Below are 56,537 nucleotides of genomic sequence, written 5' to 3'. Positions count from 1 at the left end.
GAGCGAGTCGGTTCGGCGGTCGGCGGAGGAGGCGTACCAGGACGCCAGTAGGTGACATAGGCCGAGAACAGCTTGCTGTCATCCCGCACGATCAGCATGTTCTGCGCGTGCTTCGCCTGGTTGGCGTCCAGGTTCGTCGAGGTCTGCAGCACCAGCTTGGTGTCGCCCTTTGTGATCGCGATGAACTTGTTGTGCATTGCTCCCCGGAACGCGCCGCAGGCCGAGCAGTGCGGAAAGAGACCGGGATCTCCGAATCCAGACGGGCTTTGCCCTCGAGAGATCCTTGCATGTCAAGATCGACGTCCACAAACGGCAATCGATGCCACCGCATCGAGGCGGCGACGGTGCCGCCGCTGCTCCGGATCGGGCTGGTGGTCAGCTCGACGGCGTCAGGCCGCGCCGGATGTCGGTGGCGGTGGCGCCGTAAAGGTCGGGCCGGTTCACCCCGAGCTGGCCGACCACCTTGCGCGCGGCGGCGACGTCCTGCTGCAACCGGGTGAGGGCGTCCGCCACCTTGGTCTCGTCCTCGACGAACTTTTCGTTCTGCTTGGTCAACGCCCGCTGTACCGCGATCGCCACCTGCTGCGCGGTGGCGCCGCCGAGCTCGACGGGCTCCTTGTCGCTGCCGACCTCCAGCCCCTGGGCCAACGTGCTGGTCGAGATGATCACCGCACCGATCCAGGCGGCGATGCCGCCCGTGGTGGCGATGAGGGTGCCGGTGGCGATGCCGACCAGTGTGCTCCAGACGTAGCTCTTGGCGGACTTGCCGCCCGCTCCGAGATCTCCCAGCGCGGCGATCGCCTTGTCCAGCAGGTCGAGGATGGCCTTCCGCTGAGCGATCTTGCTGATCTTGTTGGCCTCCAGCAGTTCCTTGGAGATCCGGGCCGCTGCGGCCTGGCATGCCTGCCCGTTCTCCAACGGTGCGACGAAGTTGGCGATGAAGGTCTGCTGGAACGAGCCTGTCCAGTGATTCTCCATCTGGTCGCGGACGGTCTGCAGCCCGGTGAGCCCGAGATCACGGTTGCCCAGCTTCCCGGACTCGGTCGCTGCCCCGCCGAACATTTCGGCGATCTTTCCGAGGTTGTCGGTGGCAACGTTGGCCTCGTCCGGGTCAGGCGCCAGATAGCCCTCGAAGGTGGGGACGACCCAGGCGTAGTGTTCGTGCTCGATCGCGTGCTGCCACTCCCGGATCTCCGCCTCGGTGATCAGCCGCTCGCTGTTCGGCAGCCCGGGGCCTTCACTGATGATGACGGAGAAACCGCCGGAGGTGACGGTCAACGCCGGCCTGTCCGGATTGGCCTTGTTGTATTCCTGCAGGAGCGCGTCGAGGTAGGAGTTCATGTCCTGGAGGGTCTGCCGGACGAACTCCTGACGCAGCTTCTCCGCCTTCTGGGTCAGGGCTGGCACGAAGTTCGCGTTCGTGTACTCGGACGGTGTGTCGGCGTTACCCACAAGTCTTCGGCCCCTCCGTGAACAACCGCTTCAATTGCCGCATGTTCAATTGCCGCATGTCGTGCGCCAGTTGGCCCCGGGATCGGCCTCGTCTGTCGGTCAGGAGGTGCCTGGTGGCCCCTCGACCGGGATCGGCGTGCCCGGATCGTCCTCGGATCCCGGTGCCGGTGGGGCGACGGCGGGATCGGTGGAGTTCCGGTACGGGTCCGCGAGGATGCTCTTCAACTCGCCGGCCGCATGCGCGTCGGACGCCTCGTACGCCAGCCGCGCCTGCCGGACCGCGGCGGCACCGTCCATCACCACGCCGCCGATCTCGGCGTACATTTCCTGCAACTCGTCTCGCAGCGTGTTCCACATCGTGAGGGCGAAGGTCAGCCCGGCAGCACCGCTCGCCCCCGCGACCAGACGATTCGCGTCGTAGTAGGCGTCCGCGATGCGCGGCAGCAGGGCCTCGGAGACCCGCCACAAGGCGTACAGGTCGCCACCGGTGACATCTTCCGGCACCACCATCACCCCCGTCGATGATCAGCCAAGCTCTATGGCAACAGCGCTACGAGCCGTTCCTCGTTCATGCTCGGCGGCGGCGTGACACCACCACTGCCATCACCGTGACCGCGAGGGCCACGATGATCGTAAGTGCGATCGCCAGCACCCACCATTGTCGCCACCATTCACCGTCGCCGATCGAATCCTCACCCGACAGTCCGGGAAAATCCAGCCGGTAGATTTTGTTCTGGCGGGTATCGGCGAGATAGCCGACCCGGTCGTCCACCATCGTCAGTGGTCCCACGATCGACGGGTCGGTCAGCAGAGTCTCCACCCTGCCGTCCGGGTAGAAGCGGTACAGGCCCTCGTCGCTCGACAGGTACCCGGCGTTGCCGGTCGCGGCCACGTGCAGGTTGCCACGCCAGGCACCGGCCGGTATCGAGGCGCCCTGGGAATCGGAGTAGGACCATGCGTCGTCACCGTCCCGGACCACCGCGCGCATCCGCGTGCCCGACAGGCCGTACAGCAGGGTACTTGCCACCCACCGGTCGCCCCCGGGGCCGGCCGCGGTCGAGATCGGTGCGTAGGGAAAGGTGAACGAACTGGCCTCACCACCCGCCACCAGCCCGACGTCGCCACTGCCGATGAGGGTGTCGATGAGACCGTCAGCCCCGATCCGGCGGACCCGGTAGTTCCGCAGGTCGCCGAAGACCACGGCGCCGTCGCTTCCGACGTCGATGCCGGTGACGTCGCGAAGCTGGGCCTCGACCGCCGGTCCTCCGTCACCGGCGAATCCGGCACCGTTACCGCCCGCCACCAGGGTGACGTCCCCTGCTTTCGACAGCGAGAGGATGCGGGCGTTTCCGCCGTCGCCGATGTAGACGGCTCCGGTCGCAGCAACTCCCAGGCTGGCCGGATTGCGCAGTATGACCTCAGATCCGGGAACCGTGGCCCCCGCCGGCACGGGTGTCTCCGGCGACTCCTGCCCCGATCGCCCCCGGCCCGCGACGGTGCTGATCATGCCGTCGGTGGATATCGCTCTGACGACCCAGTTCTCCGTGTCGGCCACGTATACGACCCCGTCCGGCCCGACCGCTATCCCGCCAGGACCGTTCAGCGCCGCTGCGGCGGCGGGGCCGCCGTCGCCGGAATAGCCCGCCTCGCCGCTGCCGGCGTAGAGCGTCGCCGTCGCGGCGTCGGCCAGGGCCGGCGCGGGCGCGGGCGCGCTGATCATTGCCGCCGCGACGAGCGCCGCAACGAGTCCGCGCGCAGATCGATACCGCGCAGATCGATACATAGACTAGTCTTAACACAGTCGCGCACTGCCGGGCGCCCCGTTTCCTTCCGCTGCCAAAGCCGGGTCCAGACGGCGACGCGCAGCCAGGGGTGTCGCGCCCGGGAGCTTCGGAGATGTGCCGGCCACGTGGCTGGTCGCAGGGTGGCCGGTTGCAGGTGTACCAGCGAAACGGGGAGAGGTGAGCGATCCAGGCCCTGAACGCAGACCGGAGATCTCCGCGTCGTCTCCCGACGGGGCGATCTGGGCGGTGACCACCGACGGCACGGACCTGCGGATCAGCTTCAGTTACGCGGCCTTCGGGCGCTACACCGACGCCGACCTCGCGCATCAGTTGAGCCGTCTCGGCCAGGCGATGTGGGTCGCCTTCCAGCGGTCCCAGGACGACCTCCACGAGCGACGGTTGGCCTCCTTCCGCGTCGCTCCCGACCCGAACAGCCCACCCGACCCGATCCCGGGACAGGCCGCATACGCGGAGGCGCTCAACCAGGTGGTCGCGGTCGGCACGTCACCGGATGGGGCCATCGTCGTCCGCACCACCGGCGCCCTCTACTGGACCGTGGAACTTGCGGACGGCACCCTGGCCAGGTTGGGTGAGGCGGCCTTCCTGTCCCAGCTCACCGCGGCGGTGCAGGCGATGCTGGCCGACCGGGAGACGAAGATCGCCGCCCTGAAGGCGGAGTTCCTCGACCTGGGCGTGCCGAGACGCTGGACCGAGCTGCTGGACCAGCTACGCAGCCAGAACCGCGCCAGGAACAACCGACGCTGAAAGGCTGAGGCTCCGAGCGAGCACGTCCGGCGTGAGCGGGAGACAGGTCACCGGATACTTTGATCGAGTTTGTGATTACACCTCCGTGATGGCGTTATTCAAGTTCGTGATCAGTGGCGAGCAGCGGTTCGTTGCCGCAGTTGTAGCTTGTGACGCCGCTGCCGCAACTCGATTGTGGGTATGCGTAGCGCCGGACGATTTGGCGACCGGAAGTAGTTGGGTCGGCTGCTGGAGCGGTGGAGCCGGCAAAGCGGAAACGGCATCTTCTCTCGGGCGACTACTCGAAGAACTCAACGCGGAAATTGCGCGTGTGGCACGCATGGGGGTGTTCGGCGCCTATCTCGACGATCATCTCTTCTTCGACGGGTGGGATGCTTGGGGAAGCGGAATCCCGGCACCGATAGCCAACCTTCGTCCTGTCGATGTGCTCGCGCGCGCGGAAAGCTGCCGTTCTAGCGGTGACCTCGTAGGTAGAATTTTCGGCCGTGGATGGCGAATCAGCGATTCCGTTTAGAAATTGGCCAGATTCGGCGGGGGCCGGGCGGGCGTTTCAGCGCGCGAGTACGCAGGCATGCGAGGGATCGCCTCGCTCGCCGCCGATCTCGTCCCAGATCTGGGCGAACAAGTCGCGAGCAGCTTTACGCTGGCCTTGGTGATGATGCAACTGCGCGCCTTCGTTGATGTGGGTGAGCGTTTTATCGGTGATCATCAGCTACTCCTGTCCCGGCTCATGTCGCGACGATGGATGGATCGTCGGCAGGTTCCAACCTTCGCCCTGACCGGGGGACTGGACTGGCACAAACGCCGATCTTGGTCCGGCAACCTCGTGCGGATCCCGGTGTGGTTTGGCATGGCACCGATATGGCAGTGCCGCAGCGAGGACACTCCGGGTCAGGCGAAGAGCGTCAGCGGCTGATCCGAGGTGCGGATGCTGCGGGTGAGCCGGCGTAGTGGCAGGAGGAATTCCGATGAATGTCATTCCGTGCACTGGTGAATGGCATTCCGTGTATCGGTAGCTTCGTGGCAATCCGTACGTTTCTGGGCACCTGTGGCGTCCCGGATGATTCGCCTGGTGACTTGGGTCCGACACTTCGGCACCATTCTGATCTTGGTGATTGTTACGTTAACATCTCGCCAACTCCGAAAAGAGGTGGGTCGATGGCCCAGGATCTGCTCCTGCGTGCGCCCAGCGGAAACGCCCTCCTATTGGGTCTTGCCCCGGATCCCCCGGTGTCCACTTCCAGCATGACGGCACGGTTTGTCGGCGGGAGGTTCGCCCGGGTTTTCCAGGTCGGCCAGCCCGGCTTCTACCAGGCCGGCAACGAAAGCCTGATGCCGGCCGTGGTCAGGGACCGGTTCGTCTTCGACGGACGGGAAGTACGGATTGCCACCGGTCTGGACGGAGTCAATGCCTCGGTGGGGTTGATCGACCACTATCACGAGGTCGTCACCATCTACGGCGGCCCACCGCCAGGACGCCAGGAGGTCATCTCGCTCTTCGAGCAGCTCGAGTTCAGGGACTCGCCGGAAGGCATGGTGATCCGGCCCTGGGGTGACCTGGAGTTGAGCGCGGAGGCGGTTTCGGTCTATGTGGACGGCCGGGGCACCATCACCGTGCCGTCCAACGACAACGCGGCCGACCTGCGACCGGACTACAAGGGCACCCCGACCCGCTACGGCGAGCTGTGGAAGCGGGAGGGCCAGCTGCCCGACCGGAAAGGCGACGGGGTCAACACCTTCGTCTACCTGCTCGGCACCACCCGGGCCATCGCGGAGATCGTCTTCCCGGACACGTCCGAACCGCACGAGACGCCACACCCGGAGGTCAAGGACGAGGTCCTGCTCGAGTGGCTCTACGAGCTCAACCCGCGCTGGGAGGGCTGATGTCCCCCTGGCTCGCGGTCGTGGTGCTGACCTGGGTCGCGCTCTTCGTCCTCTATCTGGGGCTGGCGGCCACCCTGCACCGGGTCAACCGGCTCGGCGTCGAGCTGGCCGCGATCCGCGCCGACGGCGGCGCCCGTGCCTCCGGGGTACGGCTCGCGCTCCCCGCGCTCGCGACCGACCCCGGCAGGACCGTCGTCCTCGCCGCCGATTCCACCTGTTCGGCCTGCCAGGGAGCCGCCGCCGAGCTGGGCGAACGGGCACCGTCGTCCGTGCTGCTCACCTACGAGCCGCCCGAGGAGTGGCACGGCACCCCGTTGACGGTCCGGCAGGACCCGGAGTCGTGGCAGCGGCTCGCCCACCTGTCACCGCCGGTGCTGATGACGGTCGACGCCACCGGTCAGGTGGTCGAGCTGGCCCTGCCCACGCAACCCGGAGACGTCACCGCCGCGCTGACGGCCTGGGGGATGGTCCCGGAGAGGAGTGCGACATGAAGCTGACCTTGGACAGCATCGTCGACGCCGACAAGGCGCCGGAGAACCCTGAGCCGACCACGGTGCTCTCCGCCGTAGCCGGAAAGCGCCATCGGCGATCCTTCCTGCGCGCCATCGGCTACGCCGGGATCACCATCGGTGCGCTGGCCCTGGCCGGGCCCTTCGGCGGGCGTACCAGGCTGGCCTGGGCGGAGACCGGGCCCGGCGGGTTGACCGGGCACGACGGCTGCGGCGGCATCAACTACACCCCCACCCCGGACACCCACGGCATCTACACGACCGCGCCGCCGGCCTGTTACGGCGGGTCGTACCGGGGCTGGAACTGGTGCTCCTCGGCCGGCTGGCACCGGTCGACCTGGGCCCGGTCGGCCGACAACAAGTGGTGCTGGCACATGACCCCCCGATCCGACGTCTGTGGCAACCCGGCCCGGAACGCGTGGCGGTGGGCCACCGGCGACGGGCGGCTCTGGCGCTGCTCGGACGGAAACAGCATCGTCTTCCGGATGTCCGACAACAAGAAGTACGGCCCCTACCTGAGTATCTGCCGGGCACGAGTGTGAGCGTCACCTGCGGGGCGCGGGGTGTGAGCGCCACCTGCCGGGCGCGGGGATGAGTGCCCCGTCGGCGCCCCGGCCCATCCGCCGCCGATGGCATCCGGTGCTCGTCGCCGGCTGCCTCGCCGGCGTCGCCGCCCTCGCGGCCGTCGCGGCGATCCGTGACACCGGTCCGGGCTTCCTGCTGTGGACGATGCTCGGCGCGACCGCCGGTTTCGCGACCAGTGGCTCGGTTTGAAGCCGCAACTCGGCGTTCATGCTGAACTCGTCGGTCTGGCGAGGTCGTGGAGCTAGGTACTTCTTCTGCACCGGGCTGGTCCTGGGCGCGCTGACCACGGCGCTCGGGCTGCTCCTGGCCGGATCGCTGCTCCGGCTGGCCGCGCCGGAAACGGTCTGGCGCTATGTACTCGCCGCGACGATCGGCGCCCTGGCGCTGCGCGAGTTCGGGGTGCTGCGGTTCTGGCTGCCGCAGAACAAGCGGCTGGTCCCCGAGCACGTCAACCGGCACGGCCGAGTCTTCGGCCCGCTCCAGTTCGGCTTCGAGATGGGGACCAGCATGCGGACCTACACCCCGAGCGCACTGCCACACGCCGCCGCGTTGAGCGTCGCCCTGTTGGCCGGACCGCTCGGGGCGGTCGCGGCGGGGATCGGGTTCGGGCTGGGCCGGTCCGCGATGACGATCGGCAACCTGCGCTACAGCGACGACAACCGGTGGGACCTGGCCTGGATCGCGCACGAGCGGCTGATCCGCGTCATGCTCGTCGCCGGGTTCCTGGTCAGCGCCGGGCTGCTGCTCGCCGGCTGACCCGGCGGTCCGGGGACCCACCATCCGATCGAGCCGATCTCTGCGCACCGGCCGATTCCGGCTGTGAAACCGCAGCCTGCGGTGGTCTGACCAGGTCCGGTAGGGCCTCCCCTACCGGCGATATTCCCGCTCACCGGCTGTCATCCGGACAGACTGCTTCATAGGGTCGCAGGAAACGCATAGAAAATGATTCCTGTCCGTCCGGAGGTAGTCAGAGTGAATCTGTCCGTCGAAGACCCGCCCGCCGGGAGTCGAGCGCTCTCCGGGACACCCTCCCGGATCGTCGACATCGACGCGTTGCGCGCCGTGGCGCTGCTGCTCATCCTGGTCGTCAACATCGCCTACTTCGCCGACGGCTATTCCTTCCAGCTGGTTCCGGATCCCGCGCACGACTCGTGGGGCGACCAGGCGGTCCGGTGGCTGATCGAGATGCTGTTCGCGATGAAGGCGTACCTGCTCTTCTCCTTTCTGTTCGGCTACAGTTTCACGCTCCAGCTCGATTCCGCCGCGCGGCGCGGCGTCGACCCTGTCCCACGGTTCCGGCGCCGGATGGCCGGGCTCTTCGTGCTCGGCATCCTGCACGCGGTGCTGCTGTTCCAGGGCGACATCCTGACCACGTACGCATTGCTCGGTCTGGTCCTGCTCGCCATGCGGAACGTCCGCGTCGGGACCGCGCTGCGCGCCGCCGTACTGCTGACCGGTGGGATCGGTTTCGTCCTCGCGCTCGCCGCCACCGGCGGGACCGAACTGGTCACCGACCCGGCGGCGGCACTCGCGGCGGGGCAGCGGTCCACCGAGGCACTACAGGGCGGGCTCGGCTCGTTGATCGCCGAGCACGTACGCCAGCTGCCGGCGATGCTCGGCGCACTCCTCGTGCAGGGGCCGCTCGCCCTCTCCGCCTTCCTCTTCGGTTACGTGGCCGGGCGGCGCCGGCTCCTCACCGATGTCGGCGGGCACCGGCAGCTCCTGCGCCGGGTGCAGCGGGTGGGCTATCCGGTCGGCCTGGCCGGTGCGGTGATCTTCGCATCGGGCGGGGGCACCGCGAACCTGACCGGGCTGGCGGCGGGCGTGCTCACCGCGCCGCTGCTCGCGGCCGCGTACGCCGCCACCCTGCTCCAGTTCTTCCAGACCGACCGGGGACGCCGGGTCGTCGCCGTGCTCGCGCCGGCCGGCCGGATGTCCCTGTCGAACTACCTGGGTCAGTCGCTGCTCTGCGTGCTGGTCTTCACCGGCGTCGGGCTGGGCCTCGCCGGTGCCGTCGCACCCCTGGCCGTCGTGTTCATCGCGGTCGCGATCTACTGTGTGCAGCTCGCCGTCAGCGCGGCCTGGATGGCCCGGTTCCGGTACGGACCGATGGAGTGGCTGTTGCGGGCCTGGACCGAGCAGCGGTGGCCACGGCTGCGAACCGGTTCCCCGGCACGACGGCTCTTCGAGGTTGAGCGAGGTTGAGGTGTCCGCGGTGGACCACTGCGCGGACTGACAAACGCCACCACGTGATTGCGTACGGCTCACGAAGACGCGCACCCTCCGGCGCCGACACACTCCCGACATGTGGAGAACACTCAGACGGGGCATCGTGGCGTTGGCCGTCGCGCTCGCGATGCTGCTATCCGGGGCGGCCCAACCGGCACACGCCAACGCCGACGGCGCAAGCAAGAACGTCACCGATCTGGCGCTGCTCGCGTACCAGGTCTTCAAGGCCCGTGGCTTCACGGCCGAACAGATCGCGCAGTTCGTCCAGCTGGTGCTCGGAGCGGTCAGCGCGACCGACAACGCCATCCGGGACCACATCGACGGCCTTGAGGCGTCCGAGGTACTGGGGCACCTCCGCAGGGTCTCGTACGAGATGTCGGAATACCAGGTGATGCGGGAGAACGAGATCTGGCGGGAGACGTACCCGTGGACGGTCGCAGGCTTCGCGACCAACGCCTTCGAGAAGTACCACGCGGTCCAGTCGCGCGTGGCCAAGGACCAGATCGGCCTGGCCGGACAGAGCCTCTACTCGACCCTGCTGTCGGTCGCCACGGACGCCGGGTTGAACAACCTGGTGGGCAGGGCCGACACCGACTACGTCACGCTCATGCAGAACATCGTCAGAGACCTGGAACCAACGTGCACCCGGGTGCCCGCGCCGGACAACACCCCTCGGGACATGACCTTCACCCACACCTGCGAGGCGGCGAACGGCAACGAGGCCGTCGGGTACGAGATGGTCACTGGCGGCGTCCTGGTCAAGGGACCGCCCGACAAGGAAGCCCTCAAGGCCGCAGCCGCCAAGGACTCCGCCTGGCTGGCAGCCAAGCAGACCCTTGCCAGGATGGAACGTTAGGAGACCGTGGTGAGAAAAAGACTACGCAACTGCGTGATCGCCGCCGGTGTGGCGGTGGCCGTCGCGGTGGCACCTGTCGCCACACCGGCTCAGGCCGCGCCGCGTACCGGTGACATGCAGGTGATGTTCTTCGACTGGACCAGCCTCGTGGTCGCGGTCGCCGGGCACCTGCTCTCCGGCGGCAGCTCCGAGGCGCCGTCGCTGCAGGCGGCCGTCGACCAGATCATCGCCGCCGTGGAGCAGACGGAGCGCGACATCATCGCCCACACCGACCTGATCGCCGCCGCCGACGTGCAGGCCTGCGCCCGCCAGCACACGATCGAGTTCAGCGACATCGACAACATGAGCAACACCGTCCGGCAGCTGTGGGCCCAGAACGCCACCGGCTGCGCCGCCCTGGCGACCTCGTACGTCAGCACGGTCACCACCCCGGCGGCGGTGGACAACATCGGCCACGTGTTGCCGTCGCTGTTCGCGATCGTGGTCGCCGCCCGGGCCAGGGCCGGCCTGACCAACGGCATCAACCTCGTCATCCAGGACCAGATCCGCAGCTACGAAGCGGTCGTCGCCAAGCTCACCCCGACCGACTGTGTGAAGAGGCGGACCCGCGATCCCGGTTACCCGGTCGAGAAGTGGTGGGAGTGCACCGCCTACAACGGTCATGTGGGCAGCTCCAACGTGGTCGTCGGCGACCTGCGCGAACCCAACCGCACCCAGGCCGAGGACCGGGCCACCAACGGCACCAGCCGCCCCGTCGCCAAGTCCGCCCTGCCCCAACTCCGCGCCCTGGGAGTCTGACCCGCCACCGCCACCGCCACCGCTACTGCTAACCGGGCCGCACGGCCGCCCCCGTTGCCGTGCGGCCCGGGTCCGTACGACACCGGCCGGTGCCAGCGGCGGGCCCGCAGGCGACCGTTGTGGGGCCGTCGCGCCTCGCGGCGCGCCCGCTACGGACTCGTTCCCCGGCAGACGACACGACACGGCCGGCTCCACCGGGAGCAGGGTCCGACGATACGTACTCTTCGACCAGTGGAAGAGATCGTGACGTACCTGGAGATGACGGCCCGTGAGCAGCTCGACCCGGCCGATCCGGTGCCCGGCCTGACGTTGGAACCCCTGCACCGCGACTCGCCGTTGGTCGTCGAGCTGCAGGTCAGGATCGGCACCCCCTACGGCTGGAGGTGCGCCAGCCGGACGGAGGCGGACTGGGCTGCCTGGTTCGCCCGGTATCCGGACCGGATGTTCTGGCTGCTGTCGTTCGAGGGCGAGCCCGTGGGCCTGGTCGCCTACGACCTGCACCCCGGCGACGAGGTGGAGATCGAGACCTTCGGGCTGGTACCGGAGTTCGTCGGCAGACGCCTCGGCGGGTACGCGTTGACCCTCGGGATCCAGCGGGCCTGGGACCTGACTCCCACGGTACGGCGGCTCTGGCTGCACACGTCGTCGATGGACCATCCCCGCGCCCTGCCCAACTATCACCGCCGGGGTTTCCGCACTTTCCGGACGGAGACAGGCGACCGGGCCTGACCGAGCGGGCCGATCGCCGTAGGGAGCGTCCGTGACGGACGTGGCAGCAGCCACGCCGTCGTGGGCGCGACTCGGACCGTCGCTGTTCGGGGCTGTTCGGAACTGTTCGAAGAAACGTATCCTCCGTCGTGCCGTTGTCGGCTCTGTGAACACGTCGTCCGGACGAATACTGGCTAGAAGGAAAAGACGCGAACTGATCCGAACAGAGATTGTCTTGTGGGGACTGGATGGTTGCGGCAGGCTCGGCAACGAACGAGCACGATCCGAGCCGTACGGTGAGAGGACGGGTTCACATGAGACTACTCCGAATGGCGTTAGCGACGTTCGCCCTCGTCGCGGCGTCCATGGTGGCGTTTGCCGCTCCGGCGCAGGCAGAGCAGGGCTGGCAGGCATGGGGTCCCTGGAAGACGCACTTCGGCTCCGGCAAGACCTTCCAGTGCCGCAACTACGTGGATGCCACCACGGTGGGATCTCGGCTTCTCCTCAGTGCCTCCCTCGAGTGCACGTCCACGACGAGTGCAGCTGTCTACCTGACCTCGTCGCCCCAGGGTGGCATCACATCCAAGTTCTGCTACCAAACCAGTACCTGCTACATCTCGAAGTATGTCAACAACCCCTCCGGCACCCAATCCTGGATGGTGCTGAATACCTCCAATATCGGAGGGTCCGACATTCCCCAGGCCAGGATCGATTTCAGGGTCTGACCGACGTACTCGAATGCGGCGGCTTGCTCTGCCGGAGCGTGAGTTCCGGCAGAGCAGGCCGTCGGGCCGTCCCCGGTGAAGTTTTCTCCAGAACGAGTTCGTGCAGGTGGGCACGAGGATCGACAAGGAGTGCATCGGCTGACCCACCCGCCGCCGCCACCCGACGACCACCGATCGACCGTGGACCAACCGTCCGACCCGGGCCGTCCGCAGAGTGGATTCGGTGGTCGGAGGGTCGGCGCCCGGTCGGACCCGGCGGGCATGATGGGCAGGTGCCGCGCCGGCCGATCCGGAGTCGGCGACGTACGACCGGGAGACAGGAAGACATGGCCACTACCGCCGACACGACCATCGCCGCGCTCCGTTCGGGCCACGACGAACTCGCGGCGCTGGTCCGCGACCTCGGCCCGACCGACCTGAGCCGGCCGTCCGGGGCCAGCGAGTGGCAGGTGTCGCAGGTGCTCAGCCACCTCGGCAGCGGCGCCGAGATCAACGAGGCCACCCTCGACGTGGCGCTGGGTGAGCGTCCCGCGCTGGAGGCGGACTTCAACAAGCAGGTCTGGGCCCGGTGGGACGCGATGACTCCGATCGCGCACGCCGAGGGCTTTCTGAAGGCCAACCGGCGGCTGGTCGAGCGGTACGAGTCGCTGGACGCGGCCACCCGGTCCCGGGTACGGATGGACCTCGGTTTCCTGCCCGAGCCGGTCGACCTGACGACCGCGGCCGGGATGCGGCTCAGCGAGTTCGCACTGCACCAGTGGGACGTGGAGGTCGCCTTCAACCGGTACGCGACGGTTGCCCCGGAGGCGGTGCCGCTGCTGCTCGACCGGCTCGACGGCCTGCTCGGCTGGATCGGCCGGCCGGAGGCGGTCGGTGCCGGGCCGGTGGAGCTGGCGCTGCGGCTGACCGACCCGGACCGGTCCCTGGGGCTGCGGCTGACGGACCGGGTCGAGTTGGTGGAGCTGCCGGAGCAGCCGGCCGGTGAGATCAGCGGACCGGCCGAGGCGTTCCTGCGGCTGGCCGCCGGCCGGCTGGCGCCGGAGCACACGCCGGACACGCTGGCCGTGACCGGTGCGCTCGACCTGGACGACCTGCGCCGGGTCTTCCCCGGCTACTGACCGGCAACGGCGTCCAGGGCGCTAGAACGGCGTGACCACTGAACCTTTTTCAACCTGAACCGCGCGGCGCTCACACACCGCGTCCTGCCTTGCGCTCCGACGGACCGCAAGGGGAGGTTGAAAAAGGTTCACTATCCGGTCCGGGACCGGCTCCAGTCCCGGACCAGCTGGTCCCGGGGACGGTGGCGAACGTGCCGCCGACGGTCCGGACGGGGTGCGCCGTCCGGAACCGAGCGGCACCCCGACGGCCGTGGGTCAGGTGTGGCCGACGGATCGCCACTGCCGTTCGGGTTGCTCGCCGGAGGCGGTGACCAGGGCGGAAAGCAGCCGGACCACCTGTTCGGCCCCGTCGAGGGGGGCGCTCTCGACGAGCTTCGCGAGTGCCGCCGTCCGGCGCTGGATGATCCGCTCGACCACCTCCCTGCCCTCGGCGGTGAGGATCAGCCAGGCCACCCGCCGGTCGGGTGGCCGGTGCTCGCGATGGATCAGACCGCGATGGATCAGCCGGTCGCAGAGCCGGGTGACCGTGGATGGATGCACACCCAGCGCCCGCGCCAGGTCGATCGTGCGCTGCGGTCCGTGGGTGGCGAGCACCACGACCGTCCGGTACTGGGGCAGCGTGAGGTCGATGTCGAGCGAGCCGAGGCTGCGTGCGGTGAGCCCGACCAGCACCCGACTCAGCGCCGCCAGGGCCGCCACGAGTTCGTCCCGGATGACGGCGGACGATGCCGGCAGATCCGGCCGATAGGCAAGGTTCACCTCGTCCGGCCCGGGTGGCGCCGTGTCGCCGTCGTCCCGCCGGACCTCCCCGGGACGCCGGTCGGGAAGGTCGCCCGACGCCTCGCCCGATGCCCCGGTAGTCCTCGCCGCACCGGTAGTCCCTGCCGAGGCCACGCCAGTCCCCGTCGAGGCCAGGCGAGAGCCGCGAGGACCGCTAGCGTACTGTGCCACCTTACAATGATTGCAGCTATGCAGGTATCTGCGCGAGAGGAGGGCTCCGTCCACGGCGGGCTGTACGCCGGTCCCGGACCGAGTGCCGCTCCGACCAACCCGCTGGGAGTAGTGATACGTGACCTTCCTGGAGTACCTGGAAAGCCGTCGTGACCTGCTGATCGCCCAGACCGTGGAGCACGCCAGCATCGTGCTGATGTCGGTGGCGCTGGCGACGGTCCTCGGAGTTCTGATCGGTGTCGCCACCTACCGCCATCCGCGGGCCCGGGCGATCGCGGTCGCGGTCGCCGCCGCGATCCTGACTGTGCCGTCGTTCGCGTTGCTCGGACTCCTGATCACCCCGCTGGGGCTGGGCTACCTCCCCGCCTTCGCAGCCCTGAGCATGTACGCGTTGTTGCCGATTATCCGTAACACGGTGGTCGGGCTCACCGAGGTCGACCCCGCCCTCACCGAGGCGGCCCGGGGCATCGGGATGAGCCGGATCCGGGCACTGGCCACGGTCGAGATGCCGCTGGCCTGGCCGGTCATCCTGGCCGGGATCCGGATCTCCACCCAGATGACGATGGGTATCGCCGCTATCGCCGCATACGTCGGCGGGCCGGGGCTCGGCAACCAGATCTTCTCGGGCCTGGCCAACCTGGGTGGGGTCAACTCGCTGAACCAGACTCTTGTCGGCACCGTGGGGGTGATCGCCCTCGCCCTCCTCGTCGATCTCTGTCTCTGGCTGCTCGGCGTGTTCACCCAGCCCGGACGCCGGGCCCGATCCGGCGGTACCCGGCTGGCCGGGGTGAGTCGGGCGGATCTGCCGGCCGGTGCTCAGACCACGCCGGTGGCCGGCGCCCCGATCCCGGTCACCACAACGACGGAAGCGGGAGTGCTCCGATGACCGACGACGTGATGATCGAGCTGCGCCACGTCAGCAAGTCCTACCGGACGCAGCAGGCCCCGGCCGTGGAGGACGTGTCGATGACCATCCGTCGCGGCGAGATCGTCGTGCTGGTGGGCCCCTCCGGTTGCGGCAAGACCACCACGATGAAAATGATCAACCGGCTGATCGAACCGACCAGCGGCCAGATCCTGCTCGACGGGGCCGACGTGACCGCGCTGAACCCGACCGAGCTGCGACGCCAGATTGGTTACGTCATCCAGCAGGTGGGCCTCTTCCCACACATGAGCGTGGCGACCAACGTCGGGCTGGTGCCGAAGATGCTCGGCTGGAGCCGGAGTCGCGTCGAGGAGCGGGTGGACGAGTTGCTGCACCTGGTCGGGTTGGAGCCGGGCGAGTTCCGGCACCGGTTGCCACGCCAGCTCTCCGGCGGGCAGCAGCAGCGGATCGGAGTCGCCCGCGCCCTGGCCGCCGACCCTCCGGTGATGCTGATGGACGAGCCCTTCGGCGCGACCGATCCGCTGACCCGCGACCGGCTCCAGAACGAGTTCCTCCGGCTTCAGGAGCGACTGCGCAAGACGATCGTGTTCGTCACGCACGACTTCGACGAGGCGGTCAAGATGGGTACCCGGATCGCGGTGCTCGGCGATCGGTCGGTCATCCGGCAGTTCGACACTCCGGAGAGACTGTTGGCCAGCCCGGCGGATCAGGACGTTGCCCGGTTCATCGGCGCCGGCGCCTCACTCAAGCAGCTCAATTTGCGCCGCGTCGACGCGGTCGACTGGGACGAGGCCCAGTTGTGCCAGCTCGACGAGTCGCCCCCGTCCGTGCTGCGTCGCCTGGCCGAGACCGGCGAATGGGCCCTGCTCACGGTCGACAGTGAGCGCCGGCCGGTGCGCTGGGTGGGGCCACGTGACCTGGAGCCGGCACAGAACGACCTCGACGGGGTGGGTCTTCCGGTCACCACCGTCGAGCCGCGCGCCACGCTGCACGACGCGCTCGACGCGATGCTCGCCTCCAGCTGCGGCGCCGTGGTGGTGGTCGACGACGCCGGCCGTTACCGCGGGGTGTTGAGCATCGACCAACTGATGCGGGCCATCGGCGAGATGCGCGCGGTGGAGCGCGGGCGCGACCGAGGTGCCGCCGAACCGCCGCCGTGGCGCATCGCGACCGTGCCCGGTCCGCGAACTGCGACGGAAACCGGAGAGCAGCGGTGACAGCGACGGTCGTCGCGGAGCCGGACCTGTCGGCCCCGCCGTCGCGTTGGCGGGGCATGCTGCGTCGGCACTGGGTCATGCCGGTCGTGCTGGTTTCGGCGTTGCTCGGCACCTATCTGTGGCTGGGCTCCCGCAACCTCGACGACATCGAGCGACGCTCGCTCAACGCTGAATACCTGATCCGGGTGACCGGTCAGCACGTGTCGCTGACGGCGTTGACCACGCTGTTCGTCGTCGTCATCGCGGTGGGCGCCGGCGTCCTGCTGACCCGGCCCGCGCTGAGCTGGCTGGCCCCGGTCGCCACCGCGCTGGCCAACATCGGCCAGGCGACTCCGGCGATCGGACTGCTGGTGCTGCTCAGCATCTGGCTGGGCATCGGCGCCACGACCGCGCTGATCGGGCTGGTCGCCTACGCGGTACTGCCGGTGCTGCACAACACGATCGTCGGAATCAACCAGGTCGACCGGCACCTGATCGAGGCGGGCCGGGGCATCGGCATGTCGCCGCTCGCCGTCCTGGTCCGGGTCGAGCTGCCGTTGGCCGTGCCGGTCATCCTCGCGGGCGTACGGACCGCGCTCGTGCTGGCGGTGGGAGTCGCCACGATGGCGACGTTCATCAACGCCGGCGGGCTCGGTGGGCTGATCGTCACCGGGATCAAGCTCCAGCGTGATTCCGTGCTGGTGACCGGCGCCGTGCTCACCGCCGTACTCGCGCTGACCCTGGACTGGCTCGGTGGAGTCGTCTCCGACCTGCTGCGTCCTCGCGGGCTCGACTGATCCACCCAGTCGGTCGACTCCGTTCCCTTCCGTTTCTTCACCTACCGGTGCTGCGGCGCCAAGGAGGTTAGTTATGCGTACCCGACAGTTGATGGCCCGCCTGGTGGCGGGCACCGTGATCATTGGCCTGGCCCTGACCGGATGCTCGGTGACCACGGAGGACTCCGGCGCGGACGTAGCCGTGGGGGAGGGGTCGATCAAGCGGGACGAGTCGCTGGTCGGGCAGACCATCGTGGTGGGGTCGAAGGACTTCACCGAGAACATCGTCTTCGGCCACATCACCATGGCGGCGCTCAAGGCCGCCGGCGCGACCGTGACGGACCGGACGAACATCAAGGGCTCGGTGAACGTCCGCAAGGCCCTACTCGCGGGTGAGGTGCACGTCTACTGGGAGTACACCGGCACCTCCTGGATCACGTACCTCAACCACACGGATCCGATCCCGGACGCCGCGCAGCAGTACGAAGCGGTGGTCAAGGAGGACAAGGAGAAGAACAACGTCGTCTGGGCGAAGACCGCGCCGGCCAACAACACCTACGCCATCGCGGTACGCGAGGCGAAGGCCACCGAGTGGAACCTCAAGACGCTGTCCGACCTGGCCGCGTTCATCAGGAGCCACCCGGCGGACGCTACGTTCTGCCTGGAGAGCGAGTTCGTCGGCCGCAACGACGGCTGGCCGGGGATGACCAAGAAGTACGGCATGGAGGTACCGGCCGGCAACATCAAGACCGTGGACACCGGGGTGGTCTACACCGAGACCCAGAAGGGCACCTCGTGCAACTTCGGCGAGGTGTTCACCACGGACGGGCGGATCAGCAACCTCAACCTGGTGCCGCTGGAGGACGACCTCAACTTCTTCCCGATCTACAACCCCGCGCTGACCATCAACGGGGAGATCGCCGCGAAGTTCCCGTCGCTGGTGACGTTGCTCGACCCGATCACCGCCAAGCTGGACGACGAGACAATTCGGCAGCTCAACGAGCGTGTCGACGTCAAGGGCGAGCCGGTGGGACAGGTCGTCGCGGACTGGATGACGGAGCAGGGCTTCATCGGCTGAGTCGAAGCGAGAGCCACGGGCCGCCTCCCGGATCGGGAGGCGGCCCGCGTCGATGGCGAACTTGACAGACTTCGTCAAGTACTTGACGATGACCGTCAAGTAGGAGGAGGTCAGATGCCGCCCAGCCATGGCGAGTTGGTCGAGCAACTCATCCGGACGATGGACGTCCGGCTGCTCGACCCGCTGGAGATCCTGCTCGACGGCGACGACGTGGTGGAGGCGCTCCGCGCCGCGGTCCGCGCCCGGGCCGTGGCCTGGGCGCACCGGATGGTCAACGGGGACGACCGGGAGGCGATCGGGATCGTCATCCGGGTCGTCTCGACGCTCTATCCCAGCGACGGCCCGTTCGCGCCTCCGCTCGACTGGTGGCGCAGCCCGCTGGGCCAGGTCGTGGCGCGTCGGGTCGGGCACCCCACCGCCGAATCGGTGACGTACGCGGTGGCCGGGGCGATGCTCGGGATCACCCGGCAGGGCGTCCACGACCTGGTCAACCGGGGCAAGCTGGCCCGTCACCCGGAAGGCGGCGTGCTGCCCTCCTCCGTTCGCGACCGGCTACTGGAGGAAGGACGGCCCCGCCGTGCCTGACACACCCCGCAACTGCGAGACAACCATCGGATCCGGCTCGGTACCGATCGTCGCCCGGGACCTCGGCGGCGCTGGCGCACCCATGCTGCTGCTGCACGGCGCGGGCGGCAACCTGGTCACCATGACCGGGCTGGCCGAGTTGTTGCGCCCGGCGTACCGGGTGGTCACGGTGGACCTGCGCGGGCACGGCCGCTCCGGCGACGGCCCCTGGAAGTGGGACGAGGTCCTCGACGACCTCGATGCCGTCGTCGACGAGTTGGAGCTGACCAGCCCGGCGGTGGCCGGCATGTCGCTGGGCGGCATGCTCGCCAGCCTCTGGGCGGCCCGCCACCCGGACTGTCCCGGCGCGGTCAGCCTGGACGGCAACCCCACCCCGAGCCGGCCGGAGGACCTCGCCGGCCTGGCGCCGGACCGGGCGGCGGCCGAACTCGCCCGGCTCCGCGAGGTCTTCGCCGGGATGTCCGCCGCGCTGGCCCGGCCGCTCACCGCGGAGCAGGTCGCGGCGGCGATCGAGGGGCAGCGGGTAATGGCCCGGCAGTACGGCGCCGCCGAGGAGGTCTGGGTCGAGGCGTTCCGGCGCAACCTGGTGCCGGCGGACGACGGGGCGAGCCGGCTGCGCCCCGATCCGGAGCTGACCGAGGAACTGCGGCTCGCCATGCAGTCGCTGGACCTCGTACCGGCCTACCGTGCCGTCCGTTGCCCGCTGCTGCTCGTACTGGCCACAGTGGACATGCCCGAACAGCGCCCCTTCCATGACCTGTACGTCGCGCACCGGCGTCGGGTCCTGGAGCGACTGGCGGCCGTCCGGGACAACCCCTGCCTGACAGTGCTCCCGCTGAAAGGCGCCAGCCACGCCATGGTGGCCGAACGCCCGCGCCAGCTGGCCGAACTGATCACGGCGTACCTCTCCCGCTGAGCCACGGCTGCCCTCCGGTCCGCCACCGACCTCCGGTCCGCCACCGACCTCCGGTCCGCCACCGACGGGTCGGTCGCGAATCGGCTGGGCGGATCCGCTGCGGGCTTGCGGATAGTGCCCCTTGTTCTAGTAGAATACGAACATGTTGTTTCGGGTGTCACCGGGCAGCGGCGTGCCGCTGGCCGAGCAGATCGCCGGCAGCGTGCGCCGGGCACTGGCCGACGGAGCGATCGGCCGCGGAGACCGGCTGCCGGCCGCACGGGAGCTGGCCGACACGCTCGACGTGAACATGCACACCGTGCTCCGGGCGTACGCGGCGCTGCGCGAGGAGGGGCTCATCGAGCTGCGCCGGGGCCGGGGTGCGGTGGTGACCGGGGAGATCCCGCACGAGCGCGCCCGGGTTATCGAGTCGGTACGGGAGTTGGTGACAGCTGCCCGCCGCGCCGGCGTCGGCTTCGACGAGGCGGTCGCTCTGCTGCGGCAGCAGTATTCGAAAGAGGTGAGCGTATGAGGAACGTCCGGTGGACGGTCGGCAGCGGTCTGCTGCCGGCTGCCCTGATCGGCGGTGCGGTGGCGGTGACCCTGGCCTGGCGAAGCCGCCTACCGGAGAGCCTGCCCAATTCCGGCGGCGTCGGTGACCGGCCGATGGTCGACACCATCGCGGTCGACACCCTCGCCGCCGTGCTGCTCGGCGCCGCGCTCACCGTCTGGGCGGCTGGGCTGCTGGTCTTCGCGTTGACCCGCCGGATCTCCGGCACCGCGCGGCACTGGCTGCGGCTCGGCGCCCAGGTCGCGGTGAACGGCACCGCGGCGGCGGCCGGCACGGTGCTGCTGATGACGTTGGCCGCCGCACTGGACGCGCCGACCGCCGCCGACGTACGCCTCTCCTGGGGCTACTTCGCCGCGCTGATGGCGCTGCCGATGTTGGCTGCGGCGGTCGCTGGGCTGCTGGCGTACCTGTTGGCCGGGGCGGCGCCCCCGGCGTCACCCGGCGCCGGGTCCCCGGCCCTGACCCGGGCGGCGGCCCAACAAGCCGTCCCGAACCAGGCCGCCGTCCCGAACCAGGCCGCCGTCCCGAACCAGGCCGCCGTTCGGGACGTGGCCGCCGGGCCGGCGCTGGCGGCGGGTACCGACGAGCGGCTGCTCTGGTGGGAGTTCCGGGCGCTGCGTCCGGTGATCTGGACGATCGGGGCGCTGGCCCTGACCGGGGTGCTGATGGTCGCCGTGCTGGTGCCCCTGGTCGGCGTCGTGGGCTGGGCCGGTGCCGCACCGATGGTGTCGGCCCTGGCGATGCTGCCGTTCACCCGCTACCGGCTGGTCATCGACGGCGAAGCGGTCCGGGTGGCGGTCGGCCCGCTGCGACGGCGGGTGCCGATCTCCGCCATCGCGGAAGCCGAGCCGGACCACCTGGCGGTGGAGGACTGGCTGCTCCGCTCCATGCTGCGCGGCGCCACCGCCCGCGACCTGCCGCTGCTGCCCGGCCCCGCGCTGGCGCTCCGGCTGACCGACGGCACCCGCCGGCTGGTCACCTGCCGGGACGTGCCGACCGCGGTGGCGATGGTGAACACCCTGCGGGCCCGCCAGGCCTGACGGAGCGGCGAGCGCGGCTCACCCGTCCGGGGTGGTCCGCGCCCGCCGTCGGGCTCACTCCGGGACGCGCCGGTAGGCACCGTCGCTGGCCGAGGTCGCCATCGAGGCGTACGCGCGCAGCGCGGCGGAGACCTGCCGGTCCCGGTCCACCGGCGTGTACGGCCGATCCCGCTTCTCCTGGGCGATCCGCCGCGCCTGGAGCACCTCCGGCGGTACCGCCAGCTCGATGCTCCGGTTCGGAATGTCGATGACGATCTCGTCGCCGGGTTCGACCAGCGCGATCAGTCCGCCGCCGGCCGCCTCCGGGGAGACGTGCCCGATGGAGAGCCCGGAGGTGCCGCCGGAGAACCGGCCGTCGGTGATCAGCGCACACTCCCGGCCGAGGCCGCGTCCCTTCAGGAACGAGGTGGGGTAGAGCATCTCCTGCATCCCCGGCCCGCCCTTCGGGCCCTCGTAGCGGATCACCACCACGTCACCGGCGACGATCTGCTTGCCGAGGATCGCCTCGACCGCGGCCTCCTGGGACTCGTAGACCTTGGCCGGGCCCCGGAAGGTGAGGCACTCGGCCGGCACGCCCGCGGTCTTCACCACCGCGCCGTCCGGGGCCAGGTTGCCGTGCAGGATGGCCAGTCCGCCGTCGGCGGTGTAGGCGTGCTCCCGGTCCCGGATGCAGCCCTCGGCCGCGTCGGTGTCCAGCTTGGACCAGCGGTTGGTGGTGGAGAACGGCTCGGTGGTGCGTACCCCGCCGGGGGCGGCGTGGAACAGCTCGATCGCCTCCGGGCTGGCCTTGCCGCCCCGGATGTCCCAGTCGGCCAGCCACCGGTCCAGGTCGGTCGAGTGCACCGAGTGCACGTCCCGGCGCAGCAGCCCGGCCCGGTCCAGCTCGCCGAGGATCGCCGGGATGCCTCCGGCCCGGTGCACGTCCTCCATGTGGTACTTCGGGGAGTTCGGGGCGACCTTGGCGAGGCAGGGCACCCTGCGGGAGATCTCGTCGATGTCGGCGACCGCGAAGTCCAGCTCCGCCTCGCGAGCCGCAGCCAGCAGGTGCAGCACGGTGTTGGTGGAGCCGCCCATCGCCACGTCCAGGGCGACCGCGTTCTCGAACGCGGCCCGGGAGGCGATCGACCGGGGCAGCACCGAGGCGTCGTCGTCGGTGTACCAGCGGTTGGCGATCTCCACGACGACCCGGCCGGCCTCCTCGAAGAGCGCCCTGCGGGCGGCGTGGGTGGCCAGCACCGACCCGTTGCCGGGCAGGGCCAGGCCGATCGCCTCGGTGAGGCAGTTCATCGAGTTGGCGGTGAACATGCCGGAGCAGGAGCCGCAGGTCGGGCAGGCGGAGCGCTCGATCGCGTCGAGCTGGTCGTCGCTGACCGCGTCGTTGGAGGAGGCGATCATGGCATCGATCAGGTCGATCTTGTCGTGCACGATCCCCTCGATCGCCACCGTCTTGCCGGCTTCCATCGGGCCGCCGGAGACGAAGACGGTCGGGACGTTCAGCCGGAGCGCGGCGAGCAGCATGCCGGGGGTGATCTTGTCGCAGTTGGAGATGCAGACCAGGGCGTCCGCGCAGTGCGCGTTGACCATGTATTCGACCGCGTCGGCGATCAGCTCGCGGCTGGGCAGCGAGTAGAGCATCCCGCCGTGCCCCATCGCGATCCCGTCGTCGACCGCGATGGTGTTGAACTCCCGGCCGACGCCGCCCGCCTCGGCCACCGCGTCGGCGACCAGGCCGCCGAGATCCTTCAGGTGGACGTGCCCGGGCACGAACTGGGTGAAGCTGTTCGCGATGGCGACGATCGGCTTGCCGAAGTCGTCGTCGGTCATCCCGGTGGCCCGCCACAGCGCGCGGGCGCCGGCCATCGTCCGGCCGTGTGTGGAGGTCTTCGACCGCAGGTCAGGCATCCGACAAGTGTGGCACCCGGGCCCGCGTTCCGCCGCCCCCACAGTCCGTCGCGTCCAGCCAGCGGGACGCGACGCGGGTGAGGAAGGGCCCCGCTGACGATAAGCGGGGGCCCTTCCTCACACCCGATGCCCGAATGGGCGGTCTGTGCCTCTGATCGAGGAACCGGCGCGGGCTCCCCCATGGAGTGCGGTCGATCCGGCAGAGTGAACCCGTGCAACTCACCTCCGGTGTGCCGGCTGCGCTTGCCGTGGCGACCGGCCTCGCCTCCGGTTGCGGGCCGGTCATGCTGGTGCGGTCGGCGTACCGGCACATCGGCGCACGCCGGGTCGGGCACTGGTTGCTCGCGGTCGGTGGCGCACTCGCGGCGGCCAGCGCCGCCCTGGGGCTGTACGCGCTGGTCACCATGGCCGAGCACTGGCAGCACGAGCAGGCCCAGCGGACCGCCCTGGCCACCGGAATCGCCATCGGGATGGCGGGCAGCGGGACGCTGCTCTGCGCCGGTCTGCTCCGGCTGCCCGGCGTCGCCGAGACTCCCGGTGCGGCGCTCCGGCTGGTACTGGACGGGCTGGTGATCGGGGCGGCGCTCTGGTTCGTCGGCTGGGTGCTGCTCGCCGAGCCGACCCGGGTGCTCGGCGGCCTCACCCCGAGCGGCTGCCTGGCCATCCTGGTGGCCACCGTCACCGCGGCGGTGGCGGTCGGGCTGACCGTCATCGTCGGCGCCCGGGCCCGGACGCCCCGGCGCGGGCTGCTGCTGGCCGGCGCCGGCGTGAACCTGGTGACCGGTTCCGGGCTGGCCATCTCCGCCGGGATCTGCCAGGCCGGCCCGGCGGTCGCACTGGTCGGATCGGTGCTGCTGCCGGTCGGCCTGTTGCTGGTCGCCCTGGCCGGCCGGGCGCCCGAGCTGGCCGGCGGGCGGGACGGCGACGTCATCCGGCGCGGCACCTACGCGGTACTGCCGATGGTGGCGATGGCCGTCTCCGCCGTCTACCACCGGCTGGTCGGCGGCGAGTTCACGATCCTCGCGGTGATGGCCGGCATCGTCGAGGGGTTCGGCCTGGTCGCCCGGCAGTACCTCGCACTGGCCGACGTACGGGCCTACGCGGCTCGGCTCGCCGAGCGGGAGGCGCACTTCCGGGAACTGGCGCACACCGATCCGCTGACCGGACTGGCCAACCGCCGGGGGCTGCTCCGGGCGGTGCAGCAGCAGGCCGACCGGGAGACGCCCTGGGTGCTGCTCGGGCTCGACCTGGACGGTTTCAAGAACGTCAACGACATGCGGGGGCACGACGTCGGCGACGCGGTGCTGATCGAGGTGGGTCGGCGGCTGCGGAGCAACCTGCGCCCCGGCGACCTGGCGGCGCGGCTCGGCGGTGACGAGTTCGCCGTACTGATGCGGGCCCGGCCCGCCGAGGCGCAGCGGATCGCGCAGCGACTGCTCGGGGTGGTCGGCTCGGCGTACCCGCACGATGCCGGGGCGGTCTTCCTGTCGGTCAGCATCGGGGTGGCCGACAGCGCCGACGCCGCCGACGTGGAGACCCTGCTGCGCAACGCCGACCTGGCCCTGCGGTACGCCAAGCAGCGCGGCAAGAACCGGGTCGAGCGGTACGACGTGGCCTACGACAATCTGCTGCGCCGGCGTACCACGCTGGAGCACGAGCTGCGCGGCGCGATCGAGCGGGACGAGTTGCACCTGGCGTTCCAGCCGGTGGCGGCGGTCCCGTCGGTCCGGCCGGTCGGCGCGGAGGCGCTGCTCCGCTGGCACCATCCGGAGCTGGGCAACGTCGGCCCGGACGAGTTCATCCCGCTCGCCGAGGAGTGCGGGATGATCGCCAAGCTCGGCGCCTGGGTACTGCACCGGGCCTGTCACCAGCTCTCCCTCTGGCTCACCGCCGGGCACGACGTCTGGGTCTCGGTCAACGTCTCGCCCCGGGAACTGCACGCACCGGAGTACGTCGTCCAGGTCACCGAGGCGCTGCGCGCGCACCGGGTGCCGCCGCAGCGGCTGGTGCTGGAGGTGACCGAGCACGCCGTGGCGACCGACCTGGACGAGCTGATCCGGCGGCTCCGGGCGCTGCGGCTGACCGGGGTACGCATCGCGCTGGACGACTTCGGCGCCGGGTACTCCTCCCTCGGCCAGCTTCGCCGGCTGCCGATCGACATCCTCAAGATCGATCACAGCCTGGTCGCCGGCCCGGAGCCGGTCCAGCCGCCGGACGGCCGCGCCTTCGCCCCGATGGTGGACGTGGTGGTGCGGCTCGGCCACCAGCTCGGACTGGAGGTGATCGCCGAGGGGGTGACCAACCCGACGGAACTCGCCGCCGTGGTCGAGGCGGGCTGCCGGTTCGGGCAGGGCCAGCTCTTCGGCTGGGGGGTGCCGGCCGAGCACCTGGAGGCGATGCTGGAGGCGGCCAGCCCGCCCGAGGGGAATGCGGGGGAGTCCCGCCCGAAGGGCGACGGTGCCGAGTCCACCCCTCGTACGGCCGGGAACAGCCGGAGCGCTCCCCGGCAGCGCAGGCCGAGCGACGGGCCGGCGGACCCGGCAAGCGGCCGTGCCCAAAATGCGGGATCAGTTGACTCATCGCGTGAGATGCGTCAGGCTTAACCACATGTCTGCGACCAGGTCCTTCCGAGTACTTATCTGAGCGCACTCTCGGTTTCCGAGAGTGCGCAGGCCCCGTGCATCAGCACGAGGGCCCTTTTTATTGGCCACGTACCTCGTCGGCAGGGCGGTCACCTCGTTGGGCGTACCGGTCCTTGCCGGTTCGTGCGGATCGACCCCCGCCCGAGGGTCGCCCGGCCGAGGCGGCCGGCCCCGCACCGCCCGTACACCTCGAAAGATCACTGCTCCGAGCCGAAGGCCTGAATAGCCATGACAAGACCCACACCTGAGACCCTGGCCAACAGCGCGCGGCGGCACCGCTCCGTCGCTGCCGAGGGGGGCAACGACCCCGCCGACCAGTTCCCCCGCCGACTCCGCCCGGGCGGCCCGCCCGTCGGCGACCAGGCCGGCCCGCTCGCCGAGCCGGTGCGCGGGGCCGGCGGCGGGCAGGTGGTGGCGCCGGTCCAGGTCTCCGGGGCCGGCTCGCTGGTGAAGTCGCTGGAGGCGCTCGGCGTCGAGGTCGCGTTCGGCATCCCGGGCGGGGCGATCCTGCCGGCGTACGACCCGCTCTACGACTCGTCGGTGCGGCACATCCTGGTCCGGCACGAGCAGGGCGCCGGGCATGCCGCCACCGGGTACGCGCAGGCCACCGGCCGGGTCGGGGTCTGCATCGCCACCTCCGGGCCGGGCGCGACGAACCTGGTCACGCCGATCGCGGACGCGTACATGGACTCGGTGCCGATGGTGGCGATCACCGGTCAGGTGGCCCGGCCGGCGATCGGCACGGACGCCTTCCAGGAGGCGGACATCCAGGGCATCACCCTGCCGATCACCAAGCACAACTACCTGATCCAGACCGCCGAGGAGATCCCGAGGATCCTGGCCGAGGCGTTCCACCTGGCCGCCTCCGGTCGGCCCGGTCCGGTGCTGGTCGACATCCCCAAGGACGTCCTCCAGGCGCAGACCACCTTCTCCTGGCCGCCCGCCCTGGACCTGCCGGGTTACCGGCCCACCCTGCACCCGCACGGCAAGCAGATCCGGGAGGCGGCCCGGCTGATGACCACGGTCCGCCGCCCGGTGCTCTACGTCGGCGGTGGGGTGCTCAAGGCCGGCGCCACCGAGGGGCTGCGCAAGCTGGCCGAGCTGACCGGCATCCCGGTGGTGACCACGCTGATGGCCCGGGGCGCCTTCCCCGACTCCCACCCGCAGCACCTGGGCATGCCGGGCATGCACGGTACGGTCGCCGCGGTCTACGGCCTGCAGAAGTCGGACCTGATCGTGGCGCTGGGGGCCCGGTTCGACGACCGGGTGACCGGCAAGCTGGACTCGTTCGCCCCGGGGGCGGCGATCGTGCACGCCGACATCGACCCGGCGGAGATCGGCAAGAACCGCGCCGCCGACGTGCCGATCGTCGGCGACGCCAGGTACGTCATCGACGAGCTGATCGAGGCGGTCCGGGCCGCCACCGCCGGCCAGACCGCGCAGGTCGACCGGACCGAGTGGTGGGCACAGCTGGACGACCTGCGCGACCGCTACCCGCTCGGCTACGACGAGCCGACCGACGGCACCCTCGCCCCGCAGTACGTGATCGAGCGGCTGGGTGCGATCGCCGGCCCGGAGGCGATCTACGTGGCCGGGGTCGGCCAGCACCAGATGTGGGCGGCCCAGTTCGTCTCGTACGAGAAGCCGCACACCTGGCTCAACTCCGGCGGCCTGGGCACGATGGGCTACGCGGTGCCGGCGGCGATGGGCGCCAAGGTCGGCAGGCCGGACACCACCGTCTGGGGCATCGACGGCGACGGTTGCTTCCAGATGACCAACCAGGAGCTGGCGACCTGCGCCCTGGAGGGGATCCCGGTCAAGATCGCCGTGATCAACAACGGCAACCTGGGGATGGTCCGGCAGTGGCAGACGCTCTTCTACGGCGAGCGCTACTCCAACACCGAGCTGGGCACCCACAAGCACCGCATCCCGGACTTCGTCAAGCTGGCCGAGGCGCTGGGCTGCGTCGGGCTGCGCTGCGAGAGCAGGGCCGACGTGGACAAGACCATCAAGGCCGCGATGGAGATCAACGACGCACCGGTGGTGGTCGACTTCGTGGTCGGCAAGGACGCGATGGTGTGGCCGATGGTGGCCGCCGGCACCAGCAACGACGAGATCATGTTCGCCCGTGGGGTCCGCCCCGCATTCGACGACGACGAGCTGTGAGGCCCGAAAGATGACCAAGCACACGCTCTCCGTGCTGGTGGAGAACAAGCCCGGTGTCCTGGCCCGGGTGAGTGGGCTCTTCTCCCGCCGGGGCTTCAACATCGACTCGCTGGCGGTCGGTGAGACGGAGAACCCGGACGTCTCCCGGATCACCATCGTGGTCAATGCCGAGACCTCGCCGCTGGAGCAGGTCACCAAGCAGCTCAACAAGCTGGTCAACGTACTCAAGATCGTTGAGCTTGACCCGGCCGTCTCGGTGGCCCGACAGCTGGTGCTGGTCAAGGTCCGGGCCGACCGCTCGCAGCGGGCCCAGGTGCTGGAGACGGTGAACCTGTTCCGGGCCCGGGTGGTGGACGTCGCGCCGGACACTCTCACGATCGAGGCGACCGGCACCGCTGACAAGCTGGACGCGCTGCTGCGCGATCTCGAACCGTTCGGAATCAAGGAAATGGTGCAGTCGGGTCTGGTGGCGATCGGGCGGGGCTCCCGGGCGATCACCACCGGTTCGGCGCTGCGGGCCGCCTGAGCACGGCGGACCCCGCGATAACGATTGGCAACGGCGGACCCGCCCGGGTCGCGCCGCAGGAGAGGAAAGTCATGACCGCTGAGGTGTTCTACGACGACGACGCCGACCTGGGGCTCATCCAGAGCAAGAAGGTCGCGGTGCTCGGGTACGGCAGCCAGGGCCACGCCCACGCGCTGTCGCTGCGCGACTCCGGCGTCGACGTGGTGATCGGTCTGCCGGAGGGTTCGAAGAGCCGGGCCAAGGCGCAGGAGCAGGGCCTACGGGTGCTCACCCCGGCCGAGGCGTCGGCCGAGGCCGACGTGATCATGGTTTTGGCGCCGGACACCGCGCAGCGGTCGCTCTACGCCGATGCCATCGCGCCGCACCTGAGCGCGGGCAAGGCGCTCTTCTTCGGCCACGGCCTCAACATCCGGTACGGCTTCATCACCCCGCCGGCCGACGTCGACGTGGCGATGGTCGCCCCGAAGGGCCCGGGTCACCTGGTCCGCCGGCAGTACGTCGACGGCAAGGGCGTGCCCTGCCTGGTCGCGGTGGAGCAGGACGCCACCGGCACCGCCTTCCCGCTCGCGCTGGCCTACACCAAGGCGATCGGCGGCACCCGGGCCGGTGCGATCCGCACCACCTTCAAGGAGGAGACCGAGACCGACCTCTTCGGTGAGCAGGCGGTGCTCTGCGGCGGCGCCTCCGCACTGGTGCAGACCGGTTTCGAGGTGCTCACCGAGGCCGGGTACGCGCCCGAGGTGGCGTACTTCGAGTGCCTGCACGAGCTGAAGCTGATCGTCGACCTGATGTACGAGGGCGGCATCGCCCGGATGCGCTACAGCGTCTCCGACACCGCAGAGTACGGCGACTACTCGCGGGGGCCCCGGGTGGTCGACGCCCGGGTCAAGGACGAGATGCGGAAGATCCTCTCGGAGATCCAGTCGGGTGAGTTCGCCCGGGAGTGGATCGCCGAGGACGACGCGGGCCGGCCCAACTTCACCAAGTGGCGGGCCGAGGGCGCGGCGCACCCGATCGAGGAGACCGGCAAGAAGCTGCGCGGCATGATGAGCTGGGTCGACCGGCCGATCACCGAGACCGCCTGATCCGGTGCTGTCCCGGGCCGGTGGACCGCCGGCCCGGGACAGCGGCCGTGCCGGACTGGAGAGCAATGTCGTTATCGATCTTCTCCGGTGAGTTGCCGGTTCATTGCCATTCGACACCCAATGGCCAGCCCACAGTTGTCACCAGGAAATGGGTGGCGGTTACGCGCGGTTAATGCTTCCGCTCGGGTACTGTCGCCGCATGCGTCTGGAGCAATCGCACCGCACCGAGCGTTTCGGCGCCGTCCGTATCCACGAACTCCAGCGTGTCATACAGCTGGACTCGGGAGACGCCACGGGAACCACCGGCGAGGGGATCGTCTCGCAGGCGGCGATGCGCGCGATCGAGCGGCAGATGGTCATCGTCATTCCCTGCATGAATGAGACACGCAGAGTAATCGAAGGCGTGCTCTCGGGGATTCCTCATGACTGCCTCATCGTGCTGGTCTCGAACAGCGCCCGAGCGCCGGTCGATCGCTACGACATGGAAGCGCAGACCCTGGAGCAGTACTGCCGGGCGACCGAGCGGCCGGCGGTCATGGTGCACCAGCAGGATCCGGGACTGGCCGCCGCCTTCAAGGCCGCCGGCATGCCCGAGCTGATCGCCGACGACGGGCTGGTCCGGCCCGGCAAGGGCGAGGCGATGCTGATCGGCATGGCGGTCGCCGCGCTGACCGGACGGAAGTACCTGGGTTACATCGACGCGGACAACTACGTCCCGGGTGCCGTGCACGAGTACGTCAAGGTGTACGCCGCCGGCCTGCACCTGGCGGCCAATCCGTACGCGATGGTCCGGATCTCCTGGCACTCGAAGCCGAAACTGCGCGACGGGCGGCTCTTCTTCAGCCGGCGCGGCCGGAGTTCCGAGATCACCAACGAGTTCCTGAACCGGCTGGTGGCCGAGTATTCCGGGTTCGGCACCGAGGTGATCGCCACCGGAAACGCGGGCGAGCACGCGATCAGCCTCGACCTCGGGCTGCGAATGCGGCTGGCGGGCGGCTTCGCGGTGGAACCGTTCGAGTTCGTGGAGTTGTTCGAGCAGTTCGGCGGCCTGCTCGACACCGCGCACCCCGAGGTGATGGCCAGCTCCGTTCCGGTGCTCCAGATCGAGACCCGCAACCCGCACTTCCACGACAACAAGGGCGAGGACCACGTGCAGGGCATGCGGATGCAGGCGCTGAACGTGCTCTACCACTCGCCGGTCGCGCTGCCCCCGGTCCGCCAGGCGATCCTCGAGTTCATGGTGGCCCAGCAGGCGCTCGCGCCCGGTGAGGAGCCACCCCGGGAGCGGATCTACCCGCCGGTCGGCTCGCTCGACCTGGACCTGCTGCGCGGCGTACTGGAGACCGAGGCCGGGACCTTCCGCCAGCTCGGTGCCCGGTCACTGGTCACCCAGTTCCAGCCCCGCCCCGCGCTGCCCGAACCCGAGGTCTACACCTCGGCCTGAACCGTCGGTGCGCCGTCGGCGTGCCGTCCCGACCGGACTCGGCGACGGGCCGGTGTACGCCCTGTGAGGGCACTCACGCGGTTCGGCGCCGCACCCTGCGCAGCAGGACGCCTACGATCGGCAGATAGGTGCGTCCGCACCGCAGGGACGACCGAATGGCGGAAGCGCGGGACGCAGTGCGGCGCCCACGTGGCCGCAGACCTCGCCCGGACGACATATACGAGGACCAATGACTCCCGTCGTACTGATCGCTGAAGAGCTCGCTCCCGCCGCAATCGACGTGCTCGCGCACGACTTCGACGTACGCCACGTGGACGGCACCGACCGCCCCGCTCTGCTGGCCGCGCTCGCCGAGGCCGACGCGGTCATCGTACGCAGCGCCACCCAGATCGACGCCGAGGCGATCGCCGCCGCACCCCGGCTCAAGGTGGTGGCCCGGGCCGGCGTCGGACTGGACAACGTCGAGGTGTCGGCCGCCACCGCCCGGGGCGTGATGGTGGTCAACGCCCCGACATCCAACATCGTCTCCGCCGCCGAGCAGGCGGTCGCGCTGCTGCTGGCCGTCGCCCGGAACACCGCGAGCGCCAGCGCCGCGCTGAAGGCGGGGGAGTGGAAGCGGTCCAGGTACACCGGTGTGGAGATCCAGGGCAAGACCGTCGGGGTGGTCGGGCTCGGCCGGATCGGGGTGCTCTTCGCGCAGCGCATCGCGGCCTTCGGCACCCGGCTGATCGCGTACGACCCGTACGTGCAGCCGGCCCGGGCGGCGCAACTCGGCGTACGCCTGGTCGGGCTGGAGGAGCTGCTCCGGGAGAGCGACTTCATCTCGATCCACCTGCCGAAGACCCCGGAGACGGTCGGTCTGATCGGCGAGAAGGAACTCACGCTGGTCAAGCCCGGCGTCCGGATCGTCAACGCGGCCCGGGGCGGCCTGATCGACGAGCAGGCGCTGGCCGACGCGATCGCCGAGGGCCGGGTCGGCGGCGCCGGCATCGACGTGTACTCGAAGGAGCCCTGCACCGCCTCGCCGCTGTTCGCCTTCGACAACGTGGTGGCCACACCGCACCTGGGCGCCTCCACCGCCGAGGCCCAGGACAAGGCGGGCCTCGCGGTGGCCCGCAGCGTCAAACTCGCCCTCCAGGGCGAGTTCGTGCCCGACGCGGTGAACGTGCAGGCCGGCGGCGTCGTCGCCGAGGACGTCCGGCCGCTGCTGCCGCTGGCCGAGAAGCTGGGCAAGGTCTTCACCGCGGTGGCCGGCGGGGTCGCCGCCAGCGTCACCGTCGAGGTTCGCGGCGAGATCGTCGCCAACGACGTCTCGGTGCTGAAGCTGGCCGCCACCAAGGGCCTGTTCACCTCGGTGGTGGAGGAGCAGGTGAGCTACGTCAACGCCCCGCTGCTCGCCGCCGACCGGGGCGTCACGGTGGCGCTGACCACGCACGCCGAGACCATCGACCACCCGAACCTGGTCACCGTGCGCGGTGCGCTGCCGGACGGCCGGACCGTGTCGGTCTCCGGCACCGCCGTGCACACGGGCACCCGCGACGTGCTCAAGCTGACCGAAGTGGACGGCTTCGACCTGGAACTCGGCGTCGACGGCGTCCTGCTCTTCTTCCGCTACGCCGACAAGCCCGGCGTGGTCGGCACCATCGGGTCGATCCTCGGCGAGGCGGGCGTCAACATCGCGGCGATGCAGGTGGCCCGGCGGGAGGCCGGCGGTGAGGCGCTGATGACCCTGACGGTGGACTCGGCGGCCGCGGCGGAGCTGCTCAGCTCGGCGGCCGACTCGATCGGCGCGGTCGCGGCGAGCGCCGCCGACCTGCGCGACGAGGAGGTGTGACCGGGGCCTGACACCCGGTGCCCGGACGGGGCGGATCGGCACACGGCCGCCCCGTCCGGGTCAGCCGTTCACCGGGGTCGGTGGCGGATAGACCGAGCCGTCCTGCGGGTCGAGCAGCATCAGGTGGTGCCGTGCGGCCAGCCGTTCGATGTCGAGCAGCACCTGGTCCGCACAGGACTCGTCGAGGTTCATCTCGACATGGTCGGCGGCGACGTGCAGCGGCGTCACCGCCCACGGCGAGTCCGGTCCCGGCCGGTCGGGGTAGCCGGCGACGATCGCCCGGTAGAACGCCGAGATCCGCGGTTCCGGATGGCCCGGGGCGTGCACTCCCTGCCGGCACCGGTCGTGTGCCGCGCGGACGTCCTCGGCGGCGGCGCCGGGCTCGAGCGCCCATACGATCAGATCGAAACTCACGCGGGGCTCCCGTGTCCCAAGAGTGTTGACAGATCAGAACTCATGGGGGTACAGGGTGCCACTGAGTTGGTGACCTTCGCTCGGATACGGCGCCGACACGCGGAACGGGCACCCTTGCGGGGACTCGCATCGGGTCGCTAGCGTATTGACGCGGATACCCGGCGAGTTCCTGGGCGTGGACTCGTCTTCGGGTGATGAGGCGTCGCGCCGGCCGGGTAGCCAGCACCCCCGTGTGCGCGAGCCACGCGCACTCGTCGCTGATCGGCCCCCGCGATCGTTGCCGAGATCGCGGGGGCCGATCGCGTTTCCGCCGTCACGTCGCTGTAGTCGCTCAGGACGGCTCGGGAGCGCCGCTCCCGGTGCCGGCCGTCCGGCGGGTCGGTGCCCGTCAGCGCGGGTCGGTGCCGGTCAGCGCGGGGTGGCGAAGAGGGCGCGGTAGCCGTCCCGGGTGGGGAACCAGTCCAGGCCCGGGCGGCCGGCGGCGAACAGGGCGGTGGCGTACCCGTCGGCGACCGTGAGGTCCGGGCCGGTGACCGTGGCCGCCAGCAGCTTCCGGGCCGGCTGCCCGGTGCGCGGGTCGATCACGTGGTCGCGCCGGCCGGCGACCCCGGAGGTGCCGATCGCCCCGGAGGTCATTTCCAGGATCATCGGTTGCCGGTCGCCCCGGGTCGGGTGGTGCACGGCGATCCGCCACGGGCCGCCGTGCGGCGCGTGGCCGCGTACCACCAGGTCGGCGCCGCTGATCACGGCGTAGTCCTCGATGCCGGCGGCGCGCAGTCGGGCGGCGGCCCGCTCCACCGCCCAGCCGACCAGCAGGCCGCCCGGGTCGAAACCGCCCGGCACCGCCCAGGCGTCGAACCAGCCGTCGGTGGCGGCCCGCATCGCGACGCACCGGGCGACGATGTCGGCCAGCGGCGGGTACGCGTCCGCGGAGATCTCGCCCCGGCGCAGCCGGGAGACCAGGCTGGCCGGCCGGGCCGGGCTGTAGGTGAGGTCGATCGCCCGCAGTTCGGCGACGGCGTCCCGCAGCGCGTCGCCGACGCCGCGCCAGCCGACCGCGCCCATCCCGTTCAGCACCAGGGTGTAGTCGGCGATCGAGGTCTGCACGGTGTGCCGGGCGACCACCCGGTCGGCGAGCACCGCGCCGGGTCGGACGTTGCGCCAGCCGGCGCCCAGCCGCAGGTCCGGCCGTCCCCGGCCCACGGCGGGCGCCGGCGGCAGGTACCGGCTACGCTGTCCCCGGCCACGGCCGGCTCCCGGGATTCGCATGTTCGCCCCCTGGATCCGCACGTTCGCCCCCTGGATCCGCGTCTCGCCACTCCGGTCCCCGGGGCGTCCTCCAGCCCTGCGAACCCGTTCTTCGCGCTCACCCTAGGCAGCGAAGATGGTGGCAGCATGAGTGCTGGCTGAGAAGCTCCTGTGCGGTTGGCATTCCATATTTCGGGAGCGTCGTACCGGAACCCGGGACGTTCCCTTAACGTTCCCTAGACACGACGGAGGCAAGGGAGCTGGGACGTGGCGGTGGCGCGGATCGCGGTGGTTGCTGGCGACGGCATCGGGCCGGAGGTGGTCGCGCAGGCCCGCAAGGTGCTTGACGCCGTACTGCCCGGAGTCGAGGCCGCCGAATACGATCTCGGAGCCGCCCGCTACCACCGCACCGGCGAGGTGCTGCCGGACTCCGTCCTCACCGAGCTGGCCGGGCACGACGCGATCCTGCTCGGCGCGGTCGGCGACCCCACCGTGCCGCCCGGGGTGCTCGAGCGCGGCCTGCTGCTCAAGCTCCGCTTCGAGTTCGACCAGTACGTGAACCTCCGGCCGTCCCGGCTCTGGCCGGGGACCGCCGGCCCGCTGGCCAGCGTCAAGCCGAACGAGATCGACCTGGTGGTCGTCCGTGAGGGCACCGAAGGGCTCTACGCCGGAGCCGGCGGCACCCTGCACCGGGACACCCCGGCCGAGATCGCCACCGAGGAGAGCCTGAACACCCGGCACGGCGTCGAGCGGGTGATCCGGGACGCGTTCGCCCGGGCGGGGCGCCGGGAGCGCCGCAAGGTCACCCTGGTGCACAAGACCAACGTGCTGACCCACGCCGGCTCGCTCTGGGCCCGGGCCTTCGCCGCGGTGGCCGCCGAGCACCCGGACGTCGAGACCGAGTACCAGCACGTCGACGCCGCCGCGATGTTCCTGGTCACCCAGCCACAGCGGTACGACGTGGTGGTCACCGACAACCTCTTCGGGGACATCCTGACCGACATCGCCGCCGCGGTCACCGGCGGGATCGGGCTGGCCGCCAGCGGCAGCATCAACCCCGAGCGGGCGTACCCGTCGATGTTCGAGCCGGTGCACGGCTCGGCGCCGGACATCGCCGGCCAGGGCGTCGCCGACCCGGTCGCCGCGGTGCTCTCCATCGCGCTGCTCCTCGACCACCTGGGCCACCCCGAGGCGGCCCGCCGAGTAACCGAGGCGGTCGCCGCCGAGCTGGCCTCCCGGGGCTCCGGCTCGCCGCGGCGCACCGCCGACATCGGAGACCGGCTCGCCGCCCACGCGGCCGCCTGAGCCGGCCGATACGCTCCGCGAACAGCTCCGGCGGACCGCCGGATCTGCGCGAAGGTGCGCGTGGTGCGGCCCGCCGGTCATCCCGGAGGGTCGAGGTTGAACGACCGTTCGGGTAAGTTTCAGGCACAACTCCCACGTTCCGGCCTGCCCGTGCCCGGGCACCGGTCCACTCTCTGGAGGTCAGCACGATGAGCGGTGGTGACACGCTCGACTTCGAGATCCGTCCGAATCCTCAGCCGGTAGCCGCCGCCGAGCGCGCGGCGCTGATGACCAACCCGGGATTCGGTCGGGTCTTCACCGACCACATGGTCACGATCCGGTACGCCGACGGCAAGGGCTGGTACGACGCCCGGGTGGAGGCCCGGGCGCCGATTCCGATGGACCCGGCGAGCGCGGTGCTGCACTACGCCCAGGAGATTTTCGAAGGGCTGAAGGCGTACTCGGCGGTGGACGGCTCGGTGACGATGTTCCGACCGGACGCCAACGCCGCCCGGTTCAACGACTCGGCCCGCCGGATGGCCATGCCCGAGCTGCCCGAGGCGGTCTTCCTGGACTCGCTGCGGCACCTGATCCAGGTCGACCGGAAATGGCTGCCGACCTCCGAGGAGGCCAGCCTCTACCTGCGGCCGTTCATGTTCGCCAACGAGGTCTTCCTCGGGGTGCGCCCGGCCAACGAATACCTCTACGCGGTGATCGCCTCGCCGGTCGGCTCGTACTTCGCCCGGGGCGTGCAGCCGGTGAACGTCTGGGTCTCGCCGACCTACACCCGGGCCGCGCCCGGCGGGACCGGCGAGGCGAAGTTCGGCGGCAACTACGCCGCCTCGCTGGCCGCCCAGGCGGAGGCGAGCGAGCACGGCTGCGAGCAGGTGGTCTTCCTCGACGCGGTGCAGCGCCGGTACGTCGACGAACTCGGCGGCATGAACATCTTCTTCGTCTACGACGACGGGACCATCGTCACCCCGCCGCTCGGCGGCACCATCCTGCGCGGCATCACCCGGGACTCGTTGATCACCCTGGTCCGGGAGTCCGGTGGAACGGTGCTGGAGCGGCCGGTGGCGTTCGACGAGTGGCGGGCCGACGCGGCCAGCGGCCGACTGCGCGAGGTGTTCGCCTGCGGCACCGCCGCGGTGATCACCCCGATCGGTCAGGTCTGTTCCCCCGACGGGAAGTTCTCGATCGCCGACGGCAGCCCCGGCGAGGTCACCATGAGGCTGCGGCAGCAGCTGGTCGACATCCAGCGGGGCCGGACCGAGGACCGGAACGGCTGGATCCACCGGATCGCCTGAGCGCGCGGCGGCGGGAACTCGCCACCCGCACCTCCGTCGTGGGCAAGATCATGTTTTTCGGTGAGGTGTTCTTTCCGGGAATAGTGCCTTCGGCGCGCGTCCGAAGGCACTATTTCGGGGATGTAGCGCGATCTTGCCCGGCGGCGCCGGAAGGCGGTGCGGCCATGGGTGGCACGTGCGGGTCAGCTCAGTAGGTGGGCCCGGAGAGCGTCGATCCGGGCCGGGGCCAGGCCGGCGCCGACCAGGTAGTCCGGCACCGAGCCGTGCCGGCCGCGCAGTTCCGCCAGGAACAGGGTCATCGCCTCGGCCGGCGAGGCGAGGAACGGTGCCGGCAGCGGCGCCTCGTCCGGCATGGTGCTGGCCAGCCACTCGCCGAACCGGGCCGAGGCGGCGGTGCTCTGCGCGTAGTCCTCGGCGATGTCGGCATCGGCGACACCGAGCAGCGAAAGGGTCAGCGCGCAGACCACGCCGGTCCGGTCCTTGCCGGCGACGCAGTGCACCAGCACCGGGGCGGACTCGGCGTCGGCGATCACCTCGATCGCCGCCACCAGGCCGGCCGAGCCGGTGGTGGCAAGGTCGTGGTACCGGTCGGCCAGCCAGCGCGCCAGCCCGAGTTCATCGGAGTACGCCGATGCCTCCCAGAGCGCGTGCTCGGGGTGGATGTGCTGGTAGACCAGCCCGTCATAGGCGGGTATCCGGCCCTGCTGGCGTACCTCGGTCGGTCGGCGCAGGTCGACCACGGTGCGGATGCCGAGCGACTCGAACGCCTCCCGGTCGGTGCCGTCGATCCGGTGCGGCGAGTCCGACCGGTACAGCCGCTGCCGGCGGACCGGCCGACCGTCGAGCCCGGAGACGCCGCCGACGTCCCGGAAATTGAAGAGGGTTTCGAAGACCGTCGTACGGGTCGAAGTTCCGTCCACCCGACCACCGTAGTGCCTGGGCCGGACGTTTCCGCTCGGGGTCTCCCGGTGCCCGGGCTGCGCCGGCTTTCCCTCTGCCCGGGCTGCGCCGGCTTTCCCTCTACCCGGGCTGCGCCGGCCTTCCGGTGGGCGGTGCTCTCCGGGCGGAGCCGGGTGGTCGGACCCCCTTCGACGCCACTGGCCGGCGGGGCGGGAGCCCTCGCCGGCCAGTCGACCGCGGGTCGCGGGTCAGATGGCGCGACCCGGCGGAGCTGCCCAGCCGGGCGAGCCGTACGTCCCGCCGTAGTAGCCACCGAGCTTGTCCCGGTAGGCCGGATCGTCGTACCCGGCGCCGTCGAACTCCGGAGCGGCCTTGATCTGGTCCCTGCTCCGGTCGACGTACACCTTCTGGTCGTCGTGGTCGACGTGGTTCACCACGCCGGCCGGCAACATGACCTTCTTGCCGAAGATCCACGGGCCGGTGTCCACCACCAGGTAGCTGGCGTTCACCTCGTGACTGGCACTGTCGATCTTGCCAATGCCGCCGTCGGTCGCCTCGACCTTGTAGCCCACCAGGTCGGCGCCGGTCACCCCGGCGTCGTCGCGGTAGCGCCACGGATCGAACGCGCCCGCGGGCTCGCCGCCCGGCACCGCGCCGCCGGCGAGCGCGCCACCACCGCCGTGGATCAGGGGATCCGGCGTCTGCCGCTGCGGGGTCGTCTGAGGATCGAGCCTGTCCACTGGCTATCACTCCTCTTCTCGACTGTCTCGACATTTCCGCTGTCCCGGAGACACCTACCCAGGGTGGTCGATCCATACACCCGGTCGGCGTGAGGATGCCGTCCCGCCATGTGGATTTTTCCTCCCACATCCCTACCTGCCGTGGCAGAGTACGGTCCGTGACCTGCTCCGCACTCATTATTGGCAACTAGCGCGCCGGCATCCTCCCCCGCCGAGCGCGCAGACCTCCCGCATTCGCGGGGGGTCATTTTGTTTGTCGGGCCAGGAAGGCATCGGAGCAGGGGCTGCGCCCTTCTCGAAGGAGATCAGATGACGTACCAGGTGTTCGACACGACGCTGCGCGACGGCGCGCAGCGCGAGGGCATCAGCTACTCGGTCGTCGACAAGCTGGCCGTGGCCCGGCTGCTCGACGAGTTCGGCGTCGGCTTCATCGAGGGGGGCTGGCCGGGGGCGATGCCGAAGGACACCGAGTTCTTCCGTCGGGCCCGGACGGAGCTGGACCTGAAGCACGCCGTCCTGGTCGCCTTCGGCGCCACCCGCAAGGCCGGGGTGGCGGTCGACGCCGACCCGCAGCTGCGCGCGCTGCTCGACGCGGAGACCCCGGCGGTCTGCCTGGTGGCGAAGTCCGACATCCGGCACGTCGAGCGGGCGCTGCGCACCACCGGCGCCGAGAACCTGGCGATGGTCCGGGACAGCGTGGCCCATCTCGTCGCGCAGGGGCGGCGGGCCTTCCTCGACTGCGAGCACTTCTTCGACGGTTTCCGGTACGACCCGGCGTACACCTCCGCGGTGGTGGAGACCGCCCTCGAAGCCGGCGCCGAGGTGGTGGTGATGTGCGACACCAACGGCGGCATGCTGCCGTCCCAGGTGACCGCGGCGATCGGCGCGCTGACCGAGCGGCTCGGGATCTCCCCGGCCCGGCTCGGCATCCACACCCAGAACGACACCGGCTGCGCGGTGGCGAACACCATCGCCGCCGTCGAGGCCGGGGTACGGCACTTCCAGGGCACCGCCAACGGCTACGGCGAACGGCCCGGAAACGCCGACCTGTTCGCCGTGGTCGGCAACCTGCAACTCAAGCTCGGGCTACCGGTCCTACCGGACGGGTGCCTGGCGCAGATGGTGCGCGTCTCGCACGCCATCGCGGAGATCGCCAACATCGCCCCCGACACCCACCAGGCCTACGTCGGGGCCGCCGCCTTCGCTCACAAGGCGGGGCTGCACGCGAGTGCGATCAAGGTGGATCCGCTGCTCTACAACCATGTGGACCCCGCCGTGGTGGGGAACGACATGCGGATCCTGGTAACGGAGATGGCCGGCCGGGCCAGCATCGAGCTGAAAAGCCGTGAGCTCGGGCTTGACCTGGCCGGCCATCCCGACGCGGCGGCCCGGGTCACCAAGCGGGTCAAGGAGATGGAGGCCGGCGGCTGGTCGTTCGAGGCCGCCGACGCCTCGTTCGAGCTGCTGGTCCGGGCCGAGCTGCCCGGGATGGACGCGGCCCGGCCGTTCTCGCTGGAGTCGTACCGGGTGCTGGTCGAGCACCGCGAGGACGGTGCGGTGGTCTCCGAGGCGACGGTGAAGCTGCGGGTGCGCGGCGAGCGGGTGATCGCCACCGCCGAGGGGAACGGGCCGATCAACGCCCTCGACGAGGCCCTACGGGTGGCGCTGCAGCGACACTATCCGGAGCTGCGCGGGTTCGAGCTGGCCGACTACAAGGTGCGGATCCTGGAGGGCAGCCACGGTACCGGCGCGATCACCCGGGTACTGGTGGAGACGGCCGACAGCGGCGGCCGGGACTGGACCACGGTGGGCGTTCACCCGAACGTGGTGGAGGCGAGTTGGCACGCCCTCGTCGACGCGCTGACCTATGGTGTGGCGCGTACTCCGGCCGAGGTCTGAACCGACGACCGGACTGACGGCCCCGCCCGCGGTGACGACCGCGAGCGGGGCCGTTCCGTTTGCCCGGACCCTCCCGGCCACCAATCCGAAAAGGCGAGGAACGAATGAACCTTTTTCAACCTGGACCGCGCGCTGCTCATGCACCGCGTCCGACCTTGCGGTCCGTCGGGCCGCAAGGGGAGGTTGAAAAAGGTTCAATGTGAGACTCGAGAGTGGTACGCATTCTTGAAAATCGCACGCCGGCTGTGGCGGCCCGTTGTGCGCCCCACCGGATCGGCGGCCACGGGCAGATGAAACCGCTATTGACCTGCTGCTTTGCCGAATGCTATGTTCGCTCATGGTTGTTGAGTGGCCACTCTAAGTAGTATTAGCTGGTGAACGCGGGGCGACGATCGGCGCCGGTCGGGCGTTCAGAAGGCGAAACAATCGTGCGTCAGGCACTGGCGCAGCCTCCCGTCCGTCGGTGATTCGTGCTGAAACCGTCCGTGCAATTGTCGGGCAGTCATTGGTCACGAGTCGGGTGCGGACGGGGTGTACCCGGAACAGCAGGTCGACAGTTCGGACCATCTCCAACATCGGAGAGACCATCACCATCCTGGGTAGAAAGAAAGAGATGACGTCATGGCCAGATTCTTTGGACGTAAGACGATCCTGCTAGCCGTCGGAGCACTCGCGCTGACCCTCGTCGGTGGCGGGATCGCCGTCGCCGGCCCGAGCCACCGAGGCGACCCCGACGCGGTCCGGATCAACGGCAAGATGGTCGAGCAGCCGCCGGTGACCCAGGCCGACATCGACCTGGCCAGGGCCGCGCTGCTCAAGGGCGACGCCGCCGTACAGGCGTCGAGCGCGCAGCTCTTCGCCGTGGTCAGCGCGAACGGCGGTCTGATCCGCGGCAGCCAGGCGGTTTCGGTGACCCTGCTGGGCGTCGGCCTCTACCAGGTGGTCTTCAACGTGCCGGTGAACAACGGGGCGTTCGTCGGCACGATCGGGTTGACCGGGAGTGTCGGCACCTCGCCGTCCGGCTTCATCTCGGTCGTCGGTCGGACCAACCTGGCCCAGGGTGTCTTCGTGCAGACCTGGAACGCGGCCAACCAGCCGGCCAACCGGAGCTTCCACCTGGCGGTGTTCCTGCCCTGACCCCCGGTGCCCGCCGGCCTCCGTGTCCCCCCGAACGGACACGGAGGCCGGCGGCGTTCCCGGGTGCCGGTCAGGTAGGGATCAGGGCCGGCCAGCGGGTGGGCAGGCACCGCGACCCGACCCTGCGGCGAGACCCGGACGCTCGGGGCCGGCCAGCGGGGTGGGCAAGGGCTCGGGGCCGGTCAGCGGGTGGGTAGGGCTCGGAGCCGGGCAGCGGGTGGGTAGGGCCAGGTCGGCGAGGACCGGACGGTGGTCGGAGCCGGGCAGCCGGAACACCGCCACCCGGTCGACCGCGATCCGCCGGTCCACCAGCACGTGGTCGATGGTCACCGGCGGGATCGGATCGCCGTCGTACGGGCCCCAGGTGCCGGTGAGCCCCATCCCGACCGAGTCGGCCGCGTCGACGTACCCGGTGTCGAGCAAATCGCGCAGCGGGGCGTGGTCGAGGGTGGCGTTGAAGTCCCCGGCCAGAACCCGCAGCGGACCGTCCGGGGTGGCCGGTGGCTGCGCCGCCAGGTCCGCCCGCCAATCCGGCAGCCCGGTCAGGGAGGCGGGCGCCAACGGATGCACCGACTCCACCAGCACCGCCGGCCCGTCCGGAGGATGGACCGTCGCGTACGCCTGGGAGAAGCCGCCCCCGTTGCGTCGGGTACCGGCCTGCCGGAGCGGATGACGGGAGTACAGCGCCGAACCGGTCGTGCCGAGCTCCGGGTTGACCTGCCGGTACGGCAGCAGCTCGGCCAGGCCGAGCCGGTGCAGTGCCGCCTCGGCGTCCGGGGTGAACTCCTGCGCGGCGAGCACGTCGACCCGTTCGGCCCGGACCAGCGCCACCAGCGCCGCCGGCTCGGCGGCCCCGGCGAGGAGGTTGGCGGTGAGCACCCGCAGCGAAGTGCCGCCGGTGGCCGGCTGCCGGTCCGGCAGCGCGCGCGGCGCGACCAGCACGAGCAGCACGAGCACGGCGACCGCCGAGGTGCCCGCCGCCCATCGACGCCGGGTGGCCAGGGCCAGCCCGAGCGGCAGTGACGCCCAGGCCAGCAGGTACGGCGTGAAGGCCACCAGTTGCACCAGGGGGCCCCGCTCCAGCCCGGTCAGCCGTACCGCCAGCAGGCCGGGCACCGGCAGCGACAGCAGCCAGCAGAGCCCGGTCAGCAGTCGCCGACGGGTCCGGACCGGAGCGGCCGGCGGCGGCTCCGGTGCGAGATCGACATCCACGACGGCAAGGTAGCCGTCGATTGTGGAGGGCTGGTGAAGAGCGCGTGCAGACGGTACGGACCTAGTGCGGGCCGGGCCAGGTGTGGGTCAGCACCCCGGTCAGCGCGTCGTACTGGTGCACGGTGGTCCGGTGCGGCCGGCTGGACTGCCGGTCCCGCACCTGGACGACAAGTACGCCGATCTTCACGTGGTCCCGGCTCACCACGGAGCGCCACGGCACCCCGTCCCGGGCGACGTCGACCTGGTGTGAGAAGTTCCCGTCCGGGGCGGTGATCGAGTAGCGCGGCCCGGCCGGCGGGTCGATGTCCAGTCCGCCGTCGGCCCGGATGGTGAGGGTGACGACGAGGTTGTCGTCGGCGTCGCGGATCTGCGCCGGATCACCGGCGTAGAAGCGGCTGCGGCCCTGACCCTGGATGTCCATCCCGTTGTAGTAGGTCCGGCCCTGCGCGTCGACCCAGAAGTGCGGCACGTGCGCCCGGGGCGCGCCGTAGGTGAGGCCGGGGTAGTACGCCAGGTGCCAGTGCGGCGGGTTGTCCGGGTGCAGCGCGTTGTTGGTCTCGAAGCCCATCAGCGAGAAGAAGTGGCCCCTGCGCCGGGCCTCGGCGACCAGCCCGGAGTCCTGGAGCACCGCCTCGCTGGCGACCATGTAGTTGATCACCGAGGCGGCCTGCGTCGCCGGCCATGCGACGTTGGTCCACGGCCCGGCCACCCGGTCCGGGTCGTTGTGCTCGATCCGCCAGTGCAGCCCGGTCGAGGTCTCCGGGCTGAGCATGCTCCAGACCTGCACCGTCGCCTGGTTGGCGTTCACCGACGACCAGGTCACCGGCAGGGTGAAGCTGATCCGGTAGGGCGCACCGGCGTGCCGGCGGATCGCCAGCCGGGTGTCGGTGGCGACCACCGAGCCGACCCAGGTGCCCGGCCAGTCGACGGTGACGGTGACCGCCTCGCTGCGCGGCCCCCGGACGAAGGAGTAGTACTCGGCCCGGCTGGCCACCTGGGTCGAGGCGCCGGGGACGAGCTCGTAGCCGGCGGGCAGGGTGATCCGCGGCGTGCCGGGCTCGCCGGGGATCGCCTTGACCAGCCGGAACCCGGCGTAGCTCGGCGGGGGAAGCGGATCGGGGGCCGCCGCCGCGGGCGCCGCGAGAACCACCGCCGAGGCGACCGCCAGCAGTACCGCTCCGCACCGTCGCAGCAACACAGGCGCCTCCGGCGTTTCGTCCCGTCCCGGCTTCGCTGACGGGTTTGTGTGCGGCCGAGTTTATTGGTACGCGGGAGGTTCCGGGTGTCCCGAGTGGTGGCCGTGCCGGAACTTCTCCGGACACCGTGCCGACCCGGGTTTGCCGTCGGCGAGGTCGGGAAGCCCGCACCGTGACGGACATGTCAGACACCGTGGCCACCCGCCCCAGGCCGGTCGAGACGGCTGCCGCCGGCCCCGAGCTGGAGCAGGCCCTCTTCGAGGTCAAGCGGGTGATCGTCGGGCAGGACAGGCTGGTGGAGCGGCTCTTCACCGCGTTGCTGGCCGACGGGCACTGCCTGCTGGAGGGCGTACCGGGAGTGGCGAAGACCCTCGCCGCGCAGACGGTGGCGGTGGCGGTGGGTGGGAGTTTTTCCCGGATCCAGTTCACTCCGGACCTGGTGCCGTCGGACATCGTGGGTACCCGGATCTACCGGGCCTCGTCGGAGAGCTTCGACGTGGAGCTGGGGCCGGTGATGGCGAACCTGGTGCTGGCCGACGAGATCAACCGGGCGCCGGCGAAGGTGCAGTCGGCGTTGCTGGAGGCGATGGCCGAGCGGCAGGTCTCGATCGGCGGCCGCAGTTATCCGGTACCGGAGCCGTTCCTGGTGTTGGCCACCCAGAACCCGATCGAGTCGGAGGGGGTCTACCAGCTGCCGGAGGCGCAACGGGACCGGTTCCTGCTGAAGATCCTCGTCGACTATCCCACCGACGTCGACGAGCTGGCCATCCTCTACCGGATGAGCGCGGAGCGGCCGACCGCCCGGGCGGTCCTCGATCCGGAGCGGCTGCGGGCACTCCAGGACCGGGCCAGTCGGGTCTTCGTGCACCACGCCCTCGCCGAGTACGTCGTACGGCTGATCCTGGCCACCCGGGATCCCGCCCGGTTCGGGGTGCCGGAGGTGGCGCCGCTGCTCGCGTACGGGGCGAGTCCCCGGGCCACCCTCGGGCTGGTCGCCGCCGCCCGGGCCCAGGCGCTGCTGCGCGGCCGGGACTACGTGCTGCCGGACGACGTACGCGATCTCGCCTGCGACGTGATCGCGCACCGGCTGGTGCTGTCGTTCGACGCGATCGCCGACGGGGTACCGGCGGAGTCGGTGGTACGCCGTCTCGTCGAGGCGGTCCCACCGCCCAGGATCGCGCCGAGCCGTGAGGAACAGCGGCGCGGTCTGGCGGTCGCGTGAGCCGGCTCGGCCAGCCGGGGTGGACCGGTCGGGCGGCTCGGGACGGCCGGACCGGCCCGGACGGCGTGCACCGGGACAGCGGCGACCCGACGTTGCGGCAACTCGTCCCCGAGCACCGGCTGCGCCGGCTGGAGCTGCTGGTCACCCGGCGGCTCGACGGGCTGCTGCACGGCCAGCACCTCGGCCTGCTGCCGGGGCCCGGCAGCGAGATCAGCGGCGCCCGGGAGTATCGGCCGGGCGAGGACGAGGTCCGCCGGATGGACTGGGCGGTGACCGCCCGGACCACCCTGCCGCACGTCCGTGAGGTGGACGCCGACCGGGAACTGACCACCTGGCTGCTGGTCGACTCCACCCCGAGCATGCATTTCGGCACGGCCGACCTGGACAAGCGGGAACTCGCGGTGGCCGCCACGGCGGCGGTCGGCTTCCTCACCGCCGGGGTCGGCAACCGGTTGGGCGTACACCTGCTCGACGACGCCGGGATCCGCCGCTTTCCGGCCCGGGCCGGCCGGGCCCACCTGCTGGGCCTGCTCAACATGCTGCTCGCGGCGCCCCGGCCCGACCCGGCGAGCGGCGCGCCGTCGCTCGCCGACGCGGTGACCACACTGCACCGGGCCAGCGCCGGCCGGGGACTGGCGGTGCTGGTCTCCGACTTCCTCGACGGGCTGCCCGACACCTCCGGCGGCACGCCGGCCTGGGAGCGGGCCGTCCGCCGGCTCGGCGTACGCCACCAGGTGCTGGCGGTCGAGGTGGTCGACCCGCGCGAACTGGAGCTGCCGGACGTCGGACTGGTCACCCTGGTCGACCCGGAGACGGGCCGGCGACGCGAGGTGTCCACCGCGGACCGCCGGCTCCGGCAGCGGTACGCCGCAGCCGCTGCCAGCCAGCGGGAACTGGTCCGGCAGGCGCTGCGCCGGGCGGGGGCCGCGCACCTGTCGCTGCGTACCGACCGGGACTGGATCGCGGACATCGTCCGGCACGTACACACCCAGCGGCGGCTGGCCGGCGCGGCCCGGCCGCCCGCCGCAGCGGTACGGGGAGGCGCGGTATGACCTGGCAGTCTCCGGAACGGCTGTTGCTGCTGCTCGGCGTGGTCGGGCTCGGCATCTGGTACGTCGTGCTGCAACGCCGCCGCAGCCGGTACGCCGTCCGCTTCACCAACCTGCGGCTGCTGGACCGGGTCGCGCCGGACCGGCCGTCCTGGCGCCGGCACGTGCCGGCCGGGTTGTTCCTGGCCATGCTGGCGTTGCTGGTCGTCGGCTTCGCCCGGCCGGAGGCGGAGGTGCGGGTGCCCCGGGAGCGGGCCACCGTGATGGTGGCGGTGGACGTCTCGACCTCCATGCTGGCCACCGACGTCGAACCGGACCGGCTGGCGGCGGCGAAGTCGGCGGCGCACCGGTTCGCCGACACGCTTCCGGACGAGTTCAACGTCGGGCTGGTCGCCTTCGCCGGCAGCGCGGCGGTACTCGTGCCGCCCGGCACCGACCGATCGGCGCTGCACTCCGGGATCAGGCGGCTGGCCGAGGGGAGCACCGGAGTGCAGGGCACCGCGATCGGCGAGGCGATCGGCACCTCGCTGGAGGCGATCAAGACCTTCGACACCCAGGCCGCGAAGAACCCGCCGCCGGCCCGGATCGTGCTGCTCTCCGACGGGGCGAACACCTCCGGGCGCGACCCGATCTCCGCCGCCGACGAGGCGGTGCAGGTGGGCGTGCCGGTGCACACGATCTCGTTCGGCACCGCCACCGGCTACGTCGCCCGGGGTGGCCGGCCGATCCGGGTGCCGGTGGACGGTCAGACCCTGCGGGCGGTCGCCGAGCAGACCAAGGGCGGCTACCACGAGGCGGGCAGCAGCGCCGAACTGCGTGCCGTGTACGAGGACATCGGAACGTCGGTCGGCTACCGCACGGAGAAGCAGGACATCGCCGCCCGGTTCATCGGGATCGGGCTGCTGCTGGCCCTGGCGGCGGCGGGCGGCTCGATGGCCTGGTTCTCCCGGCTGCCGTAGATCCCGCCGGCCCGGCTCGGTCCCACCGGGGCGGGCGGCGCACCTGCTGCCGGCGATGGCGACGATGGACTGACGAGGAGTGAGCTATGGCAACGCAGACCGGGCTCGGCGAACCCCGCGGCCCATGGTTCATCTCACCGGAGCTGGAACCGGACGGGCGCGGCGTTCCCGGCGTACCCGCGCAGGTGCTGGCGATCGACCGGGCGGCCCGGCGCCGCCGGGCGTTGCTCGCCGCGCTGGCGGTGGTCGCGCTCTCCATCGGCTCCGGTGGCCTGGCCGGCGGCTGGGTGGCCAGCCAGGAGACCTCCGGACAGCGGGGCGGAGCGGCGCAGGCCGCCATCCCGGCCGACCTGGTGGCCGCCGCCGCACAGGTGGTGCCCGGCGTCGTCTCGGTGATGGTGGCCGGTGGTGGCAAGTCGGCCAGCGGCTCCGGGTTCGCCATCGACGACCTCCAGCACATCGTCACCAACGACCACATCGTGGCCCGGGGCGGCGGCGGGGAGCCCGACGGCGCGGTGATGGTGGAGACCTCGGACGGCCGGCAGTTCCCGGCCCGGATCGTCGGCCGGGACTCCAGCAGCGACATCGCGGTACTCCGGGTGCCGCCGTCGACCGGGCTGACGGCGCTGCCGCTGGCCAAGCCCGGCGCCACCCGGGTCGGCGAGCCGGTGCTCGCGGTCGGTTCGCCGCTGGGGCTGGCCGGCACGGTGACCGCCGGCATCGTCAGCGCGCTGGACCGTCAGGTGAAGCTGGGGGAGAACCGGCACAGCGCGGTGCAGACCGACGCCTCGATCAATCCCGGCAACTCGGGTGGCCCGCTGGTCAACGCCCGGGGCGAGGTGGTCGGGGTGAACACCGCGATCGCCACCATCGACGGCAACGGCTCGATCGGGATCGGCTTCGCCATCCCGATCGAGCAGGTGCAGCAGACCGCGGACACCATCATCGGCAAGGGCGGCTGAGCCGTACGGTTGACGACATGGCACCCCTGACCATCCGACCGGGCATCGTCATCCCGGAGGCGGAACTGAACTGGCGGTTCTCCCGGTCCAGCGGCCCGGGCGGGCAGGGCGTGAACACCACCGACTCCCGGGCCGAACTCTCCTTCGACGTGGCGAACACGACGGCGCTGCCGGAGCGGCTCAAGACCCGGGCGCTGGACCGGCTGGCCGGCCGACTCTCGGACGGCGTACTGACGGTGACCGCCTCGGAGCACCGCGCCCAGCTCCGCAACCGGGAGGCGGCGCAGGCCCGGCTCGCCGCGCTGCTGGCCGACGCGATCGCGCCGCCGCCACCGCCGAGACGACCCACCAAGCCGAGTCGCGGGGCCAAGGAGCGCCGGCTCGCCGAGAAGAAGCGCCGCGGCCAGCTCAAGCAGATGCGCCGACCCGACGTGGAGTGACGCCCCCGGTGCATCCGCGGGCTGACGCATCCGCCCGACCGGTCGGTGGAGAGGTCGAGGGTCCGGGACGGTCAGGAGGTCAGGGCGGTCAGGGCCAGCTCGACGTCCTGCTCGGTGGAGTAGAGGTGGAACGAGGCGCGTACCCGACCGGCCCGGACCGCCGCCCGGACGCCGGCCGCCGCCAGCTTCTCCGCCGCGCCCGGTATGTCGACGGTGACGATCGCGCTGTCCCGGGGCGGCTGCCCGAGGCCGGCCAGGAACCGGTTGGCCAGCCCGACGTTGTGCTCCCGGACCGCCGGCAGTCCCACCTCGACGAGGAGTTCCATGGCCGGGGCGGCGCCGACGAAGCAGAACCAGGCCGGGGAGAGGTCGAACCGGCGGGCGCCCTCGGCCAGCCGCAGCGGCGGGCCGTAGTAGGAGGCGTGCGGGTCGGAGCCGGCGTACCAGTTCGCGGCCAGCGGGGTGAGCCGGTCCCGGATCCGGGGAGCGAGGTAGCCGAAGGCGGCCCCGCGGGGTGCCATCAGCCACTTGTACGCCCCGACGACGACCACGTCCGCCCGGCTCGCGTCGAACGGCAGCCAGCCGCAGCCCTGGGTGGCGTCGACCACCACCAGCGCGTCGTGCGCCTCGGCGGCGGCCACGATCTCGTCGTACCGGGCGACGCTGCCGTCGGCCGACTGGACCAGGCTGAACGCGACGAGGTCGGTGTCGGCGTCGACCGCCTCGGCGAGCCGGTCCGTCGGCACGGTGCGGACCCGCACCCCGCGCTCGGTGTGCACCAGCCAGGGAAAGAGGTTGGAGGTGAACTCCACCTCCGGCACCAGCACGGTGGCTCCGGCGGGCAGCGCGGCCCCGACCGGGGCGAGAAGTTGGGAGACGGTCGCCCCGACGGTCACGTCCGGCACGGGTACCCCGACCAGCCGGGCGAAGGCGGTCCGGGCCCGGCCGGTGGCGGTGTCCCAGCCCTCCCACGACGTACGCCCGGTCCGCCAGTCGGCGAGGGCGGCCTGCAGCGCATCCCAGGCCGGATCCGGCGGAAGCCCGTAGCTGGCGGTGTTCAGCCAGCCCGGCTCCGGTTTCCACAGTTCCCGCACCTTAGCTAGATCCACTCCGCCAGCGTAGTACGCCGGGCCAGGGCGTCCGTAACGACGATTACCTGATACGGGTAGCGACGCTAAGGGAGAGGTGTTATCGTCGTTTACGTGGACGTGAGAACGCGGATACTGTCCGCCGCGGCGGACCTCCTGGCCCGCTCGCCGGAAGCCGACGTGCTGACCCGGGCGGTCTGCGAGGCCGCCGGAGTGGGCGCCCCGGTCCTCTACCGGCAGTTCGGTGACAAGGAAGGGTTGCTCGCGGCCGTGGTCGACTTCGGCTTCGAGCAGTACCTGGCCGGCAAGCGGAGCGCCGTCCCCTCCGACGACCCGGTCCGGGACCTCCGCGACGGCTGGGACAACCACGTCGCGTTCGCGCTGGAGAAGCCGAACTTCTACCGGCTGATGTACTCGTCCGGGCTCTCCACCCCGCCCGCCGCCGCGACCGAGGCGCACCAACTGCTGCTCGGCGTGCTCGAACGCTGCGCGCGGGTGGGCCGGCTCCGGACCAGTCCACAGCTCGCCGCCCAGATGGTGATGCCGGCGGCGGTCGGGGTCGCGCTGCTGCTGATCAACCGCCCGACGGTCTACACCGAGGCCGCCCAGGTGTCGTCCCGGGTACGCGAGGCGATCGTCACCGCCGTCGTCACCCCCGACACCTCCACCGCACCGGAGCGGGGCGCCGGACCGGAGGCGGAGGTCGCGGTGGCCGCCGCGAAGCTCGGCGCGCTGCTGCCGGCGCTGCCGGACAGTCCACTCTCACCGGCCGAGTCCGGCCTGCTGCGGGAGTGGTTGACCCGACTGGCCGACCGGCCCGCCGCCGGCTGACCGGGGCCGACCGGCCCGCCACCGGCTGACCCGGGCCGACCGGACGACGCCGACCCGCACGCAACCAGAAACCGTGAGCAGAGCAAGGAGAACGCCGTGTCCCTTCCGTCCGTACCCACCAGCACCCCGAACGCGCGTACCGCCCTGGTCACCGGCGGCTCGCGCGGCATCGGCCGCCGGGTCGTCGCCCGGCTCGCCGCAGACGGCTTCGCCGTCGTGGTCGGCTACCTCGGCAACCGGGCCGAGGCGGAGGCCGCGGTCAAGGAGGTCGAGGCGACCGACGGCCGGGCGGTCGCCGTACGGGCCGACGTCGCCGACGAGCACGAGGTCGCCGAGCTCTTCGACGTCGCCGAGCGGACCTTCGGCGGCATCGACGTGGTCGTGAACGCGGCCGGCCGGATGCCGTTGGCGCCGCTCGCCGAACTCGACCTGGCCGACCTGGACGACCTGCACCGGACCAACATCCGGGGCACCTTCGTCGTCGACCAGCAGGCGGTACGCCGGCTCCGCCCCGGCGGTGCGCTGGTCAACCTCTCCTCCTCGGTCGTCGGTCTCGCCTTCCCGAACTACAGCGCCTACGCCGCGAGCAAGGGCGCGATCGAGGCGATGACCATGGTGCTGGCCCGGGAGATGCGCGGCCGGGACGTGACCGTCAACGCCGTCGCACCCGGACCGACCGCCACCGACCTGTTCCTGCGAGCCAACAGCGAGGAGCGGGTCGCCCACCTGGCGGCGCAGCCGCCGCTGGAGCGGCTCGGCACCCCCGACGACATCGCCGAGGTGGTCGCCTTCCTGGCCAGCCCGGCCGGGCACTGGATCAACGGGCAGGTGCTGCGGGCCAACGGCGGGATCATCTGATCTCGACCAGCGCCCGGCACCCCCGACCGCCGCCGGCCTCGCGGTGACCGCCGTGGGGCCGGCCGGCGACGCCGCTGGTCGCGGTCAGCCGGGCCCGGCGGTCGCCAGCGCGGTGAGCAGCCGTGCCCGGAGCGGGGCGGCCCGCTCGGCGAACCGGCGCTGCGCCGCGGCATACTCCGCCCGGCCCTCCGGGGTCTCCACCCGGACCGGTGGGTAGCCCAGCGCCGCCAGGTCGTACGGACTGGCCCGCATGTCCAGGGCACGGATCTCCCGGGCCAGCGCGAACGCGTCGGCGACCAGCTCGCTCGGCACCAGCGGGGAGAGCTTGTACGCCCACTTGTAAAGATCCATATTGGCGTGCAGGCAGCCGGGCTGCTCGTTGTCGTGCTGCGTCTGACGGGTCGGGGCGAGCAGGTTCAGCGGTCGGGCCGGCGCGGTGAAGAACCGGTACGCGTCGAAGTGGCTGCACCGGATCCGGTTGTCCTCCACCACCCGGGCGGTCTGCTCGGGCGACAGCCGCAGCGGCCAGGCGTTGTGCCGTACCTCCGCCTGGGTCTGCCGGTAGACCATCGCCCACTCGTGCATCCCGAAGCAGCCGAACTGACCGGGCCGGCCCGCGGTACGGGTCAGCAGGGTGCGGATCCACCCGACCGAGTCACCCCGGCGCCCGCGTACCGCCTCGGTGTCGAGGACGAGGCCGCCGTCCCCGGCGCGGTAGTCCCGGCCGAACTCGGTGGGGTCGGCGTCCCGGAGCAACATCCCGGCGCCCGGATGCCAGCGGCGCAACTGCGCCGGCCGGTGCGAGTAGTAGGTGAAGAGGAAGTCCTCCACCGGATGCCGGATCCCACTGCCGCGCCGGGCGAGGTGCGGCACCAGCCACTCGTCCACCCGCCGCTCGTGGGCCGCCCGCCGGGCGCGCCAGTCCGCCGCGTCGAGCACGGTCGTACGGGCGAGGGCGGCGGTCACCGCTCCAGGGTACGGCGCCGGCCGGCCGCCCTACCCGGGTCCGGCACCGGGTCGGTCGACCCCACCGACGCGGCGGGCTCTCCCGGCGCGGCCTTCTGGCGTGGCGGGCTCTCCTAGCGCGGCACGTCGATGCTGACCCCGGCGGAGAAGACGGCGCTGCGCAGCTCGATCCGGGTCGGTTCGACCCCGCCGGTCGGAGCGAACACCAGCGGCGTGATCATGCGTTGTCCGGCCGGCACCGGCTCCGCGAACGGGTCCTTCCCGGCGTTGGCGATCTGCGTCGCCGGCACGTCCGCGCCCACCCAGTCCCCGTTCGGCAGGTACGCCCGTTGCAGGGTGCCGTGCCACTGCTGGCTCTTGTCGGTCAGGTTGCGTACCCCGAGGATCGCCTGGCAGCCGCCCGCAGCCGGCGGGCAGGTCAGCCGGTAGACGGTGAACTCGAAGGCGCTCTCCCGCAGGCTCGTACCGACCGAGCCGGCCACGGTCCGGCCCACCCATGCCCCGCTGGACGGCTGCCGGTTGGCGCTGAGCGCGCTCACCTGGCTCGACCCGGTCCACGCGGTGAGCGCGGCCAGGGCGGCCGCCAGCAGGGCTGCGGAGCTGACCGCGGCCCACGCCGGCGGCCTGGGCCGGCGTCGGCGTGGCCGGTAGGTGGCGGCCGGGTGCGCTGCGGGACGGGCCCGGCCGACCGCCGGGCGGAGTTCCTCGTCGGTCGGCTCCGCCGGCTCCGGTACGGGCTCCTCGGTCGGCTCGTCGTTCTCGGTCGGCGCTGCCGCCCGCGGCGGTACCGGTGCCTGGCCGACGTACCGGGCCCCACCGGCGATGCCGACCAGGCCGGGCTGCTCGTCGCTCCCCGGTTGGTCGGCCGCCACCAGCCCGCCGTCCCGGAGCAGCCCGCCGTCGTCGAGTACCGCGTCGTCGAGTGCCGCGTCGTCGAGTACCGCGTCATCGTCGGCCGGTCGTCGCTGCTCCAGCGCGGCGCCGCCGATCCTGGGGTGGCCGGTGGCCCGCCGTACGCTCTCCGGCACCGGGATCTTGTGCTCCCCGCGTACCCGGGCTCGGGCCCGGGCGATCGGGTTGCCGGACCGGCGGACCGGCCGGGCCGACGCCGCTGCCCGCCGCTCGGCGGCGCGTCGCTGCGCCGCCGCCCGCTTGGCGGCACGTCGGGCCGCCCGCCGGTCCCTGCCCGCCACAGGCGTGGTGTTGGCCTGGTCGGCGGCGCGCCGCCGACGCAGTCGCCGCCACCACAGTGCACCGCCGGCCGCCACGAGCAGCACCAGCACGGCGAGCGCGGTACCCAGCAGGGCGCCCCGGCGCCACCAGGGTGGGGAGGCGACCGCCTCTGCCTGGGTCCGCGCCGGGTCGTCCGGGCCGGCGGCGGCCCGTGCCCGGTTCCAGGTCGCGGTCGCGCAGTCGTACGGCGTGTTGCCGCCCGCGACGAAGGCGCACGCCGGTGCGGTCACGTCGGACCCGCCGGCCGGCGGCGCCAGCGTGGTGCTGAGCACCGCGGTGGCGCGGGCGCCGATCTGGACCTGCCAGACCACCTCGGTACCGGACCTCCCCGGCACGGTGCCGACCCCGCCGCCCTGGCTGATCGTTGCGGGGGTGGCGCCGGGCGGCAACTCCTGCCGGACCGTCGTCCTCACCATGCCGTCGGTGGCGTTCTGCACCCGGATGTCGTACCTGGGCGCCGGATCGCCGGACGTGGTCATCGCGACGGTGATCAGCGGGTCGGTCGGCCGGACGGGCGCGCCGGCGGTCTGGCTCGGGGCGCGGGGCGGGATGGCGGCCTGGCTCGGGGCGCCGGGCGCGGCGACGGCCAGCAGGCAACCCGCGATCACCGCTCCCACCGCACGTAGTCGGATCGATGCAGGCATCACGAAGTCTCCTCCCGCCCAGACGCTAAGCCGGACGGGTGGCCGGCCGGCGGGGAAGGATCGAACCCCCGCCGCTGGTCGTGCCGCTGCGGTAGGGTGCCGCCACCCCGACCACCCCACCCGCACGCGGCGCCGGCCCGGTCTCAGCGTCGGGATAGATTGGCGGCGTGCGCATCGCTCGTTTCGCTCATGCAAAGGGAATGTCGTTCGGCGTGGTCGAGGGTGACCCGGAGGGCGGCCCCCAGGGGCTGACGGTGGCCGAGATCGAGGGCCACCCGTTCGGCGAGATCCGGTTCACCACCGCCCGCTGGGCGCTGGCGGACGTCCGGCTGCTCTCGCCCATTCTGCCGAGCAAGGTGGTGTGTGTCGGGCGCAACTACGTCGAGCACGCCGCCGAACTCGGCAACGAGGTACCGGCCGAGCCGCTGCTCTTCCTCAAGCCGTCGACCTCGGTGGTCGGCCCCCGGGACGCGATCCGGTTGCCGGCCCAGTCCAAGCAGGTCGAGCACGAGGCCGAGCTCGCGGTGGTGATCGGGCCACCCGGTGCCCGCCGGGCCGACCGGGCGGCCGCCGCCCGGGCCGTCTTCGGCTACACCTGCGCCAACGACGTGACCGCGCGGGACCTGCAGCGCGCGGACGGCCAGTGGACCAGGGCCAAGGGCTTCGACTCGTTCTGCCCGCTCGGCCCGTGGATCTCGACCGGCATCGACGTCGGCGACGTCGAGCTGCGCTGCGAGGTGGGCCGGGGCGTGGACGAGATGGAGGTACGCCAGCTCGGCCGGACCAGGGACATGGTCTTCGACGTTCCGACCCTGGTGTCCTACATCTCCCACGTGATGACCCTGCTCCCGGGCGACGTGGTGCTGACCGGCACTCCGGCGGGGGTTAGTCCGATCGTCGACGGGGATACCGTCACGGTCCGCATCGGCGGAATCGGCGAACTGTCGAACCCGGTGGTGGCCCTCGACTGAGGGTGGGTCGGCGGCGGCGGTGCCGCGTCGCCGGGTACCGACCCGATTTGGTCTCGACCACCGGGTCCGGTAAAGTTCGCTTTCGGTGCGACGAGCACCGATGGGGTATGGGGTAATTGGCAGCCCGACTGATTCTGGTTCAGTTAGTCTAGGTTCGAGTCCTGGTACCCCAGCCACCGAAACCCGAAAGGGTGCCGGTAGCTGGTCTCTGGTAGAGTTCAGCAGCGGTTGACCGCAAGGTCAACAATGGAAAGTCCTGGCCCCGTCGTCTAGCGGCCTAGGACGCCGCCCTCTCAAGGCGGTAGCGCCGGTTCGAATCCGGTCGGGGCTACGGTCGACGGCCCGCATCACTTCGCTGGTGCGGGCCGTTCCTGTTCGTACGCCTCGGGACGCGCCCATCTCCGAGCTGGCGTCCCTGCGTCCGAGCCGGCGCCCCGCGTTCGGGCGGGTGGTCGGACCGGTCCCGGTGTCGAGCATCGCACACCACGCGGGCCCTGGTAACCGAAACGAACCAGTCGACCCTCGACATTCCGAGCGGGTGTCGGCGAGGCGCCGTGTGGGACAAGCTCAGCCTCCCCAGGGCTGGCGCCTACGCCGGGCCGGGGAGGGGCCGGTCACAGGCCGCTCAGCCGTTGGCCGGCCCGGACCACGGCCATCGCGTGCCGGTCGCCGGGGCGCCGGCCGAGCCGTTCGATCGGCCCCGAGATGCTGATCGCGGCGATCACCCGACCGGTCCGGTCCCGGATCGGTGACGAGACGCTCGCCACCCCGGCCTCGCGCTCGGCGACGCTCTGCGCCCAGCCCCGGCGGCGTACCTCGGCCAGGGTGCGGCCGGTGAACTTGCACCGGGGAAGCAGTGGCATGACCGCCTCGGGCGGCTCCCAGGCCAGCAGGATCTGCGCGGCCGAACCGGCGGTCATCGGTAGTACCGAACCGACCGGCACCGTGTCACGCAGCCCGCTGGCCCGCTCGGCGGCGGCCACGCAG

At 71.2% G+C, this 56,537-nt stretch carries 55 protein-coding genes and 2 tRNA genes (1 of these 57 cut by a window edge); 41 read left to right on the top strand and 16 right to left on the bottom strand.

Annotated features, from left to right (window positions below):
* Nucleotides 1-375: 375 nt before the first annotated feature.
* The 3 genes from EV371_RS26375 to EV371_RS26365 all read right to left on the bottom strand — a co-directional run bounded on the left by EV371_RS26375 (nt 376) and on the right by EV371_RS26365 (nt 3,172).
* A complete protein-coding gene (locus tag EV371_RS26375) occupies nt 376-1,407 on the bottom strand; it encodes a hypothetical protein (RefSeq protein WP_130464430.1) in 1,032 nt (343 codons plus the stop codon).
* A 144-nt stretch (nt 1,408-1,551) separates the two neighbouring features.
* Nucleotides 1,552-1,965, bottom strand: coding sequence for a hypothetical protein (locus EV371_RS26370; RefSeq protein ID WP_130464429.1), 414 nt, complete (start codon nt 1,963-1,965; stop codon nt 1,552-1,554).
* A gap of 55 nt (nt 1,966-2,020) precedes the next feature.
* Nucleotides 2,021-3,172 (bottom strand): NHL domain-containing protein, encoded by a 1,152-nt coding sequence (locus tag EV371_RS26365; protein WP_165436836.1) that lies wholly within the window; start codon nt 3,170-3,172, stop codon nt 2,021-2,023.
* 241 nt (nt 3,173-3,413) lie between these two features.
* Between EV371_RS26365 and EV371_RS26360 the strand changes: the two genes are divergently transcribed.
* Nucleotides 3,414-4,001: a hypothetical protein gene (locus EV371_RS26360; protein WP_130464427.1), complete on the top strand. Its 588-nt coding sequence runs from the start codon at nt 3,414-3,416 to the stop codon at nt 3,999-4,001.
* An 88-nt stretch (nt 4,002-4,089) separates the two neighbouring features.
* Nucleotides 4,090-4,515 carry a hypothetical protein gene (locus tag EV371_RS26355; RefSeq protein WP_207230611.1) on the top strand — a complete coding sequence of 142 codons (426 nt, stop codon included), beginning with the start codon at nt 4,090-4,092 and terminating at the stop codon, nt 4,513-4,515.
* A gap of 36 nt (nt 4,516-4,551) precedes the next feature.
* Here the strand turns inward: EV371_RS26355 and EV371_RS33550 are convergent, their stop codons facing one another.
* Nucleotides 4,552-4,710, bottom strand: coding sequence for a hypothetical protein (locus EV371_RS33550; RefSeq protein ID WP_165436561.1), 159 nt, complete (start codon nt 4,708-4,710; stop codon nt 4,552-4,554).
* A gap of 536 nt (nt 4,711-5,246) precedes the next feature.
* Between EV371_RS33550 and EV371_RS26350 the strand changes: the two genes are divergently transcribed.
* The 11 genes from EV371_RS26350 to EV371_RS26300 all read left to right on the top strand — a co-directional run bounded on the left by EV371_RS26350 (nt 5,247) and on the right by EV371_RS26300 (nt 13,413).
* Nucleotides 5,247-5,885 (top strand): hypothetical protein, encoded by a 639-nt coding sequence (locus tag EV371_RS26350; RefSeq protein WP_130464426.1) that lies wholly within the window; start codon nt 5,247-5,249, stop codon nt 5,883-5,885.
* Nucleotides 5,885-6,376, top strand: coding sequence for a hypothetical protein (locus EV371_RS26345; RefSeq protein ID WP_130464425.1), 492 nt, complete (start codon nt 5,885-5,887; stop codon nt 6,374-6,376). Before EV371_RS26350 ends, EV371_RS26345 begins: the two co-directional genes overlap by 1 nt.
* Complete coding sequence (locus EV371_RS26340) at nt 6,373-6,936, top strand: hypothetical protein (RefSeq protein ID WP_130464424.1); 564 nt, start codon at nt 6,373-6,375, stop codon at nt 6,934-6,936. The genes EV371_RS26345 and EV371_RS26340 overlap by 4 nt, the downstream gene beginning before the upstream one ends.
* Before the next feature lie 49 nt (nt 6,937-6,985).
* The gene (locus tag EV371_RS26335) at nt 6,986-7,168 is read left to right on the top strand and encodes a hypothetical protein (RefSeq protein WP_130464423.1); all 183 of its coding nucleotides are present in this window, start codon (nt 6,986-6,988) and stop codon (nt 7,166-7,168) included.
* Between the two features lie 18 nt (nt 7,169-7,186).
* The gene (locus EV371_RS26330; RefSeq protein WP_130464422.1) at nt 7,187-7,735 is read left to right on the top strand and encodes a hypothetical protein; all 549 of its coding nucleotides are present in this window, start codon (nt 7,187-7,189) and stop codon (nt 7,733-7,735) included.
* A 216-nt stretch (nt 7,736-7,951) separates the two neighbouring features.
* Nucleotides 7,952-9,184: a DUF418 domain-containing protein gene (locus EV371_RS26325; RefSeq protein ID WP_486484795.1), complete on the top strand. Its 1,233-nt coding sequence runs from the start codon at nt 7,952-7,954 to the stop codon at nt 9,182-9,184.
* 100 nt (nt 9,185-9,284) lie between these two features.
* Nucleotides 9,285-10,064, top strand: a complete 780-nt coding sequence (locus EV371_RS26320; protein ID WP_130464420.1) for a hypothetical protein — start codon at nt 9,285-9,287, stop codon at nt 10,062-10,064.
* A 9-nt stretch (nt 10,065-10,073) separates the two neighbouring features.
* Nucleotides 10,074-10,862 (top strand): hypothetical protein, encoded by a 789-nt coding sequence (locus tag EV371_RS26315; protein WP_130464419.1) that lies wholly within the window; start codon nt 10,074-10,076, stop codon nt 10,860-10,862.
* Between the two features lie 231 nt (nt 10,863-11,093).
* A complete protein-coding gene (locus EV371_RS26310) occupies nt 11,094-11,591 on the top strand; it encodes a GNAT family N-acetyltransferase (protein ID WP_130464418.1) in 498 nt (165 codons plus the stop codon).
* A gap of 308 nt (nt 11,592-11,899) precedes the next feature.
* Entirely contained in the window at nt 11,900-12,295 is a 396-nt protein-coding gene (locus EV371_RS26305) for a hypothetical protein (RefSeq protein WP_130464417.1), read from the top strand.
* Between the two features lie 326 nt (nt 12,296-12,621).
* The gene (locus EV371_RS26300; RefSeq protein ID WP_130464416.1) at nt 12,622-13,413 is read left to right on the top strand and encodes a maleylpyruvate isomerase family mycothiol-dependent enzyme; all 792 of its coding nucleotides are present in this window, start codon (nt 12,622-12,624) and stop codon (nt 13,411-13,413) included.
* A 255-nt stretch (nt 13,414-13,668) separates the two neighbouring features.
* Here the strand turns inward: EV371_RS26300 and EV371_RS34655 are convergent, their stop codons facing one another.
* Nucleotides 13,669-14,172, bottom strand: a complete 504-nt coding sequence (locus tag EV371_RS34655) for a MarR family winged helix-turn-helix transcriptional regulator (RefSeq protein WP_486484973.1) — start codon at nt 14,170-14,172, stop codon at nt 13,669-13,671.
* Nucleotides 14,173-14,482: 310 nt separating this feature from the next.
* On the opposite strand from EV371_RS34655, the gene EV371_RS26290 reads away from it, so the two are divergent.
* The 8 genes from EV371_RS26290 (at nt 14,483) to EV371_RS26255 (ending at nt 21,391) form a co-directional block, all read left to right on the top strand.
* Nucleotides 14,483-15,250, top strand: a complete 768-nt coding sequence (locus EV371_RS26290) for an ABC transporter permease (RefSeq protein ID WP_130464414.1) — start codon at nt 14,483-14,485, stop codon at nt 15,248-15,250.
* Nucleotides 15,247-16,467, top strand: a complete 1,221-nt coding sequence (locus tag EV371_RS26285) for a betaine/proline/choline family ABC transporter ATP-binding protein (protein ID WP_130464413.1) — start codon at nt 15,247-15,249, stop codon at nt 16,465-16,467. Before EV371_RS26290 ends, EV371_RS26285 begins: the two co-directional genes overlap by 4 nt.
* A complete protein-coding gene (locus tag EV371_RS26280) occupies nt 16,464-17,243 on the top strand; it encodes an ABC transporter permease (RefSeq protein ID WP_349338754.1) in 780 nt (259 codons plus the stop codon). The genes EV371_RS26285 and EV371_RS26280 overlap by 4 nt, the downstream gene beginning before the upstream one ends.
* A gap of 73 nt (nt 17,244-17,316) precedes the next feature.
* Nucleotides 17,317-18,300, top strand: coding sequence for a glycine betaine ABC transporter substrate-binding protein (locus tag EV371_RS26275; protein ID WP_130464412.1), 984 nt, complete (start codon nt 17,317-17,319; stop codon nt 18,298-18,300).
* A 114-nt stretch (nt 18,301-18,414) separates the two neighbouring features.
* Nucleotides 18,415-18,885 (top strand): hypothetical protein, encoded by a 471-nt coding sequence (locus EV371_RS34650; RefSeq protein ID WP_130464411.1) that lies wholly within the window; start codon nt 18,415-18,417, stop codon nt 18,883-18,885.
* Nucleotides 18,878-19,801: an alpha/beta fold hydrolase gene (locus EV371_RS26265; RefSeq protein WP_486484794.1), complete on the top strand. Its 924-nt coding sequence runs from the start codon at nt 18,878-18,880 to the stop codon at nt 19,799-19,801. The genes EV371_RS34650 and EV371_RS26265 overlap by 8 nt, the downstream gene beginning before the upstream one ends.
* 142 nt (nt 19,802-19,943) lie before the next feature.
* Nucleotides 19,944-20,312: a GntR family transcriptional regulator gene (locus EV371_RS26260; RefSeq protein ID WP_130464410.1), complete on the top strand. Its 369-nt coding sequence runs from the start codon at nt 19,944-19,946 to the stop codon at nt 20,310-20,312.
* Nucleotides 20,309-21,391: a hypothetical protein gene (locus EV371_RS26255; protein WP_130464409.1), complete on the top strand. Its 1,083-nt coding sequence runs from the start codon at nt 20,309-20,311 to the stop codon at nt 21,389-21,391. The genes EV371_RS26260 and EV371_RS26255 overlap by 4 nt, the downstream gene beginning before the upstream one ends.
* A gap of 54 nt (nt 21,392-21,445) precedes the next feature.
* On the opposite strand, the gene ilvD is transcribed toward EV371_RS26255, so the two are convergent.
* Entirely contained in the window at nt 21,446-23,293 is a 1,848-nt protein-coding gene (gene ilvD, locus EV371_RS26250; protein ID WP_130464408.1) for a dihydroxy-acid dehydratase, read from the bottom strand.
* Nucleotides 23,294-23,577: 284 nt separating this feature from the next.
* Between ilvD and EV371_RS26245 the strand changes: the two genes are divergently transcribed.
* From EV371_RS26245 to serA, 6 genes are all read left to right on the top strand, one after another.
* Entirely contained in the window at nt 23,578-25,896 is a 2,319-nt protein-coding gene (locus EV371_RS26245; protein WP_130466229.1) for an EAL domain-containing protein, read from the top strand.
* A 267-nt stretch (nt 25,897-26,163) separates the two neighbouring features.
* On the top strand, nt 26,164-28,101 hold the full coding sequence (locus tag EV371_RS26240) for an acetolactate synthase large subunit (RefSeq protein WP_130464407.1): 1,938 nt from the start codon (nt 26,164-26,166) through the stop codon (nt 28,099-28,101).
* A gap of 10 nt (nt 28,102-28,111) precedes the next feature.
* Complete coding sequence (gene ilvN / locus EV371_RS26235; RefSeq protein ID WP_130464406.1) at nt 28,112-28,627, top strand: acetolactate synthase small subunit; 516 nt, start codon at nt 28,112-28,114, stop codon at nt 28,625-28,627.
* 71 nt (nt 28,628-28,698) lie between these two features.
* Nucleotides 28,699-29,712: a ketol-acid reductoisomerase gene (gene ilvC / locus EV371_RS26230; RefSeq protein ID WP_130464405.1), complete on the top strand. Its 1,014-nt coding sequence runs from the start codon at nt 28,699-28,701 to the stop codon at nt 29,710-29,712.
* Between the two features lie 199 nt (nt 29,713-29,911).
* Entirely contained in the window at nt 29,912-31,156 is a 1,245-nt protein-coding gene (mpgS, locus tag EV371_RS26225; RefSeq protein ID WP_130464404.1) for a mannosyl-3-phosphoglycerate synthase, read from the top strand.
* Between the two features lie 229 nt (nt 31,157-31,385).
* Nucleotides 31,386-32,990, top strand: a complete 1,605-nt coding sequence (gene serA / locus EV371_RS26220) for a phosphoglycerate dehydrogenase (RefSeq protein ID WP_130464403.1) — start codon at nt 31,386-31,388, stop codon at nt 32,988-32,990.
* Between the two features lie 60 nt (nt 32,991-33,050).
* Here serA and EV371_RS26215 read toward each other — a convergent pair whose 3' ends face one another.
* Complete coding sequence (locus tag EV371_RS26215; RefSeq protein WP_130464402.1) at nt 33,051-33,404, bottom strand: hypothetical protein; 354 nt, start codon at nt 33,402-33,404, stop codon at nt 33,051-33,053.
* Between the two features lie 408 nt (nt 33,405-33,812).
* Nucleotides 33,813-34,673, bottom strand: a complete 861-nt coding sequence (locus EV371_RS26210; protein WP_130464401.1) for an FAD:protein FMN transferase — start codon at nt 34,671-34,673, stop codon at nt 33,813-33,815.
* Between the two features lie 252 nt (nt 34,674-34,925).
* Between EV371_RS26210 and EV371_RS26205 the strand changes: the two genes are divergently transcribed.
* Nucleotides 34,926-35,957 carry a 3-isopropylmalate dehydrogenase gene (locus EV371_RS26205; RefSeq protein WP_130466228.1) on the top strand — a complete coding sequence of 344 codons (1,032 nt, stop codon included), beginning with the start codon at nt 34,926-34,928 and terminating at the stop codon, nt 35,955-35,957.
* Nucleotides 35,958-36,145: 188 nt separating this feature from the next.
* Nucleotides 36,146-37,243 carry a branched-chain amino acid aminotransferase gene (locus tag EV371_RS26200; protein ID WP_130464400.1) on the top strand — a complete coding sequence of 366 codons (1,098 nt, stop codon included), beginning with the start codon at nt 36,146-36,148 and terminating at the stop codon, nt 37,241-37,243.
* 182 nt (nt 37,244-37,425) lie between these two features.
* Here the strand turns inward: EV371_RS26200 and EV371_RS26195 are convergent, their stop codons facing one another.
* Both EV371_RS26195 and EV371_RS26190 read right to left on the bottom strand, forming a co-directional pair.
* On the bottom strand, nt 37,426-38,163 hold the full coding sequence (locus tag EV371_RS26195) for a tyrosine-protein phosphatase (RefSeq protein ID WP_130464399.1): 738 nt from the start codon (nt 38,161-38,163) through the stop codon (nt 37,426-37,428).
* Between the two features lie 228 nt (nt 38,164-38,391).
* Nucleotides 38,392-38,883 (bottom strand): YlmC/YmxH family sporulation protein, encoded by a 492-nt coding sequence (locus tag EV371_RS26190; protein ID WP_130464398.1) that lies wholly within the window; start codon nt 38,881-38,883, stop codon nt 38,392-38,394.
* 309 nt (nt 38,884-39,192) lie between these two features.
* Between EV371_RS26190 and cimA the strand changes: the two genes are divergently transcribed.
* Together cimA and EV371_RS26180 are read left to right on the top strand one after the other, a co-directional pair.
* A complete protein-coding gene (gene cimA, locus EV371_RS26185; protein WP_130464397.1) occupies nt 39,193-40,782 on the top strand; it encodes a citramalate synthase in 1,590 nt (529 codons plus the stop codon).
* A 621-nt stretch (nt 40,783-41,403) separates the two neighbouring features.
* Nucleotides 41,404-41,919 (top strand): hypothetical protein, encoded by a 516-nt coding sequence (locus EV371_RS26180; protein WP_130464396.1) that lies wholly within the window; start codon nt 41,404-41,406, stop codon nt 41,917-41,919.
* A gap of 81 nt (nt 41,920-42,000) precedes the next feature.
* Here the strand turns inward: EV371_RS26180 and EV371_RS26175 are convergent, their stop codons facing one another.
* Both EV371_RS26175 and EV371_RS26170 read right to left on the bottom strand, forming a co-directional pair.
* Nucleotides 42,001-43,068 (bottom strand): endonuclease/exonuclease/phosphatase family protein, encoded by a 1,068-nt coding sequence (locus EV371_RS26175; protein ID WP_130466227.1) that lies wholly within the window; start codon nt 43,066-43,068, stop codon nt 42,001-42,003.
* Between the two features lie 124 nt (nt 43,069-43,192).
* Complete coding sequence (locus EV371_RS26170; protein ID WP_130464395.1) at nt 43,193-44,329, bottom strand: hypothetical protein; 1,137 nt, start codon at nt 44,327-44,329, stop codon at nt 43,193-43,195.
* A 170-nt stretch (nt 44,330-44,499) separates the two neighbouring features.
* Between EV371_RS26170 and EV371_RS26165 the strand changes: the two genes are divergently transcribed.
* The 5 genes from EV371_RS26165 to arfB all read left to right on the top strand — a co-directional run bounded on the left by EV371_RS26165 (nt 44,500) and on the right by arfB (nt 48,959).
* Nucleotides 44,500-45,549: an AAA family ATPase gene (locus EV371_RS26165; protein WP_130464394.1), complete on the top strand. Its 1,050-nt coding sequence runs from the start codon at nt 44,500-44,502 to the stop codon at nt 45,547-45,549.
* 65 nt (nt 45,550-45,614) lie between these two features.
* Nucleotides 45,615-46,601 carry a DUF58 domain-containing protein gene (locus tag EV371_RS26160; protein WP_486484972.1) on the top strand — a complete coding sequence of 329 codons (987 nt, stop codon included), beginning with the start codon at nt 45,615-45,617 and terminating at the stop codon, nt 46,599-46,601.
* Nucleotides 46,598-47,557: a VWA domain-containing protein gene (locus EV371_RS26155; RefSeq protein ID WP_130464393.1), complete on the top strand. Its 960-nt coding sequence runs from the start codon at nt 46,598-46,600 to the stop codon at nt 47,555-47,557. The genes EV371_RS26160 and EV371_RS26155 overlap by 4 nt, the downstream gene beginning before the upstream one ends.
* Before the next feature lie 86 nt (nt 47,558-47,643).
* A complete protein-coding gene (locus tag EV371_RS26150; RefSeq protein ID WP_130464392.1) occupies nt 47,644-48,519 on the top strand; it encodes a trypsin-like peptidase domain-containing protein in 876 nt (291 codons plus the stop codon).
* 17 nt (nt 48,520-48,536) lie between these two features.
* On the top strand, nt 48,537-48,959 hold the full coding sequence (arfB, locus tag EV371_RS26145) for an alternative ribosome rescue aminoacyl-tRNA hydrolase ArfB (RefSeq protein WP_130464391.1): 423 nt from the start codon (nt 48,537-48,539) through the stop codon (nt 48,957-48,959).
* 71 nt (nt 48,960-49,030) lie between these two features.
* On the opposite strand, the gene EV371_RS26140 is transcribed toward arfB, so the two are convergent.
* A complete protein-coding gene (locus EV371_RS26140) occupies nt 49,031-50,068 on the bottom strand; it encodes an aminotransferase class V-fold PLP-dependent enzyme (RefSeq protein WP_130464390.1) in 1,038 nt (345 codons plus the stop codon).
* 93 nt (nt 50,069-50,161) lie between these two features.
* On the opposite strand from EV371_RS26140, the gene EV371_RS26135 reads away from it, so the two are divergent.
* A complete protein-coding gene (locus EV371_RS26135) occupies nt 50,162-50,878 on the top strand; it encodes a TetR/AcrR family transcriptional regulator (protein ID WP_130464389.1) in 717 nt (238 codons plus the stop codon).
* 96 nt (nt 50,879-50,974) lie between these two features.
* A complete protein-coding gene (locus EV371_RS26125; protein ID WP_130464388.1) occupies nt 50,975-51,736 on the top strand; it encodes an SDR family oxidoreductase in 762 nt (253 codons plus the stop codon).
* Nucleotides 51,737-51,820: 84 nt separating this feature from the next.
* On the opposite strand, the gene EV371_RS26120 is transcribed toward EV371_RS26125, so the two are convergent.
* Nucleotides 51,821-52,702 carry a 3-methyladenine DNA glycosylase gene (locus EV371_RS26120; protein WP_130464387.1) on the bottom strand — a complete coding sequence of 294 codons (882 nt, stop codon included), beginning with the start codon at nt 52,700-52,702 and terminating at the stop codon, nt 51,821-51,823.
* A gap of 113 nt (nt 52,703-52,815) precedes the next feature.
* Nucleotides 52,816-54,579 (bottom strand): hypothetical protein, encoded by a 1,764-nt coding sequence (locus tag EV371_RS26115; protein ID WP_130464386.1) that lies wholly within the window; start codon nt 54,577-54,579, stop codon nt 52,816-52,818.
* Nucleotides 54,580-54,746: 167 nt separating this feature from the next.
* Between EV371_RS26115 and EV371_RS26110 the strand changes: the two genes are divergently transcribed.
* From EV371_RS26110 to EV371_RS26100, 3 genes are all read left to right on the top strand, one after another.
* Entirely contained in the window at nt 54,747-55,550 is an 804-nt protein-coding gene (locus EV371_RS26110) for a fumarylacetoacetate hydrolase family protein (RefSeq protein WP_130464385.1), read from the top strand.
* Between the two features lie 101 nt (nt 55,551-55,651).
* Nucleotides 55,652-55,726, top strand: a tRNA-Gln gene (locus EV371_RS26105).
* Between the two features lie 82 nt (nt 55,727-55,808).
* Nucleotides 55,809-55,881, top strand: a tRNA-Glu gene (locus EV371_RS26100).
* Nucleotides 55,882-56,164: 283 nt separating this feature from the next.
* Here the strand turns inward: EV371_RS26100 and EV371_RS26095 are convergent.
* Nucleotides 56,165-56,537, bottom strand: the 3' portion of a protein-coding gene (locus EV371_RS26095) for an IclR family transcriptional regulator domain-containing protein (protein WP_130464384.1). 314 nt of this gene lie beyond the right edge of the window; the window shows 373 of its 687 coding nt (coding positions 315-687); its start codon lies off the right edge, out of view; the stop codon is at nt 56,165-56,167.

It is taken from the genome of Plantactinospora sp. CNZ321 (assembly GCF_004217235.1).
This window is presented reverse-complemented; position numbering and strand designations above follow the sequence as displayed.

Bases quoted from the DNA above. Each gene is read 5' to 3' on its own strand.
- EV371_RS26355 (WP_207230611.1), top strand. From the start codon at position 4,090: ATGGCGTTATTCAAGTTCGTGATCAGTGGCGAGCAGCGGTTCGTTGCC.
- EV371_RS33550 (WP_165436561.1), bottom strand. From the start codon at position 4,710: ATGATCACCGATAAAACGCTCACCCACATCAACGAAGGCGCGCAGTTG.
- serA (WP_130464403.1), top strand. From the start codon at position 31,386: ATGACTCCCGTCGTACTGATCGCTGAAGAGCTCGCTCCCGCCGCAATC.
- EV371_RS26180 (WP_130464396.1), top strand. From the start codon at position 41,404: ATGGCCAGATTCTTTGGACGTAAGACGATCCTGCTAGCCGTCGGAGCA.
- ilvC (WP_130464405.1), top strand. From the start codon at position 28,699: ATGACCGCTGAGGTGTTCTACGACGACGACGCCGACCTGGGGCTCATC.
- EV371_RS26155 (WP_130464393.1), top strand. From the start codon at position 46,598: ATGACCTGGCAGTCTCCGGAACGGCTGTTGCTGCTGCTCGGCGTGGTC.
- ilvD (WP_130464408.1), bottom strand. From the start codon at position 23,293: ATGCCTGACCTGCGGTCGAAGACCTCCACACACGGCCGGACGATGGCC.
- arfB (WP_130464391.1), top strand. From the start codon at position 48,537: ATGGCACCCCTGACCATCCGACCGGGCATCGTCATCCCGGAGGCGGAA.
- EV371_RS26335 (WP_130464423.1), top strand. From the start codon at position 6,986: ATGAGTGCCCCGTCGGCGCCCCGGCCCATCCGCCGCCGATGGCATCCG.
- EV371_RS26285 (WP_130464413.1), top strand. From the start codon at position 15,247: ATGACCGACGACGTGATGATCGAGCTGCGCCACGTCAGCAAGTCCTAC.
- EV371_RS26345 (WP_130464425.1), top strand. From the start codon at position 5,885: ATGTCCCCCTGGCTCGCGGTCGTGGTGCTGACCTGGGTCGCGCTCTTC.
- EV371_RS26255 (WP_130464409.1), top strand. From the start codon at position 20,309: ATGAGGAACGTCCGGTGGACGGTCGGCAGCGGTCTGCTGCCGGCTGCC.
- EV371_RS26260 (WP_130464410.1), top strand. From the start codon at position 19,944: ATGTTGTTTCGGGTGTCACCGGGCAGCGGCGTGCCGCTGGCCGAGCAG.
- mpgS (WP_130464404.1), top strand. From the start codon at position 29,912: ATGCGTCTGGAGCAATCGCACCGCACCGAGCGTTTCGGCGCCGTCCGT.
- EV371_RS26245 (WP_130466229.1), top strand. From the start codon at position 23,578: ATGCTGGTGCGGTCGGCGTACCGGCACATCGGCGCACGCCGGGTCGGG.
- EV371_RS26150 (WP_130464392.1), top strand. From the start codon at position 47,644: ATGGCAACGCAGACCGGGCTCGGCGAACCCCGCGGCCCATGGTTCATC.
- EV371_RS26305 (WP_130464417.1), top strand. From the start codon at position 11,900: ATGGCGTTAGCGACGTTCGCCCTCGTCGCGGCGTCCATGGTGGCGTTT.
- EV371_RS26115 (WP_130464386.1), bottom strand. From the start codon at position 54,579: ATGCCTGCATCGATCCGACTACGTGCGGTGGGAGCGGTGATCGCGGGT.
- EV371_RS26330 (WP_130464422.1), top strand. From the start codon at position 7,187: ATGCTGAACTCGTCGGTCTGGCGAGGTCGTGGAGCTAGGTACTTCTTC.
- EV371_RS26350 (WP_130464426.1), top strand. From the start codon at position 5,247: ATGACGGCACGGTTTGTCGGCGGGAGGTTCGCCCGGGTTTTCCAGGTC.
- EV371_RS26365 (WP_165436836.1), bottom strand. From the start codon at position 3,172: ATGATCAGCGCGCCCGCGCCCGCGCCGGCCCTGGCCGACGCCGCGACG.
- EV371_RS26275 (WP_130464412.1), top strand. From the start codon at position 17,317: ATGCGTACCCGACAGTTGATGGCCCGCCTGGTGGCGGGCACCGTGATC.
- EV371_RS26320 (WP_130464420.1), top strand. From the start codon at position 9,285: ATGTGGAGAACACTCAGACGGGGCATCGTGGCGTTGGCCGTCGCGCTC.
- EV371_RS26300 (WP_130464416.1), top strand. From the start codon at position 12,622: ATGGCCACTACCGCCGACACGACCATCGCCGCGCTCCGTTCGGGCCAC.
- ilvN (WP_130464406.1), top strand. From the start codon at position 28,112: ATGACCAAGCACACGCTCTCCGTGCTGGTGGAGAACAAGCCCGGTGTC.
- cimA (WP_130464397.1), top strand. From the start codon at position 39,193: ATGACGTACCAGGTGTTCGACACGACGCTGCGCGACGGCGCGCAGCGC.
- EV371_RS26200 (WP_130464400.1), top strand. From the start codon at position 36,146: ATGAGCGGTGGTGACACGCTCGACTTCGAGATCCGTCCGAATCCTCAG.
- EV371_RS26210 (WP_130464401.1), bottom strand. From the start codon at position 34,673: ATGCGAATCCCGGGAGCCGGCCGTGGCCGGGGACAGCGTAGCCGGTAC.
- EV371_RS26240 (WP_130464407.1), top strand. From the start codon at position 26,164: ATGACAAGACCCACACCTGAGACCCTGGCCAACAGCGCGCGGCGGCAC.
- EV371_RS34650 (WP_130464411.1), top strand. From the start codon at position 18,415: ATGCCGCCCAGCCATGGCGAGTTGGTCGAGCAACTCATCCGGACGATG.
- EV371_RS26340 (WP_130464424.1), top strand. From the start codon at position 6,373: ATGAAGCTGACCTTGGACAGCATCGTCGACGCCGACAAGGCGCCGGAG.